The sequence below is a fragment of the Pontibacter korlensis genome, from assembly GCF_000973725.1.
In the GTDB taxonomy this organism is placed as follows: Bacteria; Bacteroidota; Bacteroidia; order Cytophagales; family Hymenobacteraceae; genus Pontibacter; species Pontibacter korlensis.
Genome location: NZ_CP009621.1, coordinates 2916029 through 2973699 on the forward strand (window position 1 = coordinate 2916029; position 57671 = coordinate 2973699).

The following is a 57671-nucleotide window of genomic DNA, read 5'->3' on the forward strand; positions in this document are numbered from 1 at the left end:
TTGCGGTAATTGTTCTGATGGGTGATCAGGTTCATTTTCTCCGTGGCTATCTGGGCTTTTATCTGATAGACTTCATCCAGCGCCCGTACACCTGCACGCTCCAGTTTCTCCATCTGGCTTAGCTGGCCCTCCAGCAGCGCTACTCTTTGCTCAGATATACTTATGTTCTCCCGGTCCACCAGCGCCTGCAGGTAATAGCCTGTTACATTGGTTTCGAGGTCGATCAGGGCCTGCTGCTCGGAAAAGGCAGTTGCCTGCGCCTGCTGTTTGGACTGCTTCAGTTCAAACAGTTTGGAGAAGCCATCAAAAAGCACCACCTGCCCCGAAATGTAAGGGTAGGAAGCTGAAGTGTTACCACGCTGCACCTGCCCTGTAACGTTGTCGAAGACCAAGCCATTGGTGCGGCTGATATCTGTGTTTGCTGAGATGGAAGGTAGGTAACCATACTTGTTGCGGCGCACGCTGATATCTGCCTTGTTGCTGTTATAGCGTGCCTGGCGCAGGGCCACGTTGTTCTGGCGGGCCAGCTCAAGGCTTTTCTCCAGTGTTAGCGGCTCCTGAGCGTGGGCAGTTGCAGCTAAACTAAGGCACAAGGTTAGCCCTCCCAGCTTTTTGAGCAGGGCTCTGGTGATAAAATTTTTCATAGTTTTATTTTATACTAAGTGCAATGATCTAAACTATAGTATAGCCTAGGCACCATCCATTCCGAGCCAGGCATTGCGTAGTAGCAATTGCTCCGGCGTGGCCGAGGGGTCCGGTTTTAGCAGATGCAGCTGCTCGCGTTTCACTGCTGTGGCTCTGCCTTTCAGCTTTTTCTCTTTTATTTCGCCTTTTTCGTTTCGGCGCCCTACAGTAAAGGTGAGTTTATCGCCGGGCTCCATACTTTGTAGCTCTTCTCCGATTAGCTGGCGGATGTTGGCAGGGGAAATCTCTGTGCCGTTAAAGGCCAACAGCAGATCGCCTGTCTGAAATCCCATCTTGTGTCCAAACGCATCCAAATCGGCAGTGTCGGCTACTTTGATTTTGCCTGTCTCCTCATCAAAACCCGGCGCAAAGTCGCCGTAAGATATAATCTGCTGCGTGCCAGTAGGCTGGTACAGTATACCTACTTTGCGGAAAGTTTCTTCCAGCGGAAGCGGCTCTGCACCTTCTACATATCTTGCAAAAAAGTCCCTGATCTCAGGGTAAGTCAGCTCTGTGATCTTATCAAAAAGCTCTTCGTCCTTAAAGGCGTTGTTCTTACCGTAGGTCTTGGAGAGCTCCAGCATTAAGTCGCGTAGGCCATACTTGCCTTGGCTGAGTTCTCGCAGGCGCACATCCAGCACCATACCGATCAGCGCACCTTTCTGATACACGTTACCATACTCTTTCTCATACTTGTCCAGTACCAGCGCGCTCATCTCGGTAAAAGGAAGGCCATCGTTGTAATAAGTCTTAGACGTGATGATATAATCGCGTATCTTGTCAAGGAAGGTCTCCAGGTCGTACAGGTTCTCATATACTTGCACGTGCGTGGCAAAATACTCTGTTACACCTTCGTACAGCCACAGGTGCTTCGACATTTTAGGGTTGATAAAGTCGAAGTTGCCGATCTCCTCAGAATGTATGTTCAGTGGCGTTACAATATGGAAAAACTCGTGCGCGGCTACATCGCGGATAGTGGAGCTAAATTGCTCCTCGGGCATTTCCGGCAGAAAGTATACAGAAGAGTAAGAGTGCTCCAGCGCTCCAAAGGATCCTGATTTACCCACACGCTCCGGTACGTAGATCAGGAAGGCATACTTGTCTACAGGTAGCGTGCCTCCGAGATAGCTTCGCTGTGCCTCCAATATACTTTTAACGTTGCTGGCTATAGGGCCGGAGGTTACACGACCTGATGGAGAGTATACCGACACCAGCACATCTGCTTCTCCCACTTTAAGTACAGTCGTATCTGGGACGTTGTACATGAGTGGCGAATCGGCCAGGTCCACATAGTTTGGCAGCTCATAAGTATCTAGAGAGTCGTTAGAAACAACTGCCTTTAGTGGTGTAGAGCCATAGAAGCCCTGCGGTTTAGTAATGTTCAGTTGGTAGGGCACCTGTTTCATGCCATCGAAGTAGCCTACAAAGCCAAACGTGTTTAGCAGAAAGTTCTTTCCCTCCTCAATGTTGGTTCCTCCTGGTTCAAACACCACATCTTCTCGTTTGGCAGCGTCAAACGTGTCATCAACCCAGTATGTAATCCGGCTAAGCCTTTGCGCATTTTTAATTCTCCAGCGGTTGGTATCCAGCTTCTCTACATCCAGAGTATCTCCATTTTGGGCATAGGCTTTGAAATTGCTTACAAACTTGCCAAAATCTGAAACAGAGTAAGTGCCCGGTACGATTTTAGGCATGTTGTAGATGATCTCGCTCTGTTTGATGGCAGGTGCCTGCACAGTTACCTGTACCCGGTCGTTTTGCACGTTAGTCAGGTCCACGGTTACGTTATACTTTTGGGCAGAATTATTTTGCGGTTCGCTGCCAGCCAGTGTGGCCATACTCAGGCCAAGGCATAGTGTAAGAGCGGTAAATGTTTTTTTCAGCATGTTTATGTTCTGTTTCTATCAATATAACTCTTACGAGTTATAAAGGATAGCTTTATTAGACGAACTGGCTTTTTTCGTAGACCAGGCGATTTAGGGAAGACAACTTGCCTGAATAACAGATGCAGTTGCCCCTTAAATGATTGCCTGTATTAAAAGTTGTTAGAGGGATTTCCCCGGCTGCGGCAGGCCTTACCGCACTTGCCGGGGTTCTCACCATAAACAAACAACAAACTTTCTTTTACAATTAGTTACTTCGACCTATTGCGTCCGGATAGCCTTCACCGGGTCCAGCAGGGCGGCTTTCACGGCCTGGAAGCTCACCGTTGCCAGGGCGATGACCAGGGCCAGCGTACCCGCCAGGGCGAAGATCCACCAGCTCAGGTCAATGCGGTAGGCGAAGTCCTGCAGCCACTGGCTCATGCCGTACCAGGCCACCGGGCTTGCCAGCACAATGGCTATTAATACCAAGGCGGCGAAGTCCTTAGAGAGCAGCAGCACGATGTTGCCGGTGGAGGACCCCAACACCTTTCGAATGCCGATCTCCTTGGTGCGCTGCTCTGCTGTGAACGAGGCCAGGCCGAACAAGCCAAGGCAGGCAATTAATATGGTAAGGCCAGCGAAATAGCCAAACACGGTCAGCATCTTCTCCTCAGCCTGATACTGGCGGTCGAAGAATTCATCCATGAAGAAATATTCCATTGGGTGCTTCTGATCAAACATGCGCCACTGCTCTTCTACAAAGCTTATAGTGCTGGCCTGGTTCTCTGGCGAAATGCGGGCCATCAGATAGCCAGGCGACTGTGGAATAAGACGTATGGCCAAAGGCTGTACATCGGTATGCAGAGAACTTATATGAAAGTCTTTCACAACACCTATAATTCTGGCGCCTGCACCGGTAACGCTTTCTTCGCCGGTTTTTACCTTCTTGCCAATGGAGTCGCTCCAGCCAAGCCATTTAGCAGCCGCTTCGTTAATGATGATGCCCTCTCGTTGATCCGTTTTCATGTCGCGGGAGAAGTTACGGCCAGCCTGCAGTTCTATACCCATCAGGGGGATAAAGTCATAGTCCACGGCAATGATATCGATTGTCTTTTCAACCATTTTATCGCCTTGCTCCACCAGCATCAGGGTGCGACTTGTTGTTTCTGCCGGTATACTGTAAGAGTTAGACACCTGCAGCACATTAGGGTTCTGCAGCAACTTCTGTTTGATAATAGGGAGACGTTGCACCAGCGTAGAATCCCCACCGGGCACATCAATGACCATTACCTGCTCTTTGCTAAAGCCAAGCTCCGAGTTTTTCAGGAAGTGCATCTGGGCAAACACCACAATGGTGCCGATAATCATGATCAGGGAAATGCTGAACTGCACTACCACCAACGCCTGACGCAGGGTAGCACTGCCACCTTTGGGCTGCTTGTCTGATTTAAGTACATCAGCAGGATTGAAGCCCGACAAGAAAAAGGCCGGATAGCTTCCTGCCACCACACCTACCAATAGTATGATAGCCAGCAACACACCCAGAAACTGCCACTGCAGGAAAAAGTAGGAGGTAAAATTCTTCTCGGTAAGGTTGTTAAAACTAGGTATAAAAATCTGTACCAAGGCCAGCGCCAACAGTACGGCTATAAGCGTTAGCATAACCGACTCGCCCAGGAATTGGCGGATAATCTGGCTGCGATCAGCACCTACCACTTTGCGCAACCCTACCTCTTTGGCTCGCTTGGCAGACCGGGCGGTGGCCAGGTTCATGTAGTTTATACTTGCTATCAGGAGCAGGAATACAGCCACAGCCCCAAAAATGTAAACGTATGAGATGTTTCCCTGAGGAGTTAGATCATGGTTAAAACGCTTGTCGAAGTGGATGTCCTGCAAGGGCTGCACGAACAGGTTCATGTGGGCGTTAAGCTGGTTTTCCTTGATCCAGGGGTTTATGCGGTTTGCCGCCAGGGCATCTACCTGTTTCTGCAGTGCCGGCACCTGATCTTCATGGCGCAGCAGCACATAGGTATAGCTGTTCATGTTAAACCACTGGTTGTTGCGCTCTTCTGCACTGGTAGGTGCATCAATTGTGGCACGGGAAAGAAGACCTGACGCTTTGATGTGGGAGTGTCCTGGGTCGCGGTATACACCAGTAACCGTATACGAATCGCGGCTAAACTTAAGAGTTTCTCCCATGGCCTGCTCATAGCCTCCGAATATTTTTTCTGCAAGCGCCTCTGTCAATACAATGGTTCTTGGGGCATCCAGGGCAGTAGCAGGGTTGCCAGCTAAAAGCTCATAGTCGAAAATTTGGAAGAAAGCACTGTCAGCGAATAGAAGATCCTCTTCTGAGAAAGTCCGATCGTTGTACCAGATCGTTTGTTTGCCGGCATTGTGGAACTGTGTCACAGCCTCTATATCCGAGAACTCACGCGTGGCAGGAGCCAGTGGCGGAGGCGTTACAGCAAACTGGTCCTTGTGCCCCTCAAACACTACCTCCCCTACAAGGCGCACAATGCGATTCTTGTTGCTAAAGTGGTTCTCATAGCTTAGTTCATCCTGTACATACAGAAATATAAGGATACAAGAAGCCACCCCAATGGCCAGACCTACTATGTTTATGGCTGAGTATACCTTGTTTCGGACAAGGTTCCTGAGCATGACGGTAAGGTAGTTGCTAAACATGATTTCAGTTTCTGAATAAGGTCGTTTTATTCTGTTCGTAGCGCATCTACAGGGTTAGACGATGCAGCTTTTATGGCCTGGTAACTTACGGTAACCATCGCCACAGCAAACGCAACCAATGTGGCCAATAAAAAAATATCGGTGCTGATGTCGATGCGGTAGGCAAAATCGGAGAGCCATTTGCGCATGGCATACCAGGCAATAGGCCACGCAAGCAGGTTAGCAAACAACACCAGCTTAAGAAAGTCTTTGGAGATAAGTGCCACTATACCTGACACTGAGGCCCCAAAAACTTTTCGTACCCCAATTTCCTTTGTGCGCTGTACGGTTGTGAAGGAGGCTAAACCAAACAGGCCAAGGCAGGCGATTACTATGGCAATGCAGGAGAATATGGTGAATATCTGTCCTTTCTTTGCCTCATCCTGATAACTCTTCTCATAAAGATCATCCATAAACTGGTATGAGAACGGTACTTTAGGTAGGAACTCCTGCCATGTCTCTTCGATATGAGCAAGTGCCTCTTTGGTATCACCCGCTACTTTTACAGAAATGTTACTATAGCCTTGCGAGTTTGAGATCATGAACACCATTGGGGAAATCTCCTTGTGCAGCGACTCGAAGTGAAAGTCCTGTGCTACCCCAATAATGCGACCGTTGTTACCGCCATAGCTTAAGGTTTGGCCTATGGCCATGTTTGGGTCGTGCCAACCTATCATGCGTGCGGCAGCCTCGTTAACAATGTATGCGGCCGTGTCGTCGCTGGCAAACTTGCGGTCGAAGTTACGACCAGCTGCCATCTTTACCTTATACACATCCAGCATGTCGTGGTCTACAGCAACATACTTTATCGTAGTCGAGGTAGGGGCCATACTTCCGCCCTTGCTTACCTGGGCACCCATGGAGTTCAGTAACTGGTCGGTAGGCACCAGTAAAGACCTGCCTGCACCCTGTATAGCGGATGATTTCATCAGCTCAGCTTTGAAAGCCTCATACTTTGGCGTCAGGCTGCTGCTGTTAGGCAGAACCACCAGCTGATCTGAATCGAAACCAAGGTCTTTCTGCTGCATGTACATCAGCTGTTGGTAAATAATACCAGTGGCAATGATCAGCACAGTAGAAATAGAGAACTGCAGCACTACCAGCGTTTTGCGCAGCATCGGGTTTTTAGAGCTACTGCTCAGGGAACCCTTCAGCACTGTGGCAGCCTGGAAGTGAGACAAGTAAAATGCTGGATACAAGCCGGCCAATACCCCCACCACAAGAGGAAGAGCAAGAACAAGGAGTAGCACCCACTTGTCAGATAGAAGCGCCGTCGTGATGTTTTTACCTGTGAATTCGTTTAGCCAAGGTAGGGCAAGCTCCGTAATACCAAGTGCCAAGATGGTGGCAATGGTGGTGATCAAAACAGACTCCAGCAGAAACTGAAGCACCAGGTTATGTTTGGCAGCGCCAATCACCTTACGCACACCTACCTCCTTCGCCCGGCTGGTAGAGCGGGCTGTACTTAGGTTTACATAGTTGATGCTGGCAATCAGAAGTATGACAATGGCTACAGCGCCTAGTACCATGATGCTGTCTATGTCGCCATTTACCTCCAGTTCAGAATCCAGGTTAGATTTCAGATGGATGTCTGTCAGCTTTTGCAAGTATAAGTTCGTAAACTCAGACGGTTTGTGGCTTCGCGCATGGTCTGTGGCACTGAGGTGGCGATCCAGGAAAGCTGGAAGTTGTGCCTGCAAGCTCTTTGTTTGCTCATCCGACTGCAGAAGCAGGTATGTGGGAAATGAATTGTTGCCATAGTTTGTTTTCAGGGCCTCTGCGCCATACACTGTGGTGTCGTTTAGGGTAGAGAAAGAGGCGAGAAAATCTGGATGCATGTGCGAGTTCTCCGGAAAAGACTTAAATACGGCTGAAACCTTAAACGTTAGTGTCTCATTCAGTCTAAGAACCTTTCCTACGGCCTCCTCATACGGATAGTACTTCTCCGCCATTTTATCGCTAAGCAGGATTGAGTAAGGCTCCTGAAGGGCTTTGTGGGCACTGCCTTTCAGCATGTTGATGTCAAAGATGTCTGCAAAAGCAGGCTCGGCAAAGAAGATGCCCTCTTCACGAAAGGTTTTTTGCTTCTCTGCATCCTCCACTGTCAGGACAGTATGCAGGGTGCGGGCAATACGCTCAATTTCAGGAAAGTCCTGCTGTAGCAGCGGGCCAAAAGGAGGAGCCACGCGTGCCAGGTGAAGGCTAACAGAGCCATCATCGGACAGAAAGTCGCGGGTTACACGGTAAATGCGGTCTGCTTTCGAGTGGTGACGGTCATAGCTAAGCTCATCCTTTACATAAAGAAAGATGAGCATACAGGCGGCTATCCCGATAGCCAAACCACCAATGTTTATAGCAGAGTATACCTTGTTGCGGGCAAGATTACGTAGGGCAACCTTTAAGTAATTTTTTAGCATAGTCTTATCCGTGTAGTGGTATGGCTTATAAGGAAAGCAGCAGGATTTTTACATCTGAGTAGGTTGCTGAGAGGCGCGAAAGCTCACGCCTCTTTAACAACAAACAGCACTTTAAACTTAATCTCGATGTAAGTAAACTCCTTACAGCAACTCTGCTGCATGGCGCTTTACGTTCAGGTTTTCGGTCACGATCTGGCCGTCGAAGAGGTTCACGATGCGGTGTGCGTACTCTGCGTCGGTAGGGGAGTGTGTTACCATTACCACAGTAGTTCCGGCATCGTTCAGCTCAGAAAGCAACTGCATTACCTCACGGCCATGTACTGAGTCCAAGTTACCGGTAGGTTCGTCGGCAAGTATAAGGGCTGGCTCTGAAACAACGGCTCTGGCAATGGCGGCACGCTGCTGCTGGCCACCCGACAACTGCTGCGGGAAGTGGTTGCGGCGGTGTGCGATTCCCATGCGCTCCATAGCCTGCAATGTACGCTTCTCAGTTTCAGACTTTGAGTAACCTAGGTAAGCAAGTGGTAGTGCAATGTTCTCCTCTACCGTTAGCTCATCAATCAGGTTAAAGCTCTGGAACACGAAGCCCAGGTTCTCTTTGCGAAGTTTAGCCCGCTGGCGCTCCGACACATTTGCTACCTCCTGACCCAAGAACTTAAAGCTACCTGAAGAAGGGCTGTCCAACATACCCAGGATGTTGAGCAGTGTAGACTTGCCGCAGCCTGATGGACCCATAATGGCCACAAACTCGCCGCGTTTAATTTTCAGGTCTACCCCAGCCAGGGCAGTAGTTTCTACAGTATCTGTTATGTACTTTTTCTGCAGGTTTTGTGTGTCGATAATCAGTTCTTGCGTGCTCATGGTTCTTGCTGTTGAAAATGGTGGATAGTTTTATTTTGTACCTTTTTGGCAGTTTAGACTTACTTATTCTTTCCTACTTTTTCGTAGTGTCTTACTTCAGTTCCAGCTGGTCTATGTCACCGTAGCTGTCGTATGAAGAAAGAACTACTTTCTCGCCTGGCTGCAGGCCTTCCAGCACCTCGTAATAGTTCGGGTTCTGGCGTCCTAGTTTAATTCTGCGTTTCTCTGCATTGCCGCTTGCTTGGTTCACTACAAACACCCAGTTACCTCCGGTGCTCTGGTAGAAGCCGCCTCTCGGTAAAAGTACAGCCTTGGCTCCGTCGTTCAGGTTAAGCTTTATCTGCAGTGTTTGGCCGCGGCGTATACCTTCCGGAGTGCCTTCTGCAAACTCCATATCCACCTGGAATGTATTGTTCTGTACTTCCGGGAAAACCTTGGTTATAGCTACTTTATAAGTATTGCCGTTGAAGTCGAAGGTGCCTTTCAGGCCTGGGTATACTTTAGAGATGTAATGCTCATCTATGTTGGCCTTCACTTTATAGCCGTCCATGTCATCAATTTGACCGATGTTTTCGCCTGGAGCTTTAGACTCACCAACCTCAGCTTTTAGAGTTGAAAGCTGGCCTGCGAAAGGTGCTGTTACATACAGGTTGTTAAGTGTGTTGCGAGCCATGCCAATGTTAGCTTCCATACGGCGTATAGACTCATCCAGCTGCTTCAGGCGGTCGTTCATTAACTGAGCATCCTGCTTTACCGAGCGTTCAGCCAGCGTTTTGCGTGTATTTAGGTAGTCATACTCGTCTTTTGCAGATTCATATTCTTCACGGGAAATTACCTTCTCTTCGATCAGCATTTTGTTGCGCTCATACTTGCGCTGGGCCAGTGCCAGTTGGTATTTTATCTCAGCCAGGTCGTTTTCTTTGCGGATCAGGTCCTGCTTCATGGTAATCTCTGAGTTCTGGCGCTCGTTCATCAGGTCGTAAAGCTGTGTCTCGCGCGTCATGAAGTCGATCTGTAGCGTGGTGTTAGACAGCTTCAGAATTGTATCGCCTTTTTCTACCATGCGGCCATCATCGGTATAGATTTTCTCAACACGACCTCCCTCTGTAATATCCAGGTAGAATGTTTTGAGCGGTTCTACGGCACCATCAATCGCAATAAATTCCTGAAATGTGCCTTCGCTTACCTGACCGACTGTTATGCGCTTGCTGTCTACATTAAGCTTGGAGCTGTGTTCGGCAAACAGCAGGTTGTAAAGCACCAGCACGAGGCCCAATGCACCGGCTGCAATCAGTATAATTTTCTTAGGCGTTGCTTTTTTCTTTTCAATTACGCGATCCATAGTAGTAGATTTGGTCGTGAGCACAGTATTTCATAGTTTCATTATCCGCTTTGCCAATTACTGTGCCATAATTAATAATTGATTGATTTACAGTTATTTAAGTGTATAGTATATCTGTAGCTATATGTATACTGTCCGGTTCCGTACACCTGAGTGTCCTGTAGCGAACAGCGAACACTTACAGAGCAGGAACTTTGTGGTGTGGGCTTTATACTTAGCAGGCAACATGGCATATTGCACAGAAAAAACGTACTTTTACATATATAACAGCACTTAGCACACATATAAATCTATGAGTAAGGTCTCTTGCAAGGTACTGGTGGTAGATGATGAGGAAGACATATTGATGGCCGGAAAGCTGTTACTAAAGCAGCACTTTGAAGTAGTCAAAACAACATCTGACCCATATAAAATACCAAGCCTGCTGCAGGAGCACAACTTTGATGTGGTGCTGCTGGACATGAATTATAGCATCGGAGCCACCTCCAGTAAAGAAGGGCTCCATTGGCTAAAGCAGATCCTGCAGCTCTCTCCCAAGACTACAGTTATCCTGATGACGGCCTACGGCGACATTGAACTAGCTGTGCGTGCGCTGAAAGAGGGTGCCACAGACTTTGTGCTGAAACCTTGGCAGAACGAGAAGTTAGTGGCTATACTTAAAACTGCCTGCCAGAACCGCAGCGCCTCCGTTAACGGTAAACGATGTGCCGAGAAAGCCGTGCGGGAAAATACCGCTTACCACTACGATGGCTTTATAGGTGTATCGCCGGCTATGCAGCGCGTGTACCAGACAATAGATAAAGTAGCAGGTACCGATGCCAATGTGCTTATACTCGGCGAGAACGGAACAGGTAAGGAGGTAGCAGCGCGTGCTTTGCACCGCAAGTCGAAACGAGCGAATAACGTGTTCGAAATTGTAGACTTGGGAGCTGTAAGCACTACCTTGTTTGAAAGTGAACTCTTTGGGCACGCTAAAGGCTCTTTTACAGATGCCAAAGAAGACCGGGCCGGAAGGCTTGAGGCTGCTTCAGGTGGTACACTTTTTCTGGATGAGATAGGTAACCTGTCGCTTGCGCTGCAGGCAAAGCTTCTTACAGTATTGCAAAGCAGACAGGTCATCCGGTTAGGTACTAATAAACCACGCCCTATCGATATCAGGCTTATCTGCGCCACCAACATGCCACTTTACGACATGGTGCGCGAAGGCACCTTCCGTCAGGATTTGCTTTACCGTGTAAATACAGTAGAAATACACCTGCCCCCGCTTCGTGAGCGACGTGATGACATCAGGCTGTTGGCGGAGCACTTCCTGAAAGTATACCAGCAGAAGTATGAACGCCCCGAGCTACGCCTAAATAGCGAAACAATGCGCCGACTGAACGATTACCATTGGCCTGGCAATATAAGGGAGCTGGATCATGCCATGGAGCGTGCCGTTATACTTTGCGATGGCAACGAATTACACCCAGATGATTTCTACTTTGCACCAAGTGAGGATGGTCAGCAAAAACAGCTTGGGCTGGATAGCCTAGCCGACAACGATTACACGCTGGAGGCATTAGAGAAGATGATGGTACAAAAGGCGCTTGTAAAGCATGCAGGCAATATTACGCATGCTGCAAAAGAGCTAGGCATTACGCGCACCGCCCTTTACCGCAGAATAGAGAAGCATGGGCTATAGCGGGTTCAGGGTAAGGCTGCTGCTGCGCCTTTTCCTTCTTGTATGTATCGTTTTGCTGCTTATGCTGGTGCTCTACCGCACAGACTGGTATGTAACGGCACTATGCTTATTCCTGCTCGTGCTGTTCCAGCTCTATGATCTTGTTCATTTTGTAGAGCGAACTAACAGGGATATCAGCAGCTTTCTGCAGGCTATGCGCCACTCAGATTTTACACAGCGCTTTGCTACCGAAGGCGTAAACCCCTCTTACCAAGAGCTGTACCAGAGCTTTAATGATATTTCTGAGGCTTTTTCACGTGTAAAGACAGAGAAACAAGCACACTATCATTACCTGCAGGCCATTGTAGAGCAGGTGGGAGTAGGAATTCTTTCTTTTGATGAGGAGGGGGAAGTGCAGTTAGTTAATAACGTTACTAAATCTCTTTTGCGGGTGCCTCACCTGCTACACATAGACTCCCTTGAGCGTTTGAGTCCTGACCTGGTGCAGGCACTTTTTGGCATAGGTCATGAAGAGAAAAGGCTGGTTACGCTACAGGTCAACGAAGAAGAACTATTACTTAATCTCAGTGCCACAGAGCTCCTCTCGCAGGGCAAACAGATCAAGATTGTAACGCTGCAAAACATAAAGTCGGAGCTAGAGGAGCAGGAGCTACAAACATGGCAGAAGGTGATTCGTGTGCTGACGCATGAAATCATGAACTCCATTACCCCGGTCGTTTCTCTCACTTCTACTGTAAACAACCTTTTGGAGGAAGAGGTGATTGCCAAACTGGCAAAAGGTGAAAGTATAGAAGAGGAGGTATTGGAAGACATGCAGGCTGGCTTAAGAACCATAGAGAAGCGCAGTGCTGGTATGCTTCACTTCGTGAAGAACTACCGTCGCCTGATGCGACTACCATCGTCGGAGCTAAGGCCTGTGAAGGTAGTAGACATGATGCGTTCTGTGCATACGCTGTTGCAGCATCAGATGGAAGAGCAGCATGTTAATTTTAAGATGTATCTGCCAGACGAAAAGACAGAGGTGTTGGCCGATGCCGAGCAACTGGAGCAAGTGCTGATCAATCTTATCAAGAACGGCATGGAGGCTTGCCAAAACGCGCATGCCCCCTGCGTAGAGGTTGTGGCTTTTGTGCCGGAGGGCGAGCGCGAAAGGCTGCGCATCGATGTAACAGACAATGGCCCTGGTATACCGGATGAAGTGCTGGACAAAATTTTTATTCCGTTCTACACCACTAAAAAACAAGGTTCTGGTATAGGGCTAAGCCTGTCTAAGCAGATTATGCGCCAGCACGGTGGCTCTATCCGGGTGCATACACAGCCTGGCCTCACCACCTTCAGCCTTAGCTTAAAGCGGGTAAACGAACGTGTGTTATTAGATCATTAAAAGCAGAATACAGCTAACTGGATAAGTGCTTAAATCAGGAAAGTGGAAAAACACTCGATTAGGTAAGGATTAAACATACTGCTGGATAACCTGCGTTAGTTGCTGCGCCGGCATAGCTCCAGACTGACGCCACACCTGCTTTCCTTTATGGAAAAGTATAAAAGTTGGTACGCCCTGTACCTTAAATTGCGATGCAGCTGCCTGATTGTTGTCTATATTTACTTTTACAACCTTTAGCTTACCGTTATACTGGCTGGCTACTTGTTGTACTATTGGACTCATTGCTTTGCAGGGACCACACCAATCCGCGTAAAAGTCTACCAGTACCGGCATCCCTGGGCTATTGATAAGCTCTTGAAAAGATCTCTTTGCCATTGCTTTTGTTTTATTAGTTCAAGTACATCTTCAAATACGCTTAATCCTTCTGGATTGGTTGCAGGAGAACTTGTATTTGCCTCTTAGCCTCAAAACAGACTGTAACGCTAAATGTTGTGTTATATATCTGTTAACTCTGCTCCTCATAAACATAGTGCACGGCAGGTTGAAAGTTTAAATGCAATATTCGCTATATTTAGTCTTTCAATTTAGCCAACAAGCTTTTATGCCAACATACGACGGAACTGAGGGCGCTGCTATAGAACTATCGCAGGCCGCTAAATGGACCAAAATATACCGTGATAGTTTAGCTGAGGAGGCCACAGCAGGAGGGAGAATAAAAGCTCATTTCTTTGGCCGTGATATTCTGCTGAAAATATTGAAGCAGGATGGCTGCATGGGCATCAGAATGTATTATGCCAAGGACGAGAATGGGCAGAAACAACTTATTTTAGTGGGAGCCAACGCCGAGGGCGAGGATATGGTAGAGGGTACAATCGCAGACAAATCCCACTTCTGCCCTCCGGATTGTGTAGAGAGCGAGCTAAACGGATGATGGAGTTTTACTTGAGGGAAATCTATCCTTGGTTAATTAGTTTATCCAGCATCAGCATAGGTATCCCGCTTCTTGCCGGCGTCCTCCTCATCACGAAGCGAAACAGTTTATTGTTCAAGTTGATATTGCTCTATATTAGCTACGTTGCTTTATCTGAGGTAGTGGGGGAGCTAACGATATACTTGGGTACCAGTAATAACCTGTGGATAAATCATTTGGACACTCCCATTGAGTTTATATTGATAGCCACAACTTACTATGTCAGCTTTAAGCAAAAACCTTTGAAGTATGGAGTTGTAGCTGCTGCTGTTGGTTTCGGTGCCTTTTGTATATTGGGTTTATTCTGGGGGGAGGACGTGACCCAAATGAATTCCACGCCGCGGATAGTGGCTGCAGTTCTGCTTATAGCCATGGCAGTTTTATACTTTTATCAAACAGCCAACGAAGTAAATTACACTTACCTGGACCGGGACCCAATGTTCCTGCTAAGCAGTGGCATCATAATTTACCAGGCTGGTACTTCCATGGCATACAGCATGTTTAACGCAGCCTTGGCCGAATCTTATGACTCTGCTCGTATGTGCATCACAGTTATACTAGTGCTTAACATTTTATTCAGAATCACCTTGATGCTGGCAATAAGGCGTACACCCCTTGCATGAAAGTTCTAGACCCACTCATACTGATCACTCCAGTAATGCTGATTTTGGCAGTGGGTATTATTGCATTCGTGGTGCTTTACCAACGACGAATGCTGCAGCACCAGGAGCACTTGCAACGGTTGCAGTCTATCAAACAGCAACAGTTGCTGGAGGCTACCTTCAGGGCCCAAGAAGAGGAGCGCCGCCGTGTGGCCCGCGACCTACACGACGAGGTAGGGGCTATGCTGGCATTAGTAAGGTTAAATTTGCATCAACTGGTAAGCAATGTGGAGGTAAAAGATGAGCGGCTACTGAACAGTGCACAGAACATGAAGCAGCAGCTTGATGAGGTGCTGGGAAGTGTACGCCGGATTTCTCATGATTTGATGCCTGTAGTGCTGGAGAAGATGGGGCTGGCACAGGCACTAGATGCCTTAAGACGTACTTTGGCGGCTACCGGGCAACTAGAGCTGGAGATAAGCTATAACGATAAGAGTATACGCCTTCCTCCTCAACACGAATTGCTGCTGTACCGTATGGTGCAGGAGCTACTGAACAATACTCTTAAGCATGCGCAGGCTAGCCAAGTTACAGTTATTCTTTCCTTCACAGCTTCGCAGGTTCATATTATTTACAAAGACAACGGAATTGGCTTTGAAGTAGGAGCCTTGGAACATGAAAAAGGCATGGCCGGTGGTCTAGGCATCATGAGTCTGCAGAGCCGGGCTGCTCTATTAAATGGAAGTATCAGCATTAAATCTGCGCCCGGAGCCGGTACTACTGCCGAAATAACAGTACCAATTACTTCACCCGACCTAGAAAACACAACCAACAACCATAACCCTATTACTACTCATGGAGTATCAGCCTCTAACATTGGCAATAGCCGATGACCACAACTTGTTCCGGAAGGGGGTTCTGGAACTACTAAAAGCTTTTGATGAAATCACATTGGTGGCGGATGCCAGCAACGGAGCCGAACTTCTCGAAAAAATTGAGTCCGACCTGCCCGATGTGGTGATGCTGGACCTGGAAATGCCCGAGATGGACGGAGTAGCAACTTCTCGGTACCTGCTCTCCAAATATCCTGATGTCCGCATCCTGATCATGTCTACCTATGGGGACGAGGCACTGGTAGACAACCTGCTGGAGGAGGGTGTAAAAGGGTATCTGCTTAAGAATTCAGAACCTGATGAGCTACGGCAGGCATTACAAGCCTTGAAAGCTGGCAAGGGGTATTTCTCTCCAAGGTAAATTTAAAAGATGATGTTCAGCATCAGGCCCGGAAAATGACACCGGGTTTTTTTGTGTCTTTAATTTACATTTTAATTTTTCTAATATATAACTAAACTTTTTTGAATATGAAGAGTATGACTGATATATAATATTAAACTAATATAGTTTTGAATCATTTTTCTTTTTGCTCTGGTAAAGTGCAGATGTGGCGGCAGCTTATAGCAGCATTTATAGTATGCTGCGCATTATTCTTGCCCACAAGTATAATGGCTCAGCAAGAGGAGAAGAGAGATACAGCACAGCAACAAGCTACGCAAGGTCCCAATCAGTTTGAGGAGGCCATCCGTAGTTCTGCCGATTTGGAGGTTGATGGTTTAATAGTAGATGAGACTATAACTAAAATTGGGCGCGATTTTTACGATGTGTTCCATCGGCAATGGGAGGCACCTCCATCTGCTAAAAACTTTACCATTCTAATAAAAGAGCGGCCTACCCGTGGCAATGGGGCGCTCATTCAGGTGGCTCTTAACGATGAGCTTCTGTTTGAGCAGCAGCTGCAGCCAAGGTTCGACGTGATCGAAGAAACCGCTAGCTATGTAGCAACTGGCTTATACGAGTACCTGCTCCGAAATCACTTACAGCAGCAGCTGGAGGCAGAAGGGAGGAAGGAATGGGAGGTATTCTAAATTATGGAACAATACTAAAAATGTACACATATACCCTTCTATGAAAAATGTTATTTCTACCCTGGTAGCATTTCTTTTGCTTTTCTTTGCCAACCTTAGTAATGTACAAGCGCAGGATCTGGTATACACGCCTAAGAATCCTGCCTTTGGCGGCAATCCGTATAATTACTCCTGGATGCAAAGCTCAGCCCAGGCACAGGATAAGTTAAAGGATCCTAACGCAGAGAGCGGCTCCCTCTACAGCCGCGACCCCATGGAGGACTTTAAAAATAGCCTGAACCGACAGATTCTGAATGAGCTTTCACGTAAGCTTATTTCAAATCAGTTTGGCGAGGATGGTGTAACTCCAGGTAGCTATACTTTGGGAGACTACCAGATTGATGTAACAGAGGGGCCGGGAGGTATCAATATTGATATTGTAGATATGACATCTGGTAACCGTACCTCAGTTACTATCCCATATTATTAATTGGGCTTACAAAACCGGATTTACTAGCCCTCCTGCATTCCCTATAGTTCCTTGCTTCCATTTTTCCTCACCCTTTGTTATGATTCAAAAGCTTTATACCTATACTTGCTATACTCTTGTATTGCTTGGGTTATGCCTTGTGCAAAGCTGTTCGCCATACTTTCAGCAGCCCATGAAGAGTTCCGAAGCCACACTGGGCGTGCCATCACCAGCCTATAAAGACTTAGTAAGCTTGCCGGAGCCGCAGCAGAAAGTTGTGGCTGCCGTGTATAAATTCAGAGACCAGACAGGGCAGTATAAACCATCTGAAATTGGTACTAGCTGGTCTACAGCGGTAACCCAGGGAGCCACTACCATCCTTATTAACTCCCTCGAAGAGTCAGGCTGGTTTACCACAATTGAGCGTGAGAACCTGGGGAACCTGCTAAATGAGCGGAAGATAATTCGGTCCACAAGAGCCGAATCTGAGGCTATGACAGGTAAGAAAGAGCCTAATTTGCCCGGACTTCTTTTTGCGGGCATTATACTGGAGGGAGGTATAATTTCTTACGATGCCAATGTGGTGACAGGGGGAGCAGGTTTACGTTACTTTGGTGCCGGAGGGTCAGGACAGTACCGAGAGGATAAGGTGACAGTGTACCTACGGGCAATTTCCACCAGCACAGGAGAAATACTTAAGACAGTTTATACATCTAAAACTATACTGTCTCAGTCGGTTGATTTTGGTGTTTTCCGATATGTACATTTTAAGCGCCTTTTAGAGGCAGAAACAGGCTTTACCTATAATGAGCCGTCTGAAATTGCTGTGAAAGAGGCCATAGACAAGGCAGTGCAAAGTATGGTGATTGAGGGGATGCTTGCTGGATACTGGCGCCCAAAGAACAAGGCTGATCTGGAGTCGGAGGTGGTGCAGGCTTACCTGCAGGAGAAGCAGGACATCCTGAACAGCGACATTCACGGAAACATTATGGACGAGCGTCGTAGCCTTGTTGGTGTAGCCGGTGCGGCAGGGGCCATGTATTATAAGGGCGACTTCCCGAACCCTAGGTTAAACTTCATGGGTGAAGTAGGGTTAAAAATCAGTTCACGGCAGAATATTGGTATGGACTTGCGCTTGGGGAAGGGCAAGTTATCTACAGAAAATGGCTTTAACACAAGTATAAATTATGCAGAGTTAAACCTTAACTACCTCCTATTTCCGAAGTTGCGCTACAGTCCTTATGTACAGGTTGGTGCGGGGGCACTTGTGCAGGGTAGTGGGCTTGTGGACATTTTTGATAGCTTTGGCGACAGCGGACTAAACCCTTACGTAAAGGCTGGGGCAGGCTTAGAGTATCTCCTTACTAGGAATATAGGACTGGATGTTAGCCTTTCCAGCTCTTATCTCTTGAACGATGATTTGGATGAGGTCGAACAGGGCCGCTTTAACGACTACTTTTGGACAGGTAAAGTGGGGGTAAATTTCTATTTGGGCCTGTATAAGTAGAGTTTTATTTCCATAACAATCAAATGCCAGGGCTGGGATCACCAGCCCTGGCATTTGATTGTTATGGAATAGTTAAGATATAGTATATGTATATAAATAAATAAAAAATATTAAAAATCTTTGAAACCTTAATATTGTATCAAGGTATAATGCTAATGTAAATCATTTTAAACCTAAAAAATATCATTAGCATGAAAAAGCGTTTGATTTTTGCTGCAACAGCAGCGTTGATGTTCACAGCAGGTTCTGCTTTCGCACAAAGTACAAGTAACACTGCCACCACAACACAGTCAGGAACTACAAACGTAGCTACTGTAACTCAAACTCGCGGTGTGGGTAATGATGCCAGCATCACCCAGGCCGATTTCACCAACACCGGCACAATAGTTCAGGAAGATGGCGCACTTAATGACGCCAGCATTGACCAGGACGGTATGTATAATACTGCTTATGTTGAGCAGTTAGGCGGCTTAAGCAACGACGCCGATATTGATCAGGACGGTGATGAGAACTATACAGAGGTTCTGCAGTGGGGTGGCCTAGACAACGAGGCCGACATTGACCAGGACGGTGATTATAATGAGGCACTGATCCACCAGGAAGGCGGAGAGGACAACGATGCTGATATCGACCAGGATGGCTATCTGAACTATGCCCACATCGACCAAATTGGTGGCCTAGACAACGAGGCCGATATTGACCAGGACGGTGATGAAAATGAGGCACTTATTGTTCAATACGAAGGTGAAGACAACGAAGCCGATATCGACCAGGATGGCTATCTGAACTATGCCCGCATCGACCAAATTGGTGGCGTAGACAACGAGGCCGACATTGACCAGGACGGTGATGGCAATGCTGCATTAGTATGGCAGGAAGGCGGTGTAAGAAATGACGCTGAGATCGACCAGGATGGTTACGGAAACACAGCTTATGTTGCGCAAGTTGGAGGTCTTGATAATGATGCATTCGTAGATCAGTACGGTGCAGGAAACTATGCTGAAGTTTCCCAGTCTGGCGGAGATCACAACCTTGTTGAAGTAGATCAGTTTGGCCTTGGTAACGTTGCGTTTGTTGAACAAGACATGGCTTCTTATAACACTGCAAGCGTTACACAGAGTGGCTGGTTTAATGGAGCTGGTGTTTCCCAGACTGGTTCATATAACACGGCTTCTGTTTCGCAGAGCGGCCTTCTGAACGGTGCCAGTGTAGTGCAGTCAGGAGATAACCAAACAGCTACCATCAGCCAAATGGGATGGGGTAATTCGGCCTCTGCTACTCAGAGCGGTTCTGGCAACATAAGCTCCCTCACGCAGCACTAATTAAACTTATTTCACTTGTAAACAAGGCACCCAACTTTATTGGGTGCCTTGTTTATTTATAAAGTTTCCAAACACAGTGTTGAGCTATAGATACTTGAGATAGGTGTAGTTACTTATGAATAGTGCTAAAATAAAGGTCATCCTGTGTTAAAATATAGTAAATACATATAATTAGAAAAATATAAATTTAACATAAGCATATGCAACTATTGAAAGCTCCTAAAGTATAATATAACTGTAAATCATTTTAAACTTTTTAATACACACAACACTATGAAAAACAAACAAAAGTACGCAGCAGCGGCTGTGGCCGCCGTATTATTTGCTTCTGGTTCTGCCTTTGCTCAAGGTACTACCAGCTCTGCAACTACAAGCCAGACCGGAAATACCAACACTGCTGTTATCGACCAGGTTGGCGGGCTGAATAACAGTGCTGAGGCAAGCCAAGCCGGGGATGGAAACGTGGCTACGGTAACGCAGGCAGAAGGAATGGATAATGCGGTATATATTGATCAGGTGGGCCTGACGAATACAGCGACTGTCTTGCAGGAAGGTGGCCTTGACAATGACGCAGATGTTGATCAGGACGGGGATCTGAACGTTGCCTACATCTGGCAAAACCTTGGGGAAGATAATGATGCTGATATTGATCAGGACGGAACACTAAATGATGCCGCTATTGAGCAGGATGGTGGAGAGGACAACGATGCTGACATTGACCAGGATGGCAGTGAAAACGCCGCTTATGTCGGACAAACTGGAGGTGAGGACAATGATGCCGATATCGATCAGGATGGAACATTTAACAACGCTTATATTGGTCAGTTTGGCGGCGAGGATAACGAGGCAGATTTAGACCAGGATGGAGATGCCAACTATGCTGCAATCCTGCAAGACGGTGGTGAGGATAACGATGCAGACATCGACCAGGATGGAACAAACAACTGGGCGGAGACAAACCAGATTCAGGGAAATGACAATGATGTAGAGGTAGATCAGGACGGCTCTGATAATATTGCTGAAGTATGGCAGATGCATGGTGAAGACAACGAGGCCAATGTTGACCAAGATGGTGATCTAAACAATGCCTATATTCTGCAGGAGGGCGGCATGAATAACCTGGCAGATGTTCACCAGAATGGCGTTAGCAACACAGCTGAGATCTATCAGTATGGCGGCATGGATAATGAAGCTTACCTGATTCAGGACGGTGACATGCACACAGGCGTTATCACTCAATCTGGCGACGGAGCAAACTACGCTGAGTTGAACCAGATGGGCTTGATGAATACGGGCAGCATTACGCAGGACGGTATGGGCAATAGCGCCATCACATCGCAGGGAGGCAGCATGAATATGTCTACTGTTACACAGAGTGGCACGGGAAACATCAGTTTGGTTAACCAGCACTAATCCCTTGAACAGCAATAAGTAAATAAAGTATTCTCCGCGATGGGAGGCCCCCATCGCGGAGTTTTATATAACATTTCTAAAACGCGTTTTATGAAAAAATCAATTTTAGCTGCGATGGCTATTACGACACTGTTGCTAAATGAGGCCGTGGCACAATCAGGTAGAAGCGAGGAGGCTTTATTGCAGAGCCTGCAGTCAAAAAGATTGGGAGGCAATGGTACTGGAGCCTCAACGGTTACGGTACAAGAGGGTGAGGCTAATACCTTGTTAGTGCAGCAGGTACAGACAAGTGTTATTTCTAACCAAGTAAATGTTTCGCAGGTTGGGAGTTATAACAATGTATCATTGCTGCAAAATGGCTCGGGTATAGGTACAACTGTAAGTCAATACGGAAACGGAAACTCCTACGAAGGCAGTTTGCTAGGCAATAATCTTCAATCTGAGGTAATACAGCAAGGTAATAGCAATACCGTAAACCAGCAGGTCAGGGGAGATGGCCTTGACTATAGCCTGATTCAATTGGGCTACAGCAACACGATTAACCAAATCGAAACAACACCTGCTTCCAAATCATATCAAGTGGTGCAGGAAGGAAATAATATGAACATCACTATTGAGCAGAGCCGAGGATTTGCCCCCGCTACTGTTGTCAATAAGTAATTTTTCAAAAGAGCATATAGTTTTACTCTTTTAAAAACCTACCAAGTTTCAAACCCTTCTCTATAGTGTGATTCCTTTGTGGAGCATTAGAGGTATTCTTGCACTTACCTATATTTAGATAAAGTGTAATAATATGAAAGAAAAAGACAACTAATACATGTTTATATAAGTATATGAATAAGTAATTTAATTAATTAATTGCTACGCTCAATCATCCAAACTTAACTCTCTTATGCCAAGAGCTGCTTTCACCCTAAAGCTGTTTTGCTTTTTTCTGTTACTTTTAGGCCTTATTTCTTGCAACGAAGAAATGGTAGAGCCCGAAGGAGGTGGTTCTATCAGAGGGGTTGTGATACATGCCGAAACAGAAGCGCCGATCGCCGGCGTTAGCATTAGCACTAAACCTGCCACATCTGCTGTTGTTACTGATGAAGATGGCAACTTCTCTATTTCGGAAGTAGACGCCGGAGAGTACAATATTGTTGCCCAGAAGATTGGTTATAAAGTTAAAGGTGTAACAATTGCGGTTAAGAGCTTTAAAAGCAGCCACGTTACCATTGTGCTAGAGGATGCCGTAGGCGGTGGCCTGGCACCAGGCAAAGCCAGCGATCCAATTCCAGTATCAGGCACAACCTCTCAGCCTACAGACCTAACCCTCCGCTGGCAAGCACCCAAAGCCAACAGCGGCGATACCCTCACCTACGATGTCTACTTGTATGAGTCGGGCAATACGGAGAAAAGACTGGTAGCCGAGTCTTTGTCAGATACGAGTGTGGTAGTCAGAAACCTGAAGTATAACACAACTTATTTCTGGCAGGTAGTAGTGAAGGACGCCAGCGGCAGAAGCTCAAACGGAGATGTCTGGAGCTTTACCACAATGGCTCTAACCAATGCCCGCTATCTTTTTGCCCGCGCTGTAGATGGCGATTACAACATTTACCGGTCAGACGGCACTGAAGCAAATACCTTTAGGCTGACTACTGGCGTAAGTCGCGAGTGGTGGCCACTACTAAATCCTAAACGGGATGTGATTGCCTACTCCTCGAATGAACACATTGAGCCGCAGATCTTTACGATGAGACTGGATGGTGCAGATAAGTTACAAATTACCACTGTGCCTGTGGCAGGATATCATAACCAAGGGATCGGCTTTGTTTGGTCGCCGGATGGAGGCCAGCTAATCTATCCGCACTACGATAAACTTTACCGTATTGAGCGCGATGGCTCAGGGTTAACCGTACTAGCCACTGCGCCTGAGGGCCGCCACTTCCGCATGCTCGACTGGACAGACCGAGGCAATAAGATCATAGCGCAAACTATCGGGCAAAACATCAACGATTCTGAGATCTACATCATGGACTCTAATGGGGCTAACATGACGCTGCTGGTGGAGAATTTACCAGGCCGTGTGGAAAGTCCGACTTTCTCTATAGATGGTAAGAATGTGCTTTATACCCGTGATGCGGCTGGCTTCGAGAACACGGAAGGTCGCCAGTTGGATTCCCGCATCTACAGAAGAGACTTGGAAACTAACCGTATTGTGGACCTATCCGGAGGCAAGCCTGCCGGTACAAACGACCTGTACCCGCGTTACTCACCAACAGGAGATAAGATCATTTTTGTGAATACGCCAAACGATGGCTTCGGCCCCTTTGATATTTATGTAATGGATGCAAACGGCAGCAACCGCACCAAGATTTTCTCCAATGCCACCATGCCGGATTGGAAATAGACATCATCTTAAACCACTCAAGAGCAAAGAGCCATGGCATAAGTCGTGGCTTTTTCTGTTTACTTCTCAGTAGATGGAGCGTGTATTATGAGCTATAAGGCCTAAACATCTGACTTTTCTTGCTGTTTTATACTAGGAAAGTGTAACAGGATTGATGGCTAACAATAAGACAGACCAAGTATGTGAGCTCTGTGGAAGAGAGGTGCAGAATGTATCGCGCCACCACCTGGTGCCGCGAGAGGAGGGTGGCCGTTATGGGGCTACTGCAGACGTATGCCAACCTTGCCACAGCACGCTGCATCTTACCTTTAGCAACCGCGACTTGGCTTTGAACTACAATACCATACCGGCTCTGCAACAGGCCGAACCGCTGCAAAAGTATCTGAATTGGGTGCGTAAAAAACGTGTTGAGAAGATATCTAACCGACGGGGCAGAAGGAGGTAAGTATAAGATGGGAGACGCTATTCACTACGCCTCCCATTTTATACTTATTTATCGGACTTCCCCTTTAGTTTCAGAATCATATCCAGTTTAAACTGGTGCAGGTTACCTTCCAGGCCAGCCGGGTAGCTGTGTGGGTTCATGTAACGGCGTATACTTTCGTGAAGCCGGCTGATTTCTGTTTTAGTATGTGCTTTTATGCTTGGCAGGTCTGGTAAAGTATAAATTGATTGTCCCTTCTGGAAAACCGGTACCAACAGCTCCTTATGTTTTGCCCCTTCCTCTACAGTTTTGCGGCGGGTAACGTCCAGTGGGTCTACAATCTGAGGGGTATTAGGTAATGGCTCCAGCTCATTATAAATCATGTCGGCCAGGTAACGTTCCTGATTATAATAGCGCCGCACCTGCAGTATGCCTGGGTTTGAGGTTTTTGCAAGCTGCTCCGATAGCTTTATTTTATATTCCCATTCTCCATCCTTGATAGCAGCCAGTTTATAAACTCCGCCAAGTGCTGGTTGGTCGTAAGCCGTGATCATTTTAGTACCCACGCCCCAAACATTGATTTTGGCTCCTTCCTGTTTCAGGTGTGTAATCAGGTGCTCATCCAAGTCGTTACTGGCTACGATGCTGGTGTCATGGAACCCGGCTTCATCTAATAACTGACGTGCCTGCTGACTTAAATAGGTAAGGTCACCAGAGTCCAGGCGTATGCCTCCGAAAACAAAACCTTTTGGTTGCAACTTTTGGGCAACAGAGATGGCTCGTTTCACACCTTCCAGTGTGTTGTAAGTGTCTACAAGAAAAACAGAGTCTTTCGGGAAAGCTTCACCATAAGCCTCAAAAGCATCCTCTTCTGTCTCAAAAGCCTGTACCCAGCTGTGGGCATGCGTTCCGCGTACGGGTATGTCGTATAGCTGACCTGCCAGCAGGTTAGAAGTTGCATCGGCGCCACCGATATAAGCTGCGCGTGCAGCAGAAAGAGCACCGTCTATGCCTTGTGCACGGCGCATACCAAACTCAATCACTGTGTCGCCTTTGGCTGCCTCTTTAATACGGGCTGCCTTGGTGGCTATAAGTGTTTCAAAATTAATGATGGTTAGTAGCGGCGTCTCAACCAACTGTGCCTGTAACAAAGGACCGCGTACACGTACTAGCGGTTCACTTGGAAAAACCACCGTACCTTCTGGCACAGCGTCTACATCGCAGGAAAACTCCATCTGGCCCAGGTAATCAATAAACTCCTGCTCAAAAAGCGGTTGCCCTTGGCTACCTTTCAGGTTGCTCAGGTACGCTAAATCGTTATCAGAAAACTTAAGTGCTTGTAAGTACTCTACTGCATGCTCCAGTCCTGCAGCTACTGTGTACCCTCCGCCAAAGGGATGCTTCCGAAAGTATAAATGAAACACTGCCTCACGCTCGGCCATACCTTGCTTCCAGTAGCCATAAGCCATTGTAAGTTGGTAAAGGTCAGTGAGTAAGGACAGGGAGGTGCTGTAGATTTCTGATAACGCCATTGGCTGTTTGTCTATATTTTGTGCCGGAATTTAAGAAGTATACCTGAAAAAAGCCGAAAAGGCTACAGAAGGCCTTTGCAGAACGCTTACAATCAGTACTATAAAATAATGCTTGCAGGTTGATGCTGGTATCTGCAATTTTAAGCCATGCAGACGAGACAATTCATTCCTTTTTCGGAAGTAAAAAATAAGAAAGCCATTGTTGTAGACAGTACACATGCTAATGGTGTCATGCTTTCTCACTGGAAGGGAGCACCCACGCCAGAGGGAGTTAAGGACGATACCAGTGCTGCCATTGTACTGAATGCCCTTCGTCAGGAGCTGACTGATCTGGACCTGCCTTACGTTACCGCTAATCACTTCGATATAGATGGATTTGTGGGAGTATGGGCGCTGCTGAATCCGGAGCTGGCATTGGAGAATGAGGAGCTGCTACGACAGATGGCCTTGATCGGGGACTTTAGAGAGCTGGATCTGAACCACCCGTTGGCAGGAGAGGCCCTGAAGCTGGTTTGCTGGATAAATGGGAAGGAACGGGAGCTGTTTTACAAGCCTTTTGAGGCGGATGAAATGGAGGAGAAGGAGGCAGCACAGTGTGTGCAGAAGTTTAAGTACTTTTTGCGGGAATTTACACGCGTGCTGAAGGACCCTGATTGGGAGCGTGGTGCGTGGGAAGATGAGGTAGGCGGTGCTTTGCTCGGCTACCGGGACATGTATAAGCCAGATACAAAAATTACACGTCACCCTGAAATTGGCCTGATCATAATTGAAACACCACATCCACTGCATTACTACGCCCTTTTCGGCCGCACGCAGGGCTTCGATATGGTGCTTACTTGTTACAAAGACAATAAGTTTGAGTTGGAGTACAAGTATACTACTTGGGTAGATATCGTATCACGGCCAACACTGCCGCGGCTAAGTATGGCGCCACTTGCTGCACGCCTTAATGAACTGGAGGCTTCCGGCCGTAGCTGGACGCACGACTCCGTTACCGATACAGGACCTCTCCTGCGCTTGGATGGCGATAAGCTGACGCGCTCCGAAGCTTACGCTAACCCTACAGAGCGGGAAATCTATACTTCGTCTATACCTGTGGAAGAGCTGAAACAGGAAGTGGTGCAGTATTACCAGCAGGCTTACCAGAGCATCCAACCGAAGTACAACTGGAGCTGGAAAGAGCTAAAAGAGCTTAATAAACAATAGATCATAAAAGAAAAGAGACGCTATGTTCTGCGTCTCTTTTCTTTTATAGTATAAAATGCTTCTAAGTATCCGCTAAAACAGGGTACCGTTAGCTGCTTTGTTTTCCTGCGTTTTGGTTGGAGCAGGGGCTTCGCAATTTTCCTCGTTAAATACCTGATCAATAGCTTTCTCAGCTTTGCGTAGCTTTTCCTTGCACAGTTTGATCAGTTGAGAAGAGCGCTGTACCTTTTGCGTCAGTTCATCCACGTCTACGGCGTCATTCTCAATGGCGCGTAAAATCTCCTCCAGTTCCTGGGTAGCCTCGCGGTATGTCATCTGGTTTAAGTCCTTATTCATCTGTATTAATATTTACAATCATGCTGTGGAGGGTACCATCTTTCATTCTTGTTTCCACCACATCACTATTCTTTACTTCTTTTATACTCTTGATAATTTTGCCATTGATAAGTGTGAGCGTATAGCCACGCAGCAACAGTTTCTCTGGGTTATTAGCTTCTATACTCATTTCCAGCAGCTTTAGGCGGTGTTGTTCACCCTGTAGTTTGCCCTTGGCGCTGTACTCCAGCTTATCGCTATACTTGGTAAAGGTAAGTTGCCGTTGCTTTAGTTTATCTTTTGCCTCCGTTTCTACACAGTGCACCAGGTGGTTTAGCTCGTGCTCTTTCATGTGCAGGTAGCGCTGGCTTTTGCCTTCCACGCACACCGACAGCTCTTGCAGGTGGCGCTGCCGCTCGTGCAGCAGGTCTTTGGTTTCAGCATTCACATCCTTCTCCAGATCGCTGATCTGGTGTCGCTGTGCCTCCAGGTAAGCCTTTGGTTTTAGCAACAAGCTGCGTGATAGGGTCTCCAGCTTGTTCTTGCTTGTCTGGAGTAACTGCCGGGTTATGTTCTGGAAGCGTAAGCTCACACGCTCCAGCTTATCATCTGTCAGTTTCAGTTGCTGCGCTGCAAACATCCTGATGCTGTCGAACAGATCTTCTGCGTGTTCTTCCGCCTCCCTAAATCTGTCAATCAGGAAACCGGCAACAGCTGTAGGTGTTTTCAGGCGCGTGTTGGCTAGCATATCGGCTATACTTTCGTCCCGCTCATGGCCTATACCTGTTAGCACCGGAAGCGGCGAATTACCAATGGCCGCTGCAATTTTATAGTCGTCGAAGCAGCTCAAGTCTGTCTGAGAGCCTCCGCCACGAATCAGTACAATAGCATCAAACTGGTCGCTGTGCCGGGCAATCTGTGCAAATGCTTGCGCTACCGAAGCCGGCGCTTCGTTGCCCTGTACCGTGGCCGGGAAAAGTGTGGTTTGGAAATCATAACCGTAGCTGTTGTTCTCCAGCTGATGCATAAAGTCTTGGAAACCTGCTGCGGTGGCAGATGATATAACGGCCAAACGTTGCGGTACCAGTGGCAGCTCCAGTTCTTTGTTGGCCTCGAGCAATCCCTCTGCTTCAAGTCGCTTCAGTGTTTCGAGCCGCTGGCGAGCCAGGTCGCCAATAGTATAATTAGGGTCAATATTACTGATGTCGAGGCTGAGGCCGTAAAGCTCATGGAAACGCACTGATGCCTGCAGCAGTACTTTCAGCCCTGCACGCAGCGGCTGCCCTGTTTTCTCCTCAAAGTAACGGCTCAACATTTGATAGCGAGAGCCCCAAATAGTTGCGCGGGCCTGTGCCAGCATTTGACGCGCGTCGTCGCCTTTATCTACCAGAGTCAGGTAACGGTGGCCTTTCCTACGATCCACGTTTACCTGTGCTACTTCTGCTACTACCCAATAGCTATCCGGAAACGCCACTTCCAGCTCCTCGCGTATCTGCTGGTGCAGTTCATACAGCGAGAGCGGGGCCTGGTGCTCCTCATACGCAATGGTTTGGCGAAAAAAGATCTGGGACATGGGGCAACTACGTTTCTTCTCCTGCACAACCGGCAGAAAACCGGCTCCTAAGTCCCGAAGATAGGACTTTTTTGACTAAGATGATTAGTAAGGTCGTGGAGAAAAAGTTTTTTGCTTTTCCCAAACAGGATTTACAGGATTGATATGTGAGTAAGGATATACACTTCCGCTGGCGCGGGTTTGTAATGCTTGCCTTTTTATAGAAGTAAGTTTGTAACTCAACTAGTACTGCAGGGGCAGAGAGCTATTCAGATAAACCCACCCCTCCGAGGAGGGGAATTTTTGGGAACGATAAACATCCCCCTGTGCCCCTTCAAAGGGGTTTAGCAAAGGGTGGAGCTATAGAGTCTGATCCCAGTCCTTAGGTTGAGCGCCTTGTGAGATCCGGTGCCCGAAGGGCAGCGCTTTGGCGCAGGAGGGAACACAGCGCGATGCCCAAAGACGAGGCCTCCCGGCCTGGAGGGCACCAAAGCTGGAGGTAAATTGAGTTGGTTGTGAAGCTAGGGATGAACAATAGCAAAAAAGGATATCTTGCCTCAAGTTCAGAAAGCTGTAACCATGAAAGTATGGCAATTTAAGTCAGTTGAATTGCCATACTCTCCATTATAGCAGGACACAAGTCTTGAAACATGAGGCAAGAAAGCGGAGGGAAAACAAACAAACTACGACTATTTATTTGCTTAGACAGTTAGCAGAAAAGCATACTTATCAGAGAGAACTTTTCAAAAAACATCAAAATAATTTGGCTTTTTTAAAATAGCCCCCGTATACTTGCATCATCAAGTCAATAATCCCTTTGCGGATATTGATTTATAAAGAAGCGTGGAGAGACAGGCTCTGTGAAACGCTAGCAACCTAACCTTCGGTGTTAAGGTGCTAATTCCTGAGTTTGGCAGGGTGCCGGACGAATATAAATTGATACGGTCATGAAAAAGGGAATCAAGCCAACACAGCACGTATTATTACCATTGCCGACAGTAGCACTACTGTTGCAAAACTTCTTTTTAGCTCCTGCTAGAGCTTCAGTCATGCGCACATCCATGTGTGTCATGCAAAGCTGTTGTTGCTAATCCAGGTATAAAATTCCTGTCTTCAATAAACGGCTTAGTGGCAGATCTGATATCTGCTGCTAAAGCCAACTTATACCTTAGCAGTCAACTCCGACTACACATCATTTATACTTTTCCTTCAAACCTTAAATAGCTACACAACCATGTCTAAACCATTGCACTTCGAAACACTTCAGCTGCATGCTGGCCAGGAAATAGATCCAACCACACAGTCTCGTGCCGTTCCTATTTACCAAACTACTTCCTATGCCTTCAAAAATGCCGAGCATGGGGCTAACCTCTTTGCACTAAAGGAGTTCGGGAACATCTATACCCGTATCATGAACCCTACAACAGATGTGTTTGAGAAGCGCATTGCGGCGTTGGAAGGCGGAGTAGCTGCAGTGGCAGTGGCTTCGGGGCAGGCAGCACAGTTTCTGGCACTAAACAACATACTCTCAGCCGGAGAAAACTTTATCTCTACCAGCTACCTGTACGGCGGCACCTACAACCAGTTCAAAGTGTCGTTTAAGCGCCTTGGCGTTGAGGCCCGGTTTGCAGAAAGCGATAATGTGGCAAGCTATGAAAAGCTTATTGATGATAAGACCAAAGCCATTTATGTGGAAACCATCGGTAACCCACGCTTCAATATTCCTGATTTTGAGGCAGTAGCTGCACTTGCCCGCAAGTATGATATACCCCTGGTGGTAGATAATACTTTCGGAGCTGGTGGTTACCTGTTCCGGCCGCTGGAGCATGGCGCTAACGTAGTAGTGGAGTCTGCTACAAAGTGGATTGGTGGCCACGGTACTAGCATAGGTGGCTTAATTGTAGACGGAGGTAACTTTAATTGGGGCAACGGCAAGTTCCCACAATTCTCAGAGCCATCAGAAGGATACCATGGCCTTAACTTCTGGGAAGTATTCGGAGAGGACGGACCTTTTGGCAACATAGCTTTTGCTATCCGTGCCCGAGTGGAAGGCTTGCGTGACTTTGGTCCTGCACTCAGCCCATTCAACTCTTTCTTGTTATTGCAGGGGCTCGAAACACTCTCTCTGCGTGTGGATAGAACAGTACAAAATGCACAAGCACTGGCTGAGTGGCTGGAACAGCATGAACTGGTTGAAAGCGTTAACTATCCTGGCTTGGAAAGTAGCCCTTATCACGAACTGGCGAAAAAGTATCTGAAGCGAGGTTTCGGGGGCGTGCTCTCCTTTAAATTGAAAGGCGACAAGCAGCAGGCTGAGGCCTTTGTAAATAGCCTGCAACTGGTGAGCCACTTAGCCAACGTGGGGGATGCCAAAACATTGATCATCCACCCTGCCTCTACCACACACCAACAGCTTTCTGAAACAGAGCAACTAAATGCTGGTGTAGAGCCAACCCTGCTGCGCGTTTCAGCGGGTATTGAGCACATCGACGACATTAAAGCAGATTTTGAGCAAGCCTTTGCCAAAGTAGGAGCGGCAGAGACGGCCACAGCCTAAGTAAAAAGTATAAAATGCCAACACATCACGTTTTTCATTATCAAGAAGAGTTTAAGTTGGAGTCAGGAGCAGTGCTTCCTGGCTTCCAGCTCAATTATACAACTTATGGTACTTTAAATCCGCAGCAAAGTAACGTGGTGTGGGTATGCCATGCCCTAACCGGCAGCTCCGATTTTACCGACTGGTGGTGCGACTTATTTGGAGCGGGCAAGCTCTATGATCCAAATGAGTGGTTTATAGTATGTGCTAATACCTTGGGTGGTTGCTATGGCTCTACAGGGCCGCTCTCGGTTAACCCTACAACGCTTCAGCCATACTTCCATACCTTTCCACAACTAACCAACCGCGACATAGTGCGTGCTTTTGATTTGCTGCGGAAAGAGCTGGCATTTGAGCGTGTACATACCTTGATCGGTAGCTCATTAGGTGGGCAGCAGGCGCTGGAGTGGGCGCTGCAAAAGCCTGATGTGTTTGAGCGGCTGGTGCATGTAGCAAGCAATGCCCGCCATTCTCCATGGGGAATTGCCTTCAACGAGAGCCAGCGAATGGCTATCCGACAGGACCCCACCTGGGCAACAAGTACCGAAGATGCGGGCAAAGAGGGAATGAAAACAGCCCGTGCTATCGCTATGCTTTCATACAGGCACTACAATACCTATAATGAGGCACAACAGGAGCCAGGACACAGCATCACCGATAATTTCAGAGCAGCCAGTTACCAGGTGTATCAGGGTGAAAAAATTGCCAAGCGCTTTAATGCCTATACTTATTGGCTGCTGTCCAAGGCCATGGACTCGCACAACGTGGGCCGCGACAGGGGAGGAGTAGAGAAGGCTTTGGCCAAACTTAAAGCGCGCAGCTTGTTTGTGGGGGTGGATACAGACCTGCTGTTCCCGGTAGAGGAGCAGCTTTTTTTGCACGAGCACGTGGCAGGGTCTTCCTTCAGCCTTATCCGCTCCAACTACGGACACGACGGCTTTTTGGTAGAGTTTGACCAGTTAACAGAGGCTATTCAGGATTTTTATAAACAGGAAAAAGTAAAAGAGGAACAATTAAACTATGAAAAGCAAGAGCAGTAAACGCATCGGTATTTTTGGCTTCGGCTGTGTTGGGCAGGGACTACACGATGTTTTGCAGGATAACCCGCACCTGAGCGTAGCAAGAATATGTGTTCGTGATAAAGAAAAGCTGCGTACGCTGCCGAGCCACAGCTTTACTTATAATCCTCAGGAGCTGTTGCAAGATGACAGTATAGACCTTTTTGCAGAGTTGATCAGCGATCCGAAAGAAGCACTGCTGATTGTGCGACAGGCACTGAAAGCGGGGAAAACGATTGTCTCTGCTAATAAAAAGATGGTATCCGAGAACCTTCAGGAGCTGCTGGCTTTGCAGCAGGAGTTTGGAGGAACGTTGCTGTACGAGGCTGCCGTATGTGGTAGTATTCCTATCTTACGTACGCTGGAAGCTTACTATGGTACTGAACCGCTACAGGAGGTTAGTGGTATCCTGAATGGCTCTTCAAACTATATCCTCTCAAAACTAGATTCTGAGGGGATCTCCTATGCGGAGGCACTGGCAGAAGCTCAGGCGCTCGGTTTTGCCGAAGCTGATCCTACACTAGATGTATGTGGCTACGATGCTTTGCACAAGATTAGTTTGATTGCCGCGCACGCCTTTGGAGCTGTAATAAAGCCGGAGCAGGTTCTGCGTGCTGGCATACAACATATCAGAAAACAAGATATAGCATTAGCTCAGGCATTAGGAGCCCGGATTCGGTTGGTGGCATCTGCCAGACTTAACAAAAATAACATGCTGGAGCTGCAGGTACTGCCTACTCTGGTGTTTCCTGATTCCGAATTGTACTATGTAGAGGCTGAGTTCAATGGAGTGCAACTACAGGCAAGGTATGCCGGCGACCAATTCCTGAAGGGTAGAGGGGCAGGTAGCCATCCTACTGGTTCGGCAGTTTGGGCCGATGTGTCGGCTGCATTAGCTGGATATAAGTATAGCTATCCCAAGTTTAAGTATGATGCAGACGAAAACCTAAGACCTGTGCCGTTGGAAGAGGAAGATGTGCTTAAAGTATACCTACGAACCACAAACCCAAACCTGCTGCCAGAGGTGCCATGGCTGGAATTGACAACTTTTGGAGAAGACCCACATGTAGGGCAGTTAGTTGGTGCAATTAGAAGAAAGGATTTGCTGTTGTACCTGCCAGCCTTGAAGCAGACCATGGCGTTCATTGCGCAGTTACCAGCCTCTGTATCAGCCGAACAGGTGGTAAATGCTTCTAATATAGTATTGGAAGAAGTAGCATAATGGTGCTAATATTTGTACTTAATTATTTGAATATATAACATCAGTATTATAAGGAGGTATATAGGTATATATAAATTATACAATAGCTGTTTTTAATTTAATAAAAATGCAGCTATTGTATAAATCTCACCGTACAAATAATCAATTCTAGTAGTGAATTAATTTGTACCAATATGAGAAAAATAATTATACCCTTTTTCACCTTCCTGATGGTAGCCTTGGGGCTATCTTCTTGTAGGCAAGATGGGGCGACACCCATCCAGAACGTAAAAGCCGGACCAACTTTACTTAGAGCACATGCTGGCGGTGGCTCGTGTGAAAATTATACTTACTTCTACGATAACGAGCAGAAGACATTGGGCAATGTATTTACAAAACAGGTGTTAGTAGCTTTTGCCAGTGGCTTAAGCGCTGAGCAGGAGGCCAACATAGTACAAGCTTTTGGCTTTGTAAAAGGAAAGAATGGCCAGGTTAGCTCAAACTCTGCGTTGTTGCATAATATTGAACTGGTAGACGGCCTTAACTGCAAACAAGTAGAAATGGCCATGAAAGCATTGGCAGACGACCCTGCTATCACTTACGTGGCACCATACTTTATGAATGGAGACGGCTTGTTAGGAATAAGCAACGAAGCTATTGTTACCGTTAAGGAGGGGCAGGAAGACGCCCTGGCTGCACTAACTGCAGACTATAAGGCAGAAGTGTTGATGCCGCTGAGCGGACAGACTTACCTGGTGCGTGTAGATAAAAGCTCTTCCGGTAATGCCCTTGACCTGGCAAACTTCCTGAAAGGAAAAGAAGGCATTAGCCATGCTGAGCCGGATTTTCTGGTTTCGCTAGAGGTGCCTGAGGTAGGATCTGCACCTGATAGAAGATCCAGATCAGGCTCCTTCCGCTAAAACTGAACCTGTAGGTATAAAAAAAGCCCGGCCTCTGTTACAGAGGCCGGGCTTTTTTTATGAGTATGTTGACTTAAACATAAATCGCTTGGGCTTTGTCGCGCAGGTTGTAAGCAGAAGCCATCACCTCGCCATAAGCTCCGGCTGTACGAATGGCAATTAGGTCGCCGCGGTTCGTTTCTGGTAGCATTACCGCCTTACCGAAGCAGTCGCTCGATTCGCAGATTGGACCAACCACATCGTAACGAACCTCTTGCTTTTCGCTTGTAAGGTTCTCAATCTTGTGATAAGACTGATATAGCGCAGGGCGGATCAATTCTGTCATACCAGCATCGAGTATCGCAAAATTGGTAGTTACGCCACTTTTGATGTAAAGTACTCTCGAAATAAGCGTACCACACTGTGCTACCAGTGCACGGCCTAATTCAAAATGAACCTGCTGTCCTGGTCTTAGCTCCAGAAACTGATTGAATAGTGAAAAATAAGCAGCAAAATCAGGTATTGGATTCTCCTCTGGATGGTAATAATCCACACCAAGGCCTCCGCCAACGTTGATATGCTCCAGTTCAATGTTTCGAGCCAAGAACCATTCCTGAAACTCATTTACGCGTGTGCACAGGTTTTTGAAAACAGTCAGATCGGTGATCTGTGAGCCAATATGAAAGTGGATACCGATCAGCTCTACATGTTTTAGCTGCTGTAGAAGCTCTATTACACTCTCCAACTCCCAGGCATTGATACCAAACTTGTTCTCCTCCAGGCCTGTGGTGATATACTTGTGCGTGTTGGCATTTACGTTTGGGTTAATGCGTAGCGCTACACGGGCAACAGTGTTTTTCTGCTCTGCCAGTTCGTTCAGTACCTCCAGTTCGTGCTTCGACTCACAGTTAAAGCAGAAAATATCCTGATCCAGGGCGTAATTAATCTCCTCGTCGGACTTACCCACGCCCGCAAATACAACCTCCTTCGGCGAAAAACCATTCTCAATAGCCGCTTTAACTTCATTGCCGCTCACGCAATCGGCACCAAAGCCATGCTGGCGCATTTGCTCAAGTACAGGAGCATTTGCATTGGCTTTAAGGGCATAGTGAACATGAAAATTATACTTCTCAGCCTCTTGCTGTGCAGACTGAAGTGTCTGGCGCAATAGGTTCAGGTCGTATACATAAAACGGAGTAGCATGTTGCTTTAGCTGCTCCGGGTTAAGGTTAAGCATGTGCTTCGTTTCTATTAAAGATGCCATCGTTCAGTTTTGTTAAGGCCTCAACTTTATCTGATGTGTTGATAAGGAGGCTGATATTGTTTTTACTTCCGCCGTAAGAGATCATGCGCAGCGGGATTTGCTGCAATGATTCAAAGATGGCAAGGCCAGATCCACTTCGCTCTGAGATAAAATCGCCTACTACGCAGATAATGGTCTGGTCTTGGTCTACTTCCACCTGACCGAACTCTTTCAGTTCTGCCACAATCTGGTCCAGGAACTTATCATTATCTACAGTCAGTGACACCGCCACCTCAGAAGTGGTGATCATATCTATAGGTGTCTTATACCTTTCGAACACCTCAAACACGCTACGCAGGAAACCATAAGCCAGCAGCATACGGCCTGACTTTATTTTGATGGCTGTGATGCCATCCTTTGCAGCTACAGCCTTTATCTTACCACTTTGGGTAGTTGCACTGATAGTGGTGCCTCTTGCCTGCGGCTCCATTGTATTGAGCAGCTTAACCGGAATGTTTTTCTGCTTGGCTGGCTGCACACTGCTTGGATGCAAAATTTTGGCACCAAAGTAAGCTAGTTCAGCCGCCTCGTCGAAAGAAAGCTCCGCGATAGGATAGGTATTCTTCACCACGCGAGGATCATTATTATGCATGCCGTCTATGTCGGTCCAGATCTGAATCTCTTCAGCATTCACAGCGGCACCAATCAGGGAGGCAGAGTAATCAGAGCCACCGCGCTTCAGGTTGTCTATCTCTCCAAATGTATTGCGGCAGATATAGCCTTGCGTTACAAACAGCTCTACTCCAGGATATTTCTCCAGCTCTTTCTTCAGCTGCTTAGCAATGTAGTCGTTATCTGGCTCCTCGTTTTCATCAATCTTCATGAAATTAAGGGCAGGCAGCAACACAGAGTTTATACCCTGTTCTTCCAGGAAAAACTGAAAGAGGGCTGTGCTCAGGAGCTCACCCTGCGCCAATACTGCACGCTCCTCATGTATTGTGAAGAGGTCCAGGGTGAAAGCTGTAAGATACTCGAAGTGCTGTGTCAGCAGATCGTTTGCCTGTTTTTTCTTATCGTCGGAGGTGTAGAGTTCCTCTACCACCTGTTTATATTTATCGTGCAGGGCTTTTATCAAAGCCTTTGCTTCGTCGTTTTTATTCTGATACAGCGTTTCTGCTATTTGCACCAACGCATTGGTAGTGCCCGACATAGCCGATAGCACCACAATTTTTGGCTCACCATTCTGGATGAGCGAGGCAACAGCCTTCATTCTCTCAGCTGACCCTACGGAGGTACCGCCGAACTTGAGTATTTTCATTCAGGTGACTAAAAAATGAATTATAGAACTCTACAAAAGTAGCAAAAATGATGGTAATAAGTCTGTTAAGATAGGAGTGGTTCTCTAATTAACAAAAAAGACCGGTAATAAGAGCCAGTCTTTTCAAGAAGTATGTTATTCAATTTCGAGAGGCTACTTCCTTATCACTTTAGCTGTTTGGTTGATAGCCTTTGTCTGCAAACGCAGGATGTACATACCGGTGCTTATTCCCTTGAGTGGGAGATTAAGCTCATTCAGACCCGGCTTCAGCTGCACAGTAGCTCTGTGTACCTGTCGCCCCTGCATATCCGTCAGGTCTATACTTGCTTCTTCTGCCGTACCAGAGAAGACTTCAATAGATACCTCCTGCTCAAATGGATTAGGCCACACCTTCAGCGTATTTTCTTGAGCATTTTGTCCACCCTTACGCACAGCCACTACATTGCTGTAGGCAAACTCACCATCAAAATCTATTTGCTTCAGGCGGTAGTAAGTTGTGCCCGAGAAGTATTCTGAGTCTACGAAAGAGTAATGCTGTGGCTGAACGGTTGTACCTGCACCGGCCACCGTGCCAATTGGGCTAAACTGTTTGCCATCAGCACTACGCTCCACCACAAACGCTTTGTTGTTTTCTTCTGAAGCTGTGAGCCATTGCAGTTTAACCTGGCTCTGCTGCACCGCCGCTCTGAAATATACTAGTTCTACCGGAAGAGGGACAATAGCTGGTGAGTCACCGTAAATGCGCAGTACTATATCCGTTAAGGTAGTCCTGTTATATTGATCCGTAAGGCGAATAGAAAGTGGGTAAGTACCTTCTACTAAATTAGCAGGATTTACTACTGAGATATTGCCACTAGTACTGGATATGGTTGTGCCAGGAGGTAATGTTCCACGCTCAATGGAGGCAGAATTAATTGTTCCATCCGGATCTGAGGCTGTGGCAATTACTTCATTTTGTCTGTACTCGTCTCTATACTTTGGCACCGCTAACGTATAGCTTGCATCGCAGTTCACAATTATAGTTACCTCACTGGCTGCTGTATAGGGAGTGCTGCTACAGTCAGTCCTCACTGTCCATCGGAAAACATAAGTGCCTGGAGTCAAATTGCCTGCAGTAGCATTAGGATTGGTTGTGGAACTGAATGAAGCAGTAGTAGGCCCATTTACTTGAGACCAAGTTCCTGTACCTGAAGTTACAGCATTGGCTTGAAGCACTGTTGAAGTACCGCACACATTCTGGGTACTGCCAGCGTTTGAAGTTGCTGCATTGTTGGTTACCTCACTGAGCCGTTCCTGTAAAGTACAAGGTTGCCTGCTTGTGTACCTCCATTAAAGTTTATTGTAACAGTTATTGAGCTTAGGTTTGTTGGTACTTCAGTAGTGCTGTTGGAGCTTGTACTGTTTGTAACACTGTTGTAAGTAACACCTGTAATAGACACAGTGTGAGGGTTCGAAGTAGAGTTGCCTCCCGTACTGTAGCATAACTGATTCGACCGTAAGGATTGACAGCCAATAGCATTTCCATTTGCATCAGTTGGAGTGGCCGTAATAACATAGCTGTTGTTTTGAGCTACACCAAGTGCACTTGGTGCGTTTGTTGATGATGCTGGAAATGCTGTTCCAGCAGTTAGGTTTAAAACAGGTGTGCTTTGAGAAGTACCTGTTGTTAAGTTGTAAACCGTTATTATTTGGTTACCGCTAAAGCTAGGGTTGAGCACAAGGTATCTGGTTCCTGTGGTACTTGTGATGCCTGTCAGTCTTGGAACGGGTGTTGCAGTACAGATACCTGTTGAGACTGTAACTGCATTCGATGAAGGCGAAACACTTTTACCAGTTGCTGTTACTGTAGCAGTTATTACAGTACCGGCACTCAGTAAAGAACTAGAAATGCCGGAGAGCGTCCAGGTGCCGTTTTCTGCAACTGTAGTTGTGCCTATAGAAGTTGGTGTTCCCCCATTCACACTCCCAAAGACAGTGATAGTTGACCCTGCTACCTCCGTGGAGGTACCTGTTATAGAAGTACTATTAGCTAGTATTGGACTTGCTAGAGTAGGAGGGGAGGAAGCTACTGGAGGGAAGCCTGACGTTTGCAGGGTACTCAAAGTTGTCGCTGGAAAAGCGTTAATCAATGCTTTCCAAGCAGCTGGTGCATCATAGTTATAAGCTTGAAAATTAACACCACCCACATCGGACACTGTACCAGTTATACCACTTTGTGCGCTTGTTATTGTGATGCCGCTCATACGTAGGGGAGTAGAAGCAATAATACCTCCATTGAGTGCTGTAAGCGGTACATAAAAATCGTAAAAATAGTCAGCATCGCCCCCGCTCCTGGAAGCAGCTACAGAACGCTGAGAGTACTGGTCAATAGAGCCTGTAAAAATGGTGCTGCTGCCAGTTAGGGTATGCCTTATAACCTGCACTGCAAAATTTGCAGCCAAGAGCACCTCATACTCAAAGCCGGGGTTGACACCAGTCCCGTTAAAATCGTTATTGCTGTCAATCAATACGCTGTAGCCTTTAGAGGCTGTTGAAGAACTACCCAATCTTATTCGGAATAAAAGATTTGTGCCATCAAAGTATGCTGCTATTGGAGATCCAGTAAAAGCAGATGTCGCAGTAGGGGTCGCTAAATCTGTATGTCCCCCTCCAGAACCTGTGTTAAGGTCGCTAATGGGTTCTGTTGTTAGTGCAGGAAAAGGCCTATAAGCTATCTCACTTACATTCACACCTTCATCGTTTGTACCCCTAAATCCAGCTCTTGAGACGGATACATATCCATCACCGTTGGGGTCCAGTACTTTTGTGCCACTACTAGTTGCTGGCTTATAAATAAGGCCGGGGGGTTGTGCTACTGCTGACGTATGCAGTAGTAGTAACACAGCAAGTACTCCTTTGATTATTCTGTCAAAGCTAACTATCTTCATCTTTTCCCTTGGCTTTAGCTATAAAAGGATTATTGTCCTAATTGATATAGAACTATAAACTTTTTGCATGCTAATAAGGCAAGATGCTTTCCAGAATCTGCTGATGCTATTTCGAAGTAGGCAAAGTCCTGTCTTTTTTTGTGAGTATGCCTATTTTTAATTGGATTGTGAGTAGTGGTAAATAAAGTTGCAACTTTAAGCAACTATGGTATTTGGTAGAGTGATAACCAAAAGTCTACTTCCTAGAATAACGATTCTCAAAAAGGGAATATAGGGTGCTTGACAAAAAATATGCCTAAGCTTGTAAAGGGGCGGTTCTTTAAGAAAAGCTTATATTGGGGATACAATAACACTGGCAGCATTGCCACCAAAACCAGCTGCATTTATCATTATTCGGTTAATATTATGGGTATCCTGTTGTTGAAGCTGGTTAGGATAAGGTATAGAAGAAAACTGCTGCTGTTGAAGTATATGAAGGGCGTACTGCAGACTAAGCGCACCAGAGGCACCCAGCGTATGGCCAACAAGCCACTTATTAGTAGTGATTACAGGAGCATTATCTTGAAAAACAGCTTGTATTGCGGCTAACTCAGCCCTATCTCCGGCACGGGTGCCTGGGGTGTGGGTAATAATCAAGTCTACCTGTCGGTCATCTTCAGGCAACTGTGCCAGGGCTTGGCGCATAGATTTCTGGAAATTGATACCTTCAGCAGAAATACCTGTTTTGCTAACCAGTTTCTCAAAACCCAATCCCACTGCCTCCACCGATATTGCTCCTTTTGCTGGTTCTTGTATCTGCTCCAGAGCAAAAACTGCTGCTCCTTCACCCAAAATGAAGGTGTTTTGCTTTTCCTGCGCATAAGGCTGGCAAGGGTAGGGCTGTCCACTAAGCCTGGAGTATATGCCTACAGCTTTCATCTGAGCTATAGTAAAGTCGGTAAGCGGAGCCTCAGTGCCGCCTGCAAGATAACGCTTAGCCATTCCGGCCTTCAGCCATGCTACCCCGTTCGCAATAGCCATTAGCGCTGTGCTGCAGGTAATAGAGTGGCTAATTTGGCCACCGCCAGCATTTACGGCATGGGCTACCCAACTAGAAAGATTGCCTAAGGTAGTGGTGGGGGAGGCGCTGGATGATAAAGTATCCTGTTGAAAAGCTTCAAAGTGATGTTCAAACAATCCGGTTGCCCCACGCGACGAGCCGATGTTCACCGCCAGGTCATCATCGACAGGAGCATTCTCTTTTAACCACCCCGCCTGTTCCGCTGCCTGTCTTGCGGCAAAAACCGCCATGAGCACCGAGCGATCCAACTGCCGGTAAGTAGGGTTGGCCTCCATGAGAAGCTGAAGTTGCCTTTCTGCCTCAGCAGTTAGAGCAGCCACAGGCGTTGGAGTGCCTTGGTGGAGTATAGCTTTAAACGCGGGTGTGCCTGAAGTATAAGCTGCCGCAGTAGAGGTGCTGTCGTAACCAAGAGGAGAGATAGCACCATAGCCCTTGATGATGATGTGTTTATTCGTCGCTTTCAAATCGTAGGCAAAGTTAAGCGATAGATGGGAAGTTTTGGCCTTGGCGGCTGTTTATGATGAGAGCGTATCAGCCGCCAAGGAGTATTGGTATGTTTTAACTAGTTGCGAGTATCGGCATTAATCGTGCAGCATGTCCAGGTCCGGGCGCGGGTGGTGCCGCCTGCCTGTAACGATCTCCTGCATCCCGAGTATGGTTTGGTAAATCTGCTCCAGTTGTTCGTTAGTAATGCAGTAAGGCGGGATAACGTAAATAATGTTACCCAGCGGACGAAGAATCACACCGTTGTCGATGCCGAAGCTATAGAGCGTGTCGCGCAGCTCGCTGAAATAGGAGGTTCCACCGTCTTCAAACTCCACAGCCAGAATAGTACCCTGCTGCCGTACTTCCAGCACCTGCGGCAGGTCTTTTATACTTTGGGCAAAGTCTGCGTGTCGCTGCCCAATACGCTGTATGCTTTCTTGAGTCTCCGGCTGCAAGAGCAGGTCCATACTGGCCAGGCCGGCGGCGCAGGCCACGGGGTTAGCTGTATAGCTGTGCCCGTGAAAAAGGGTCTTGCTCTTGTCCTCGTGCAGAAATGCTTCGTAAATTTTCTCACTACAGGAAGTCACGCCTAAGGCCATGGTACCGCCTGTCAAGCCTTTCGACAGGCATACCATATCAGGCTTCTGCTGCAGGTAATCAGTGGCGAAAGTGCGGCCTGTGCGGCCAAAGCCAGTCATTACCTCATCGGCAATAGTTAGTATGTTGTTTTTCTGGCAAATCTCAAGCAGTTGGTTCAGTACTTCTGGCGTGTACATAACCATTCCGGCTGTGCCCAGTACCAGTGGCTCATAGATGAAAGCTGCAACATCACCCTCCTGCGCAAAAGCTTCCAATTGCTTCAGCGTTTCCTGCTCATTACCGGCTGTGGGAACATCTATGAAAGCTACCTCAAACAAATATGACCAAAATGGAGCTGTAAAGGCACTACGGGCACTTACCGACATGGCACCAAAGGTGTCGCCGTGGTAGCTATCGCGGAAGGCAACAATTTTTCTCTTGGGTGTGCCGATGTTGTTCCAGTATTGTATGGCCATTTTCATGGCGACCTCTACTGCAGTAGAGCCGTTATCAGAGTAAAAGATGCGACGCTGGTTTTGTGGAAGTATTTGCAGCAAGCGCTCAGCAAAGGTAACTGCGGCCGTATGTGTAAAGCCTGCAAAAATGACGTGCTCCAGTGTTTGAAGCTGCTCGGTTACTTTTTCTGCAATATAAGGATGTGCGTGCCCGTGCAGGTTGACCCACCAAGAGGCTACGGCGTCGATATAAGTCTGGCCATCCTCTGAAAACAAAAGCGCCCCCTCGCCCCGAACAATCGGAATAGGAAGCGCTGCTGTTTTCATTTGAGTATAAGGATGCCAGATAACGTTATGATCACGTTCGGCTAAATTCATATTCAGTTATTGTTGAGTGGATGAGTATAAACCACCGTACTAACAGTGTGTAAAGTCTCTCCTATAGGTTATCTCTTCTATAAATACCCTTCAAATGTTTTTGCGTACTCTGCTACAGTGTCTTTGCAGAAATCAGCTTCCTGGCGGATGGAAGGCAGGCGGCGTAAGCCAGTATACTTCACAATAAAGTCCTCGGAAGTAGTATTTTCCTCTCCATTAAAGATGATACCTGCTACCGGAATTTTGCGGTAGCGTAGTACTTCTGCTGTAAGTAGCGTATGGTTAATGCTGCCAAGGTAGTTGCGGGATACCAACACTACCTCCAGGCCAAGTTGCTGCACCAGGTCCAGTACAAGGTATCTTTTATTTAAAGGCACCATCAGACCACCAGCTCCCTCTACTATCAGGTTGTTTTGGGTTTCAGGCAGGCGTAGTCCTTTCACATCGATCTCTACACCCTCAGCAGCAGCAGCCTTATGAGGCGATGCTGCCATTTTGAGGCGGTATGCCTCCGGATGAAATACCGAATGCTCATTAGAAACCAGACTCTTTACAGTGTCTGTATCCGTGAAGTCCAAGCCACCCGCTTGCACAGGTTTCCAGTAGTCGGCTTGCAGGGCTTCGGTAAGTATGGCTGCGGCAACTGTTTTGCCAACGTCCGTTCCGATGCCTGTTACAAAATATTGTTTCATGTACCTTTGGCTATGGCCTGCACGAGGCCCTCAATTTCTTCTTCTGTATTAAAAGCATGCACAATCACGCGCAGCCGATCAGTGCCAGCAGGCACAGTAGGAGGCAGCACGGGGCGCACGTCAAAACCGTTTTGTTGCAGCGCAGCCGCCAGCTCTTTGAGCCGCTGAGGCTGATGCAGGAAAACAGAAAGTATTACACTGTTCTCCGGAGTGCAGCGAATGCCGCTTAAGTTGTTCAGTTTTTGGTACAATAGGTGCGCTAGCTTCTTTACCCGTGCCCGCTCTTCTCCGAGTTCAGGCAATAGGGTATAGGCGCACTTTAAGGCCTCCAGCGCATGCGTTGGCAACCCGGTAGTATAAATAAACGCGCGGCTGTAGTTGATAAGGAAGTTGCACAGTATCTGAGGGCCTACAACAGCGGCGCCATGTAAACCCATGGCTTTCCCGTAAGTAAGCACGCGTGCAAATACTTCCTGCTCCAGGCCTAAGGCTGAAACAAGTCCTTCTCCTCTCTCACCATAGAGGCCCACTGCATGTGCCTCATCCACAATCAAAGCTGCCTGTTGTTGGTTACAAAGTTGTGCCAGATCCCGAAGCGGTGCCTGGTCGCCATCCATAGAGTAAACAGACTCTACCAGTACATAAACCTGTCCGGCTGCATGCTTTAGCTTTTGCCGCAGATCCTTCACGTTGTTGTGACGGAAAGGATAGCTTTTGGCAAAGCTCAGGCGAAGTCCGTCCTTCATGGAAGCATGGCTTGCCTCATCATAAAACACAGTATCGCCCCGTTGGGGTAGTGCCGACAATAAACCCACGTTAGCTGCGTAGCCAGAGTTAAAAAGCAACGCAGCCTCCGCATGGTGGTAGCGCGCAATTAAACTTTCCAGCTCCTCAAACAGTGGGTGGTGACCTGATAAAAGTCGGGAGCCGGTTGCTCCCAAAGGCAGATGCTTGTGTTTGACCTCTTCCTTGTGGATAAGAGCCCGCAACTTTTCTGAGCGAGCAAGGCCGAGGTAATCGTTAGAGCAAAAGTCAGTAAGGCCGGTGGTGGTTTTTAAGGCTCGCAAAGTTCCCTGCGCTGCCCGCTCCGCCAGCTTCTGCTGTAGTTTATCAAGCAATGTACTTTTAGACAAAAGATAATATATTTAAAAGTTAATATAATTAAAACATTTTGTCTTTTGTCAAGAGCTCCTTTGCCTAGCCAACTACAGGTTGACCTTCTTCTTTGAATGATTTTCTTGGATTCAGGCCCAGAAGTTCAAACATTGCTTTGTCAGCGTCGAAATCTGGGTTAGGGGTAGTCAATAGCTTCTCACCCGTGAAGATAGAGTTTGCGCCAGCCAGGAAGCAAAGTGCCTGTTCTGTAAGGCTCATGCGCTCACGACCTGCTGATAGACGTACCATAGATTTTGGCATCAGGATACGGGCAGTAGCAATCATGCGTACCATTTCCCATACAGACACCAGTGGCTGGTTCTCCAGCGGTGTACCTTTAACCGGTACCAAAGCGTTTACTGGCACTGACTCTGGATGCTGTTCCATTGTAGACAGGGTATACAGCATTTTGATGCGGTCTTCGTCTGCTTCGCCAAGACCTATAATGCCACCGGAGCATACAGATATACCTGCCTTGCGCACATTGTCAATTGTGTTCAGGCGGTCGTCGTAAGTGCGGGTGGTAATAATATTTTCGTAGTTCTCTTCTGAGGTATCCAGGTTATGGTTGTAGGCATACAGGCCAGCCTCTTTAAGGCGCTCCGCCTGGTATTCGTTCACCATACCTAAAGTACAGCATACTTCCAGGCCAAGGTCGTTAACGCCTTTTACCATGTCCAAAACTTTATCGAAGTCGCGGTTATCGCGTACCTCACGCCATGCAGCACCCATACAGAAACGAGTAGAACCGCCTTCTTTGGCACGTTGTGCAGCTGTTAGCACTTGCTCCTGGCTCATCAGTTTGTGCACATCTACACCTGTATGGTAACGTGCCGCCTGCGGACAGTAAGCACAATCTTCTGAACAGCCGCCAGTTTTCACAGACAACAGGGTACAAACCTGCACCTCGCCAGTGGCTTGATACTGCTTGTGCACATTGGCTGCCTCTACAATCAGTTCCAATACCGGCTTGTTATAAATCGTCTCTATTTCCTCCAGACTCCAGTCGTTGCGGAGAGCTGTGTTTTGTCCGTTCTGTGTCATGGTATTCGTATTTTGGGGTACGAAGGTAATTTGAAGATTTAGGATTTAAAAATCAAAAGTATGCGCAGTTTTAGTGGATAAATAGTTAACTGGTTCAGCTAGTGTGGGTTTTGTGTGGATAAATTACCTTGTTGATTTGTTGAGAAAATTTGTTTAGCAGACCAAGTGTGGAAAACAAAAGCCCCTGCTGGAGGGCAGGGGCTGGGGGTATATACTTTACTTTGAATACAGCAAATCCTAGAAAAGAACACTTGTTGCCAAGTGCTCTTCTATACTGATTTTATACTTTAACTACTCTTCGGCTGCCTCCTCCAGGTGCACCAGGTAGCGGGTTAACTTGTCCCACTGTAACTCTTGGAAGAGGGCCCAGCCGCCTTCAGCCACGAAAGTGTTAAGTACGGCACGGTCGCCGGCCTCCTTGCCCTGGTTGTTAATGCCCTCATCTTTACCTATTTCGTACCCGTGGATGGTGTTGCCCTCGCGGGTTACCCTAAAGGTACTGCTGGCTTCCTTGATGAAGAAGTGCTCGACCTCAGCATCGCCGTGGCCTAACTCCTTCGGCTTTTCGCTCGGATGCACGACAAATTCAGCCAAATTCTCCTCTTCGCGCAGGCCTGATATCTTTACCCAGTTCTCAATGGTCGAGGCTGGCAGAATTATTTTCATGTAGTACCCGATCTTTGGCGTTAAGGCTGTGGTGCGGCGGCCATGGTCGTCATACAACTCGAAGGTAGAATTGACACCGGAAAGCTTTGTCCAGCTGTTCACGTTAAAAAGCTTTTCTTTAGAGCGCTCAAATGCTGCGATGGCCTCTTGCTCAGTAGGATAGGTGTTCTCGTTCTGAAAAAGTTTGTCTTTGGTGTCTTCGCCCTGAAGCACCTTGGCCTCTTTCTTTACTTTATTGAAAATATCTTTTATCGACATAATTTGTTTTCCTTTCATTCAGTTTGTTTCATAGATCAATTCTCCTCAGATGAGTACGCTTAAAAATTGGGGATGTTGATTTGGTTCAGGTATTTAGCGCTTACATGATCAGCCTTATGTGCAGGTATGGAGTACTCTATTCACTGAAGGAAGGATAAAGCGTCATGCCGCCGTCCACATAAAGAGTAGAGCCTGTAATATAATCAGCCTCATCAGTTGCTAGCCAGACAGCTACCTTGGCAATGTCTTCCGGTTCACCTATTCGGCCATAAGGTATCTGAGAGAGCATCTTTTTACGGCCTTCCTCTGTTTCCCATTCTTTTCTGTTGATGTCTGTTTTGATAGCGCCTGGGGAGATAGCATTTACCCGCACTTTATACTTTGCCAGCTCCTGAGCTAAAGATTTCATCATCATCTGAAGGCCTCCTTTGGCGGCGGTATAGTTAACCCGCCCAGCCCAGGGTATAATATCATGCACAGAACTGATGAAGATGATGTTGCCGGCAGACGTCTTCTCCTCAGGCTTTACCTCTCGCTTCACAAATTCGCGCGCTGCAGCCTGTGCGCATAAAAAGTGACCGGTCAGGTTAGTGTCAATTACTTTCTGCCACTCCTCCAGTGTCATCTTTAAGAATTCCTGGTCTTTCTGTATCCCAGCGTTGTTTACAAGTATATCCAGCCTACCAAAATGCTCAACAGCAGTGTCAATTAGTTTTTGTGCATCTTCTGCCTTACTAACATCTGCTCGGGCTGTTATTGCTTCGCCACCAGCGTCTTCTATCAACTTCTGTGTGTCGCGTGCCCCATCTTCATCTGAGTGAAAATTGACCACTACTTTAGCGCCGGCATGCCCCATAGCTATCGCTATACCTTGACCTATACCAGAACTTGCTCCTGTTACCAAGGCTACTTTCCCTTTTAGTTTATTTTCTTCCATAATATCCAATTTTGGAATAGGTATACGAAAGATAGAAGCAAAATTGCCGTTTTAAGTATAGGTCTCTGTAAGTTGATAGCAAGATTGTACTCAATAGGTTAAGAGGCAGTAACTCTGGAATAGCGAATAGCAATAGCAGAATATGATAATAAGTATAATTTGTACTTTTATGGTAGTTGCTGCAGCTGATTTCTTAACCCCGGATATAGTGAGAGTTTGCTGTAGTTTTAGCATATTGGTGTTAAATGCATGCAAAAGAAACTTTGATGTTGTCTTTTATGAAGAAATGGAGTCTTTGTAGACTTGTTTTTCTGTTAATGCTCCTGATATTCTCTTTCAGGGCTTCCGCAGAATCGTTCCACAACCTGGGTTTTCCTTATATTCAGAATTATACAAAACAAATATACCACGCAGGAAACCAGAATTGGGCTGTAGCACGTGGCGCCGATGGCGTTATGTACTATGGCAACTCTAGTGGGTTATTGGCCTTTGACGGAAACAATTGGCAGCTGTACCAAATGCCGAACAAGTTAATTGTTCGTGCTGTTGCCGCAGATAACAACGGACGCATATATGTTGGAGGGTTCGGAGAGCTGGGTTATTGGAGCTATAACCAGGAAGGCAAATTCCGCTATACTTCTTTGGTTGATTTTATACCGGAAGAGCAGCGGCCAACTGACGAGATATGGAAAATCTATGTGGAGGAAGATAAAGTATACTTTCAGTCTTTCGGAAATATCTACATATACCAGAAAGGTAAGGTAACTGCACTAAAAGCTGATGAGCCTTATTTATTTCTGCACAAAGCCGGCAAACGCTACTTTGTTGAGGTAATTTCAAAGGGGCTTTATGAGCTGAAGGGGGAGAAGCTTTATTTTGTGCAGAACAGCCAGAAACTCGGTAGCTCTGGTGTGCTTACAGTTTTACCCTTTGCCGATAATCGTATTCTGGTGGGCACAGCTAAGAATGGATTGTTCCTGTACGATGGAGTTGATTTTACTCCCTGGCAGAACGAGGCAGACAATTTCCTACGGACTTATCAGCTTAACAATGGTGTAAAAGTCGGTAACAAACTCTTTGCTTTTGGCACTATCCTGAACGGTGTTGTAATTCTGGACGAGGACGGGAAGTTAATTCATAAGCTAAACAAGAGCAGCGGACTGCAAAACAACACGGTGCTTAATCTCTTTGCAGGTGCTAACCAGGACTTGTGGGTGGGTTTAGATAATGGTATAGACAGGATAGAAGTAAACTCACCGCTATACTTTTACTTTGATAAAGTTGGCAACTTCGGGACTGTATACAGCAGCATCATTCATAAAGGTAGAATCTACCTTGGCACTAACCAGGGACTATACTATAGCAACTGGTCCCCTGGTGTATCTAATGCTTCGCAGAACCTTAGTTTCCAGATGATCAGGAATTCCCAAGGGCAGGTTTGGGAGCTAGCTGTAATAGATGGGGAGTTATTGTGCGGACACAACGAAGGAACCTTCAGGGTAGAGGGAAGTGAGCTGGTAAAGATATCTGATGTAAAAGGTGGTTGGACCATCAAAAAGCTGCAGTCTTCGCCCTCTGTTCTGATTCAAGGTACCTATACAGGCTTGGCAGTATATCGTAAGGGGAAAGACGGCTACTGGGCTTTTGACCATATGGTGGACGGTTTTGTGGAGCCTAGCAAACATGTCGAGCAGGACCAGGAAGGTAATATTTGGGTAAGCCATGCCTATAAAGGGCTGTTCCGCTTGTCGCTTAGTGCTGACCTTAAGAAGGTAACAGAAGTCCGGAGCTTCGACACAAGCCAAGGCCTGCCTAGTGTTTACAAGCTTAACATCTCAAGACTTGCTGACCGCCTGCTCTTCTCAGCAGGCACAGGCTTTTACTACTTCAATGAGCAGGAAAATAAGTTTCAGCCTTATAAAGAGCTAAATTCAAAGATAGGATCACTGGCAACATCCAATCGTATACTTCCTGCCTCGGGTAAAGCGTATTGGTTCGTAAATAGTGGTAAAGTAGCCTTAGTTGATCTAACAGACTTACAGCAACCCCGCATCCATACAAACCTGTTTAGTATTCTGGATGGCCGAATGGTGCAGGAGTATGAAAGCATCAGCAAAATAAGCAACTCCATTTATTTAATAAGTATGGATGATGGCTTTGTGGTTTATAGTACTGAGTCTCAGTCTCCGCAGAATATGGCTGTGCCTCCAGTGCTGATCCGCAGGGTAGAGAACATAACAAACAAACAGCGCCTGCTAACGGAAACCGGAAAAGGAGCTGAATTGCTGGAGTTGCCGTTCAGCCAGAACAACATCCGCATATCTTACGCACTGCCATACTTTAAGCAGGCTAAAGTAGAGTTTCAGTACCTGTTGGAGGGCTATACCACCAAATGGTCGCCTTGGGGCACAGCTACGCTAAGGGAGTTCACTAACCTGGGCCACGGAGACTACAGCTTTAAGGTACGTGCCCGCATAAACGGCGAGACTATAACAGAGGCTACAATATACCAGTTTGTAGTATTGCCACCGTGGTATGCTACCTGGTGGGCTTACATACTATATGTACTGTTGGCTGCTGTGCTGTTACTGTTGGGCCGCCGCCTTTATCAAGTAAAGCTGCAGCGAGACAAGCAGCGAATTCAGGAGAAGCTCGAGAAAGAGAAGCAGGAGCAGTTGCGGCAGGAGGCTATACAACATGAGCAGAAACTTGTGAAGGTTAGGAATGAACAGCTAAAGTCGGAGCTATCGAGCAAGAGCCGAGAGCTTGCCAGCACGGCTCTGAACATTGTTAACAAGAACGAGATGCTGCAGAACATTAGCCATGAGCTTGCTAAACTGCAGGATGCAGATGGGAACAAGTTGCCGGAGAAGCACCTGAGGAAAATACAAAAAATTATTACCGAGGGCATGAGTTCTCAAAACGATTGGGAGCTGTTTGAGAAGAGCTTTGATGAAACGAATGCCAACTATTTTAAGAAGCTGAAGGAGGGATATCCAGAGCTCACTCCGAATGATATGAAGCTATGTGCCTACCTCCGGATGAACATGTCGAGCAAAGAAATTGCATCACTTCTTAATATAACGGTGCGTGGTGTAGAGCTGCGCCGCTACCGCTTGCGCAAGAAGCTCAATATGGACCACGATAAGAACCTTGTGGAATTTGTGATGGAGCTGTAGTACTACATCACTACCTCATCATTACCTCTCATGCCGCCTGAAAATAGCCTCAGGCGGCATTTTTTGTTTGTATGCTTCATCTATAATACCTCCCCAACGTATACAGAAGTATATGCTCACTTTAGCATTTTGACGTACTATAAATCCATGTAAGTACTCACTGTTTTTGCCTATGATGAGGTATTGTAGTGGTAGATTATTTGGGGGGCGAATCCCTTTTCCTGACTTTTATAACATCAACCTATCTTTAAAATAAGCTTCAATAAAACGTATGAAGAGAAAAATTTTACTACTCGTCATGTGCCTGCTGACGGTTCACCTCTCATTCGCACAGAATACAATTTCTGTGCAGGGTAGGGTGACCGACGCATCTACCGGGCAACCGCTAATTGGTGCGGGTGTTGTGGTACAAGGAACCAGCACCGGTACACAGACCGACGCCAATGGTAACTATACTATTAGTGCGCCAGCAGATGGTACTTTAGCTGTGAGCTACCTGGGATACCGGAATGCGCAGGTGCCAGTTGATAACCGCTCTACAATTAATATTCAGCTGGAGACAGATACTGAAACACTACAGGAGGTAGTAGTTACTGGTTATGGCGTTCAGGAAAAACGCGACGTGACCGGTTCTATCGCTTCAGTAAAGAGTGAAGAACTGGTAAGGCAAGCATCACAGAACCCGGTAAGCTCTTTGCAGGGTAAAGTAGCTGGTGTAAACATTACTAACACAGGACAGCCAGGTGCTTCTCCTCAAATTAGAATTCGTGGTACAGGTTCAGCTCTTGGTAGCGCAGATCCGCTGTATGTAGTAGATGGTACCTTTGTAAACGACCTGTCTTTTCTGAACCCTGCTGACATCGAATCTATTGAGATTCTGAAGGATGCTTCGAGTGCGGCAATTTATGGTGTGCGTGCTGCAAACGGCGTTGTGTTGGTAACTACCAAGCGTGGTAAGTCTGGTGAGGCTACTGTAAACTACAATGGTTTTGTAGGGGTGCAGCGAGTTACAAACCAACTCGAAATGACTAATGCCAGCGAGTATGCAACAGCTGTAAATGAGAAAAACGGCTCAGAGCTGCTATCAACAAATCTGCCTTCTACCGATTGGTATGATCAGATACTTCGTACAGCTATGATTCACAACCACCAGGTTACAGCTTCAGGTGGTTCTGAAAAAGTAACTTACAGTGCAAGTGCTGGTTATTTAAATCAGGAAGGAATCATAAAAGGTAATGAGTACGAGCGAATTACGGCTCGTTTGCAGACTGACATCCAGATTAGTGAAAATATAAAAGTAGGTTACAACGGTATCTTCTACAACTATAACTCTGACGATATCCCAGGTGATATCTTCTACCAGGCTTATGTAGCACCACCGGTTATACCTGTATTTAAAGCAAACGGCCGCTACGGAGATCCTGTTGACTTTCCAATCGGTAACTTTGCTAACCCGCAAGCCTCTCTTGATTGGTTTTATCAGAAATCTAATGGCCAGCGCTTAACTTCTAATGCCTTTGGTGAGGTAAAGTTCCTCAATGGCTTTACTTTCCGTTCTAGCCTTGGCCTGAACTATGGCATAGACGAATACACCAACTATAGATCACGTGATTCGCTTACTACTGTGCAGTTCGCTACCAGAAGCCTGCTGACTCAGCGAAGAAGCAAGTCAAATATGTGGCTATGGGAAAATACCCTGACCTATGACAAATCTTTCGGCAATCATGAAATCACAGCCTTATTAGGTACTTCAGCTCAGGAGGATAAGTCAAACTACTTTACCGGTTCGGTAAACGACGTGGAGTTCAACTCAGAAGCTAACCTATACCTTGACCTGGGTGATCCTGAAACCTACAATATTGATGCAGGTGGTGCAAGAGGTACTTTCGTGTCCTACTTTGGTAGGGTAAATTATAGTTTCCTGGACCGCTACCTGCTTACAGCCACCCTGCGTTACGATGCCTCATCTAACTACCCTCGCGGCGACAGATGGGAGTATTTCCCTTCTATAGGTTTAGGCTGGCGAGTGATTGAAGAAGGCTTCATGCAGAATCAGACAATCTTTGATAACCTGAAACTGCGTGCAAGCTGGGGTAGATTGGGTAACAACAACATCCCTGCTAACCTCTACAGGTCAACAGTAAGTACAGATCCCCGATTGGGAGCAATTCGCAATGGCGTACTTTATCCAGGCTGGAATATAAACACTGTTCCTCCTGCAACATTATTCTGGGAAGTGGTGGAAGAGGTAGACCTTGGCGTTGAAATGGGCTTCCTAAATAACCGACTGACTGTTGAAGCAGACTGGTACAACAGGAAAACTGATGATGCCATCTTTGGTGTAACACCTCTAGGCTTTTTGGGATTGGGTGGTCAAATCAGAGGTAACTATGCCACCTTCCGCAATAGAGGTTTAGAGTTTATAGCTAACTGGAGCGATGAGATTAGCACTGACGTCAGCTATAACATTGGCTTTAACTTCTCCAGAAACAGAAACGAAGTAACCGGAGTGGCTATCGAAAATGCTGCTTTCTTCAATGGTAACCTGCCAGTAGGTGGCTATCAGGTAAGTATTACCCGCGTAGGCGACCCAATCGGATCTTTCTATGGCTATGAGGTAGAGGGCATTTTCCAGAATGAGCAGGAAGTAGAAGGATCTGCACAGCCGAATGCTAGCCCAGGTGATTTCCGTTACAGAGACCTTGATGGCAATCAGGTAATCGACGAGCGAGACAAAACCATCATCGGTAACCCGAACCCAGGATTCATCTATGGTATTAACACAGGGTTCCGCTTCAAGGGCTTCGACTTGCAGTTAGACATCCAAGGTGTGGCTGATGTGGATATCTACAATGGTAACCGCAACGTGCGCTACGGCAACGAGAACTACGATAAAGATTTCTTCGATAACCGCTGGACTGGACCGGGTACATCTAACAGTTATCCATCCGCTGACCTGACAGGCAGAAACCTTGACCCGAATGATTTCTATGTAGAGAAGGGTGATTACATCCGAATCCGAAACCTGCAGCTGGGTTACAACCTGCCTACTTCGCTGGTGAAGAGCCTGAAGATGCAAAACCTGAGAGTTTATATAAACGCCCAGAACCCAGTAACATGGTTCGATTATAATGGCTTCTCTCCTGAAGTTGGCGGTGCCCCTGTAAGCCAGGGTATAGACAGAAATGTTTACCCGCTGTCGGCTACCTACAACTTTGGTGTTAATGCTACATTCTAATAAACAGGAAAAGACTTTATGAAAAATATACTTTATAACATTAAGCGCAATTCATTTGTGTTTCTCAGCGCCCTGGCCATTGGAGGTTTGGCTTCCTGCTCAGAAGATTTCCTGGATGTGGAGCCTGAAGGTGAGCCAGTAGGGGAGGAGTTCTTTCAGACTCCTGAACATGCTTTACTTGCTGTAAACTCCATTTACGGTAACCTGCGGGAGTGGAACGTGAGTGCGTTTGCTCACCTTGCTATCACTACTATCGCCTCCGACAACGCCGAAAAAGGTAGCGTTCCTGGTGATGCCGGCTTCATGGAGGAGTATGACAACTTTACCCTGACTGCCACCGAAGGGCAGTTGAATGGCTACTGGAACGGACAGTACCAGGCTATAAACCTTGCAAACCAGGTGCTCTCTAACGTGCCGCTCATCTCTATGGACGAAGCGCTGAAAGAGCGTCTGTTGGCAGAGGCAAAGTTCTTCCGTGCTTACCATTATTTTAACCTGGTTAGAACCTTTGGAGGTGTTCCACTTCGTTTGTCAGTACCACAGCCTGGTCAGCAGGAAGACCCTGCAACACTTAACCTGCCGAGAGCCAGCCGCGAGGAAGTATACGCCCAGATTGTACAAGACCTAACGGAGGCCAGCCAGGTACTTCCTGCAACTTATCCAGCTGCTGAACGAGGTCGTGCTACCAAGGGTGCAGCCTTAGGCATGCTGGCAAAAGTGCAGCTATACCAGGAAAACTGGCAGGAGGTAGTAAACCTTGCAAACCAGGTGGAAGGCTTGGGATATACCCTTGCGGAGGACTACTACAGCATTTTCCGCATTGCCGGCGAACATAATGCTGAATCTATTTTCGAGATTGAAGCACAGACAATACCAGGAAACTGCTCTGCCTCTAACAGCCAGTGGGCGGAAGTGCAGGGTGTTCGTGGCCAGTTTGGCTGGGGCTTTGTGGAGCCTACCGAGGATCTTGTGAATGCTTTTGAAGAAGGAGATGAGCGCCTGGATGCCACCATCCTGTTCAGAGGCGAAACTACCCCTGAGGGAGATGTGATAACAGAGGCAGCTCCAAACCCTCGCTACAACCAAAAAGCTTACGTGCCCAGCTTTGTAACCAATGAGTGCGGTTATGCTAAAGATCAGAACATACGCATCCTGCGTTTTGCGGAGGTATTGCTGATGCGCGCTGAGGCTGCCAACGAGTTGGGAGATACCCAACAGGCCCTTGATGACCTGAACCGCGTACGTGTAAGAGCGGGGCTTGAGCCTATAGAGTCTGCTTCTCAGGAGGAATTGCGACAGATTATCTGGCATGAGCGTCGTGTCGAGCTTGCCCTGGAGAACGGCGACCGTTTCTTCGACCTGGTGCGCCAAGGCAGAGCAGCTGAAGTGCTACAAGCGCATGGAAAGCAGTTTACCCCAGGTAAAAACGAGCTGTTCCCAATTCCGCAGCAGCAGATTATATTGAGTAACGGCATCTTGACTCAGAACCCTGGATACTAATTTTTATTGTCAGATCAGTATGGAGCCACGAAAGAAAGTGTGGCTCCATATTTTTTCTATTTATCAATAGAACCTTTACCATAAAGGATGATTAAAAAACAGCTTTGGTATTGTTGCCTGCTCCTGGTGTGTACACTGCTCTCTTGTAAAAGTGATGAGGCGGATCAAGACACTCCAGCACCAGAACCAACAGACCCGGTTGAAACACCTACTTACACAGCGGCAGAAAACAGAGAACTGCTGGAGAAGGTGCAGCAAGCAACCTTCCGCTACTTCTGGGATTTTGCTCACCCTGCCAGTGGCATGGCACGTGAGCGGAGTAGCTCCGGCGATGTAGTAACCTCAGGCGGCACAGGCTTTGGCGTGCAGGCGATAATTGTGGGCGTACATCGGGGATGGATTACCAGAGCACAAGCTGTTGACAGACTAAACAAACTTACAGATTTTCTGGCCAGAGCCGACCGCTTTCACGGGGCGTGGCCACACTGGTTAAATGGTAACACAGGTGCTGTTGTTGCTTTTAGCCCGAAAGATGATGGGGGCGACCTGGTGGAGACCTCCTTCCTGATAAATGGCCTGCTTACAGCTCGTGCATACTTTAATGGTACAGGAGCGGAGGCTGAATTAAGACAAAAGATAACAAAACTTTGGGAGACCGTGGAGTGGGACTGGTATGCCTCCCGCGGCGATAAGAAACTTTACTGGCATTGGAGCCCCAACTTTGGCTGGGAAATGAACATGCCAATCCAGGGCTGGAATGAAGCTCTTATCACTTATGTACTAGCAGCCTCTTCACCCACACACCCTATCTCAACGGAAGTATACCGCAACACTTGGGTAGGTGCCAACTTTGGCTTTGCTCAAAACTACGCAGGCTATACTTTAAAAATGGGGCCTAACTACGGCGGTCCATTATTCTTTGCGCACTACTCCTTCCTAAGCCTTGACCCTAGGAAACTGGAGGACGATTATACTAATTACTGGCAGCACAACCTGAACCATACTATGGTTAACCGCTCCTATAGCCTTCACGCTGCACCAAAAGGGTATGGCTACTCGGAGAGCTTCTGGGGGCTTACAGCCTCGGATGATCCGGATGGCTACGCTGCGCACTCACCCGCTAATGATAACGGTACAGTGGCTCCTACGGCAGCACTAGGTTCTTTTCCATATACACCATACTACAGCATGCAGGTGCTTCGAAACTTTTATACAGGGCTAAGCAGCAAAATGGTGGGGGAGTATGGGCTGAAAGATGCTCATAACAAGTACAGAAACTGGACCGCTACTGATCACCTGGCAATAGACCAGGGCCCTATCGTGATCATGATTGAGAATTATCGCAGTGGGTTGCTCTGGAGTCTCTTTACCGGTTTGCCAGAGATACAGGCCGGGCTCTCTAAACTCGGGTTTCGCCAACCAACCTATGAAACAGGATTTCCTCTGGTGAGTCCAGACATCATGACTGAACAAATAGATTTGCTTCGGCACCCTGACAAGGACAATTACTTTATTGACCTGGCGACCGGTGAAACAGGGACCTATACTTTGAAATTGTTCAAAGAAGACGGCACTGAGGTTAAATCTATCTGGAATGCCGAGAGCAAGGGAGCTGGCCTGGAACAGGTAGCGCTTGGGCAGGAGCTGGAGCCAGGCAAATACAGGATAGTGCTAAGCATGGACGCTACAAGTAAAGAGGTAGCACTCTACCTGCACTAATATAATGAGGCGGCTTACTTCTGTGGCTAGCCATACTTGTTGCTGATGCTGTACATAACCGAAATTAGAAAGAAATCATACTGCTAACTACTAAACAAACGATCACAGACATGAAGAAAACCTTACTAGCTATACCACTACTGGCAGCCCAGCTTTTTTATGGTTGCCAGGGTTCTTCTGAAACTACCACTGCCACTGCGGAGACAGCAACCTCTACTGAAGAGCGTCTCTCTGACGACGAACTGCTAACGCTGGTGCAGGAACGAACTTTTCAGTACTTCTGGGATGGCGCAGAGCCTAACTCCGGCCTTGCCCGAGAACGAATCCATATGGATGGAGTGTACCCGGAGAACGATCAGAACGTGGTAACTACTGGTGCCACGGGTTTTGGTCTTATGGCTATTGTAGTAGGTATGGAGCGTGGTTTCATTACTCGTGAGGAGGGCGTAAAGCATCTGCAAAAGATGGTAAACTTCCTTGAAAAAGCCGATCGATTCCACGGAGCCTGGAGCCACTG

The 57671-nt window shown here is 47.1% G+C and carries 45 protein-coding genes and 1 riboswitch (2 of these 46 running past the window's edge); of the genes, 24 read left to right on the forward strand and 21 right to left on the reverse strand.

Annotation, left to right across the window (positions count from 1 at the left end):
• The 6 genes from PKOR_RS12600 to PKOR_RS12625 form a co-directional block, all read right to left on the reverse strand.
• A protein-coding gene (locus PKOR_RS12600; protein WP_046311178.1) for a TolC family protein crosses the window boundary here: on the reverse strand, window positions 1-644 show its beginning. The gene continues 709 nt to the left of window position 1, outside the view; the window shows 644 of its 1353 coding nt (coding positions 1-644); it begins with the start codon at window positions 642-644; the stop codon falls past the left edge of the window.
• Window positions 645-689: 45 nt separating this feature from the next.
• Entirely contained in the window at window positions 690-2570 is a 1881-nt protein-coding gene (locus PKOR_RS12605; protein ID WP_052738841.1) for a M61 family metallopeptidase, read from the reverse strand.
• Window positions 2571-2828: 258 nt separating this feature from the next.
• Window positions 2829-5237 (reverse strand): ABC transporter permease, encoded by a 2409-nt coding sequence (locus tag PKOR_RS12610; protein ID WP_046311180.1) that lies wholly within the window; start codon window positions 5235-5237, stop codon window positions 2829-2831.
• 26 nt (window positions 5238-5263) lie between these two features.
• Window positions 5264-7693, reverse strand: coding sequence for an ABC transporter permease (locus PKOR_RS12615; RefSeq protein ID WP_046311181.1), 2430 nt, complete (start codon window positions 7691-7693; stop codon window positions 5264-5266).
• A gap of 141 nt (window positions 7694-7834) precedes the next feature.
• On the reverse strand, window positions 7835-8536 hold the full coding sequence (locus PKOR_RS12620; RefSeq protein WP_200897461.1) for an ABC transporter ATP-binding protein: 702 nt from the start codon (window positions 8534-8536) through the stop codon (window positions 7835-7837).
• Between the two features lie 109 nt (window positions 8537-8645).
• Entirely contained in the window at window positions 8646-9920 is a 1275-nt protein-coding gene (locus PKOR_RS12625; protein WP_235336282.1) for an efflux RND transporter periplasmic adaptor subunit, read from the reverse strand.
• A 268-nt stretch (window positions 9921-10188) separates the two neighbouring features.
• On the opposite strand from PKOR_RS12625, the gene PKOR_RS12630 reads away from it, so the two are divergent.
• Together PKOR_RS12630 and PKOR_RS12635 are read left to right on the forward strand one after the other, a co-directional pair.
• Window positions 10189-11577: a sigma-54-dependent transcriptional regulator gene (locus PKOR_RS12630; RefSeq protein WP_046311187.1), complete on the forward strand. Its 1389-nt coding sequence runs from the start codon at window positions 10189-10191 to the stop codon at window positions 11575-11577.
• Entirely contained in the window at window positions 11567-12961 is a 1395-nt protein-coding gene (locus tag PKOR_RS12635; protein WP_046311190.1) for a sensor histidine kinase, read from the forward strand. The genes PKOR_RS12630 and PKOR_RS12635 overlap by 11 nt, the downstream gene beginning before the upstream one ends.
• Before the next feature lie 69 nt (window positions 12962-13030).
• Here the strand turns inward: PKOR_RS12635 and trxA are convergent, their stop codons facing one another.
• On the reverse strand, window positions 13031-13336 hold the full coding sequence (trxA, locus tag PKOR_RS12640; RefSeq protein ID WP_046311191.1) for a thioredoxin: 306 nt from the start codon (window positions 13334-13336) through the stop codon (window positions 13031-13033).
• Window positions 13337-13562: 226 nt separating this feature from the next.
• Between trxA and PKOR_RS12645 the strand changes: the two genes are divergently transcribed.
• The 12 genes from PKOR_RS12645 (at window position 13563) to PKOR_RS12700 (ending at window position 23982) form a co-directional block, all read left to right on the forward strand.
• Window positions 13563-13892: a hypothetical protein gene (locus PKOR_RS12645; protein WP_046314434.1), complete on the forward strand. Its 330-nt coding sequence runs from the start codon at window positions 13563-13565 to the stop codon at window positions 13890-13892.
• Window positions 13889-14554 (forward strand): hypothetical protein, encoded by a 666-nt coding sequence (locus tag PKOR_RS12650; protein ID WP_046311193.1) that lies wholly within the window; start codon window positions 13889-13891, stop codon window positions 14552-14554. The genes PKOR_RS12645 and PKOR_RS12650 overlap by 4 nt, the downstream gene beginning before the upstream one ends.
• Window positions 14551-15426 carry a sensor histidine kinase gene (locus tag PKOR_RS12655; protein WP_071843144.1) on the forward strand — a complete coding sequence of 292 codons (876 nt, stop codon included), beginning with the start codon at window positions 14551-14553 and terminating at the stop codon, window positions 15424-15426. Before PKOR_RS12650 ends, PKOR_RS12655 begins: the two co-directional genes overlap by 4 nt.
• Complete coding sequence (locus tag PKOR_RS12660; RefSeq protein ID WP_046311194.1) at window positions 15389-15787, forward strand: response regulator; 399 nt, start codon at window positions 15389-15391, stop codon at window positions 15785-15787. Before PKOR_RS12655 ends, PKOR_RS12660 begins: the two co-directional genes overlap by 38 nt.
• Before the next feature lie 248 nt (window positions 15788-16035).
• Entirely contained in the window at window positions 16036-16455 is a 420-nt protein-coding gene (locus tag PKOR_RS23510) for a CsgE family curli-type amyloid fiber assembly protein (protein ID WP_052738843.1), read from the forward strand.
• A 40-nt stretch (window positions 16456-16495) separates the two neighbouring features.
• A complete protein-coding gene (locus PKOR_RS12670; RefSeq protein ID WP_046311197.1) occupies window positions 16496-16924 on the forward strand; it encodes a curli production assembly/transport component CsgF in 429 nt (142 codons plus the stop codon).
• 172 nt (window positions 16925-17096) lie between these two features.
• Window positions 17097-18410, forward strand: a complete 1314-nt coding sequence (locus PKOR_RS12675) for a CsgG/HfaB family protein (protein WP_052738844.1) — start codon at window positions 17097-17099, stop codon at window positions 18408-18410.
• Window positions 18411-18601: 191 nt separating this feature from the next.
• The gene (locus tag PKOR_RS12680; protein WP_046311198.1) at window positions 18602-19732 is read left to right on the forward strand and encodes a hypothetical protein; all 1131 of its coding nucleotides are present in this window, start codon (window positions 18602-18604) and stop codon (window positions 19730-19732) included.
• Between the two features lie 273 nt (window positions 19733-20005).
• On the forward strand, window positions 20006-21145 hold the full coding sequence (locus PKOR_RS12685) for a hypothetical protein (RefSeq protein ID WP_046311200.1): 1140 nt from the start codon (window positions 20006-20008) through the stop codon (window positions 21143-21145).
• Between the two features lie 90 nt (window positions 21146-21235).
• Window positions 21236-21805 carry a hypothetical protein gene (locus PKOR_RS12690; RefSeq protein ID WP_148561685.1) on the forward strand — a complete coding sequence of 190 codons (570 nt, stop codon included), beginning with the start codon at window positions 21236-21238 and terminating at the stop codon, window positions 21803-21805.
• Window positions 21806-22115: 310 nt separating this feature from the next.
• The gene (locus tag PKOR_RS12695; protein WP_158453772.1) at window positions 22116-23537 is read left to right on the forward strand and encodes a carboxypeptidase-like regulatory domain-containing protein; all 1422 of its coding nucleotides are present in this window, start codon (window positions 22116-22118) and stop codon (window positions 23535-23537) included.
• Between the two features lie 154 nt (window positions 23538-23691).
• Window positions 23692-23982 (forward strand): restriction endonuclease, encoded by a 291-nt coding sequence (locus PKOR_RS12700; protein WP_046311205.1) that lies wholly within the window; start codon window positions 23692-23694, stop codon window positions 23980-23982.
• Between the two features lie 44 nt (window positions 23983-24026).
• Here the strand turns inward: PKOR_RS12700 and PKOR_RS12705 are convergent, their stop codons facing one another.
• Window positions 24027-25493 carry a nicotinate phosphoribosyltransferase gene (locus tag PKOR_RS12705; protein ID WP_046311206.1) on the reverse strand — a complete coding sequence of 489 codons (1467 nt, stop codon included), beginning with the start codon at window positions 25491-25493 and terminating at the stop codon, window positions 24027-24029.
• A 147-nt stretch (window positions 25494-25640) separates the two neighbouring features.
• On the opposite strand from PKOR_RS12705, the gene PKOR_RS12710 reads away from it, so the two are divergent.
• The gene (locus tag PKOR_RS12710) at window positions 25641-26699 is read left to right on the forward strand and encodes a DUF6687 family protein (RefSeq protein WP_046311208.1); all 1059 of its coding nucleotides are present in this window, start codon (window positions 25641-25643) and stop codon (window positions 26697-26699) included.
• Between the two features lie 72 nt (window positions 26700-26771).
• On the opposite strand, the gene xseB is transcribed toward PKOR_RS12710, so the two are convergent.
• Together xseB and xseA are read right to left on the reverse strand one after the other, a co-directional pair.
• Window positions 26772-27035, reverse strand: a complete 264-nt coding sequence (xseB, locus tag PKOR_RS12715; protein WP_046311210.1) for an exodeoxyribonuclease VII small subunit — start codon at window positions 27033-27035, stop codon at window positions 26772-26774.
• Window positions 27028-28587 (reverse strand): exodeoxyribonuclease VII large subunit, encoded by a 1560-nt coding sequence (gene xseA / locus PKOR_RS12720; protein WP_046311212.1) that lies wholly within the window; start codon window positions 28585-28587, stop codon window positions 27028-27030. Before xseA ends, xseB begins: the two co-directional genes overlap by 8 nt.
• 807 nt (window positions 28588-29394) lie before the next feature.
• A riboswitch (SAM riboswitch) is annotated at window positions 29395-29504 on the forward strand.
• Window positions 29505-29800: 296 nt separating this feature from the next.
• Here xseA and PKOR_RS12725 point away from each other — a divergent pair.
• The 4 genes from PKOR_RS12725 to PKOR_RS12740 all read left to right on the forward strand — a co-directional run bounded on the left by PKOR_RS12725 (window position 29801) and on the right by PKOR_RS12740 (window position 34341).
• Complete coding sequence (locus PKOR_RS12725) at window positions 29801-31123, forward strand: O-acetylhomoserine aminocarboxypropyltransferase/cysteine synthase family protein (protein ID WP_046311214.1); 1323 nt, start codon at window positions 29801-29803, stop codon at window positions 31121-31123.
• A gap of 14 nt (window positions 31124-31137) precedes the next feature.
• Window positions 31138-32202, forward strand: a complete 1065-nt coding sequence (locus PKOR_RS12730; protein WP_046311216.1) for a homoserine O-acetyltransferase family protein — start codon at window positions 31138-31140, stop codon at window positions 32200-32202.
• Entirely contained in the window at window positions 32183-33442 is a 1260-nt protein-coding gene (locus tag PKOR_RS12735) for a homoserine dehydrogenase (RefSeq protein WP_046311217.1), read from the forward strand. Before PKOR_RS12730 ends, PKOR_RS12735 begins: the two co-directional genes overlap by 20 nt.
• Before the next feature lie 173 nt (window positions 33443-33615).
• Entirely contained in the window at window positions 33616-34341 is a 726-nt protein-coding gene (locus PKOR_RS12740; protein WP_046311219.1) for a hypothetical protein, read from the forward strand.
• 73 nt (window positions 34342-34414) lie between these two features.
• Here PKOR_RS12740 and lysA read toward each other — a convergent pair whose 3' ends face one another.
• From lysA to PKOR_RS12795, 11 genes are all read right to left on the reverse strand, one after another.
• Window positions 34415-35584 carry a diaminopimelate decarboxylase gene (gene lysA / locus PKOR_RS12745; protein WP_235336288.1) on the reverse strand — a complete coding sequence of 390 codons (1170 nt, stop codon included), beginning with the start codon at window positions 35582-35584 and terminating at the stop codon, window positions 34415-34417.
• On the reverse strand, window positions 35550-36881 hold the full coding sequence (locus PKOR_RS12750; RefSeq protein WP_046311222.1) for an aspartate kinase: 1332 nt from the start codon (window positions 36879-36881) through the stop codon (window positions 35550-35552). Before PKOR_RS12750 ends, lysA begins: the two co-directional genes overlap by 35 nt.
• 153 nt (window positions 36882-37034) lie before the next feature.
• Entirely contained in the window at window positions 37035-38096 is a 1062-nt protein-coding gene (locus PKOR_RS24480) for a T9SS type A sorting domain-containing protein (protein WP_052738845.1), read from the reverse strand.
• A 59-nt stretch (window positions 38097-38155) separates the two neighbouring features.
• A complete protein-coding gene (locus tag PKOR_RS12760; protein WP_046311225.1) occupies window positions 38156-39808 on the reverse strand; it encodes a hypothetical protein in 1653 nt (550 codons plus the stop codon).
• 330 nt (window positions 39809-40138) lie between these two features.
• Entirely contained in the window at window positions 40139-41332 is a 1194-nt protein-coding gene (locus PKOR_RS12765) for a beta-ketoacyl synthase N-terminal-like domain-containing protein (RefSeq protein ID WP_046311227.1), read from the reverse strand.
• A gap of 117 nt (window positions 41333-41449) precedes the next feature.
• The gene (gene bioA, locus PKOR_RS12770) at window positions 41450-42766 is read right to left on the reverse strand and encodes an adenosylmethionine--8-amino-7-oxononanoate transaminase (RefSeq protein WP_046311229.1); all 1317 of its coding nucleotides are present in this window, start codon (window positions 42764-42766) and stop codon (window positions 41450-41452) included.
• 77 nt (window positions 42767-42843) lie between these two features.
• On the reverse strand, window positions 42844-43458 hold the full coding sequence (gene bioD, locus PKOR_RS12775) for a dethiobiotin synthase (protein WP_046311231.1): 615 nt from the start codon (window positions 43456-43458) through the stop codon (window positions 42844-42846).
• Window positions 43455-44591 carry an aminotransferase class I/II-fold pyridoxal phosphate-dependent enzyme gene (locus PKOR_RS12780; protein WP_046311233.1) on the reverse strand — a complete coding sequence of 379 codons (1137 nt, stop codon included), beginning with the start codon at window positions 44589-44591 and terminating at the stop codon, window positions 43455-43457. The genes bioD and PKOR_RS12780 overlap by 4 nt, the downstream gene beginning before the upstream one ends.
• A 64-nt stretch (window positions 44592-44655) precedes the next feature.
• Window positions 44656-45657 (reverse strand): biotin synthase BioB, encoded by a 1002-nt coding sequence (bioB, locus tag PKOR_RS12785; protein ID WP_046311234.1) that lies wholly within the window; start codon window positions 45655-45657, stop codon window positions 44656-44658.
• Window positions 45658-45948: 291 nt separating this feature from the next.
• Window positions 45949-46599 carry a hypothetical protein gene (locus tag PKOR_RS12790; protein ID WP_235336291.1) on the reverse strand — a complete coding sequence of 217 codons (651 nt, stop codon included), beginning with the start codon at window positions 46597-46599 and terminating at the stop codon, window positions 45949-45951.
• Window positions 46600-46717: 118 nt separating this feature from the next.
• Complete coding sequence (locus PKOR_RS12795) at window positions 46718-47518, reverse strand: SDR family oxidoreductase (RefSeq protein WP_046311237.1); 801 nt, start codon at window positions 47516-47518, stop codon at window positions 46718-46720.
• Window positions 47519-47835: 317 nt separating this feature from the next.
• On the opposite strand from PKOR_RS12795, the gene PKOR_RS12800 reads away from it, so the two are divergent.
• From PKOR_RS12800 to PKOR_RS12820, 5 genes are all read left to right on the forward strand, one after another.
• Window positions 47836-50697, forward strand: coding sequence for a ligand-binding sensor domain-containing protein (locus tag PKOR_RS12800; RefSeq protein WP_200897368.1), 2862 nt, complete (start codon window positions 47836-47838; stop codon window positions 50695-50697).
• Window positions 50698-50968: 271 nt separating this feature from the next.
• Window positions 50969-53935, forward strand: a complete 2967-nt coding sequence (locus tag PKOR_RS12805) for a SusC/RagA family TonB-linked outer membrane protein (protein ID WP_046311239.1) — start codon at window positions 50969-50971, stop codon at window positions 53933-53935.
• Window positions 53936-53953: 18 nt separating this feature from the next.
• The gene (locus tag PKOR_RS12810) at window positions 53954-55435 is read left to right on the forward strand and encodes a RagB/SusD family nutrient uptake outer membrane protein (protein ID WP_046311241.1); all 1482 of its coding nucleotides are present in this window, start codon (window positions 53954-53956) and stop codon (window positions 55433-55435) included.
• Between the two features lie 87 nt (window positions 55436-55522).
• The gene (locus PKOR_RS12815; RefSeq protein ID WP_071843146.1) at window positions 55523-57154 is read left to right on the forward strand and encodes a glucoamylase family protein; all 1632 of its coding nucleotides are present in this window, start codon (window positions 55523-55525) and stop codon (window positions 57152-57154) included.
• Between the two features lie 110 nt (window positions 57155-57264).
• A protein-coding gene (locus PKOR_RS12820; protein ID WP_071843147.1) for a glucoamylase family protein crosses the window boundary here: on the forward strand, window positions 57265-57671 show its 5' end (the start). Its footprint extends 964 nt past the window's final position; only the first 407 of its 1371 coding nucleotides appear in the window; its start codon is at window positions 57265-57267; its stop codon lies off the right edge, out of view.

What these genes read in the sequence shown, in the direction of transcription:
- PKOR_RS12730 (WP_046311216.1), top strand. Translation starts at nt 31,138, where the DNA reads ATGCCAACACATCACGTTTTTCATTATCAAGAAGAGTTTAAGTTGGAG.
- xseB (WP_046311210.1), bottom strand. Translation starts at nt 27,035, where the DNA reads ATGAATAAGGACTTAAACCAGATGACATACCGCGAGGCTACCCAGGAA.
- PKOR_RS12660 (WP_046311194.1), top strand. Translation starts at nt 15,389, where the DNA reads ATGGAGTATCAGCCTCTAACATTGGCAATAGCCGATGACCACAACTTG.
- bioD (WP_046311231.1), bottom strand. Translation starts at nt 43,458, where the DNA reads ATGAAACAATATTTTGTAACAGGCATCGGAACGGACGTTGGCAAAACA.
- PKOR_RS12680 (WP_046311198.1), top strand. Translation starts at nt 18,602, where the DNA reads ATGAAAAAGCGTTTGATTTTTGCTGCAACAGCAGCGTTGATGTTCACA.
- trxA (WP_046311191.1), bottom strand. Translation starts at nt 13,336, where the DNA reads ATGGCAAAGAGATCTTTTCAAGAGCTTATCAATAGCCCAGGGATGCCG.
- PKOR_RS12710 (WP_046311208.1), top strand. Translation starts at nt 25,641, where the DNA reads ATGCAGACGAGACAATTCATTCCTTTTTCGGAAGTAAAAAATAAGAAA.
- PKOR_RS12750 (WP_046311222.1), bottom strand. Translation starts at nt 36,881, where the DNA reads ATGAAAATACTCAAGTTCGGCGGTACCTCCGTAGGGTCAGCTGAGAGA.
- PKOR_RS12605 (WP_052738841.1), bottom strand. Translation starts at nt 2,570, where the DNA reads ATGCTGAAAAAAACATTTACCGCTCTTACACTATGCCTTGGCCTGAGT.
- PKOR_RS12760 (WP_046311225.1), bottom strand. Translation starts at nt 39,808, where the DNA reads ATGAAGATAGTTAGCTTTGACAGAATAATCAAAGGAGTACTTGCTGTG.
- bioB (WP_046311234.1), bottom strand. Translation starts at nt 45,657, where the DNA reads ATGACACAGAACGGACAAAACACAGCTCTCCGCAACGACTGGAGTCTG.
- PKOR_RS12700 (WP_046311205.1), top strand. Translation starts at nt 23,692, where the DNA reads ATGGCTAACAATAAGACAGACCAAGTATGTGAGCTCTGTGGAAGAGAG.
- bioA (WP_046311229.1), bottom strand. Translation starts at nt 42,766, where the DNA reads ATGAATTTAGCCGAACGTGATCATAACGTTATCTGGCATCCTTATACT.
- lysA (WP_235336288.1), bottom strand. Translation starts at nt 35,584, where the DNA reads ATGGCATCTTTAATAGAAACGAAGCACATGCTTAACCTTAACCCGGAG.
- PKOR_RS23510 (WP_052738843.1), top strand. Translation starts at nt 16,036, where the DNA reads ATGGCTCAGCAAGAGGAGAAGAGAGATACAGCACAGCAACAAGCTACG.
- PKOR_RS12805 (WP_046311239.1), top strand. Translation starts at nt 50,969, where the DNA reads ATGAAGAGAAAAATTTTACTACTCGTCATGTGCCTGCTGACGGTTCAC.
- PKOR_RS12670 (WP_046311197.1), top strand. Translation starts at nt 16,496, where the DNA reads ATGAAAAATGTTATTTCTACCCTGGTAGCATTTCTTTTGCTTTTCTTT.
- PKOR_RS12645 (WP_046314434.1), top strand. Translation starts at nt 13,563, where the DNA reads ATGCCAACATACGACGGAACTGAGGGCGCTGCTATAGAACTATCGCAG.
- PKOR_RS12615 (WP_046311181.1), bottom strand. Translation starts at nt 7,693, where the DNA reads ATGCTAAAAAATTACTTAAAGGTTGCCCTACGTAATCTTGCCCGCAAC.
- PKOR_RS12650 (WP_046311193.1), top strand. Translation starts at nt 13,889, where the DNA reads ATGATGGAGTTTTACTTGAGGGAAATCTATCCTTGGTTAATTAGTTTA.
- PKOR_RS12635 (WP_046311190.1), top strand. Translation starts at nt 11,567, where the DNA reads ATGGGCTATAGCGGGTTCAGGGTAAGGCTGCTGCTGCGCCTTTTCCTT.
- PKOR_RS12725 (WP_046311214.1), top strand. Translation starts at nt 29,801, where the DNA reads ATGTCTAAACCATTGCACTTCGAAACACTTCAGCTGCATGCTGGCCAG.
- PKOR_RS12800 (WP_200897368.1), top strand. Translation starts at nt 47,836, where the DNA reads ATGCTCCTGATATTCTCTTTCAGGGCTTCCGCAGAATCGTTCCACAAC.
- PKOR_RS12695 (WP_158453772.1), top strand. Translation starts at nt 22,116, where the DNA reads ATGGTAGAGCCCGAAGGAGGTGGTTCTATCAGAGGGGTTGTGATACAT.
- PKOR_RS12795 (WP_046311237.1), bottom strand. Translation starts at nt 47,518, where the DNA reads ATGGAAGAAAATAAACTAAAAGGGAAAGTAGCCTTGGTAACAGGAGCA.
- PKOR_RS12705 (WP_046311206.1), bottom strand. Translation starts at nt 25,493, where the DNA reads ATGGCGTTATCAGAAATCTACAGCACCTCCCTGTCCTTACTCACTGAC.
- PKOR_RS12690 (WP_148561685.1), top strand. Translation starts at nt 21,236, where the DNA reads ATGAAAAAATCAATTTTAGCTGCGATGGCTATTACGACACTGTTGCTA.
- xseA (WP_046311212.1), bottom strand. Translation starts at nt 28,587, where the DNA reads ATGTCCCAGATCTTTTTTCGCCAAACCATTGCGTATGAGGAGCACCAG.
- PKOR_RS12655 (WP_071843144.1), top strand. Translation starts at nt 14,551, where the DNA reads ATGAAAGTTCTAGACCCACTCATACTGATCACTCCAGTAATGCTGATT.
- PKOR_RS12630 (WP_046311187.1), top strand. Translation starts at nt 10,189, where the DNA reads ATGAGTAAGGTCTCTTGCAAGGTACTGGTGGTAGATGATGAGGAAGAC.
- PKOR_RS12810 (WP_046311241.1), top strand. Translation starts at nt 53,954, where the DNA reads ATGAAAAATATACTTTATAACATTAAGCGCAATTCATTTGTGTTTCTC.
- PKOR_RS12675 (WP_052738844.1), top strand. Translation starts at nt 17,097, where the DNA reads ATGAAGAGTTCCGAAGCCACACTGGGCGTGCCATCACCAGCCTATAAA.
- PKOR_RS12815 (WP_071843146.1), top strand. Translation starts at nt 55,523, where the DNA reads ATGATTAAAAAACAGCTTTGGTATTGTTGCCTGCTCCTGGTGTGTACA.
- PKOR_RS12685 (WP_046311200.1), top strand. Translation starts at nt 20,006, where the DNA reads ATGAAAAACAAACAAAAGTACGCAGCAGCGGCTGTGGCCGCCGTATTA.
- PKOR_RS12790 (WP_235336291.1), bottom strand. Translation starts at nt 46,599, where the DNA reads ATGAAAGGAAAACAAATTATGTCGATAAAAGATATTTTCAATAAAGTA.
- PKOR_RS12735 (WP_046311217.1), top strand. Translation starts at nt 32,183, where the DNA reads ATGAAAAGCAAGAGCAGTAAACGCATCGGTATTTTTGGCTTCGGCTGT.
- PKOR_RS12740 (WP_046311219.1), top strand. Translation starts at nt 33,616, where the DNA reads ATGAGAAAAATAATTATACCCTTTTTCACCTTCCTGATGGTAGCCTTG.
- PKOR_RS12610 (WP_046311180.1), bottom strand. Translation starts at nt 5,237, where the DNA reads ATGTTTAGCAACTACCTTACCGTCATGCTCAGGAACCTTGTCCGAAAC.